Annotated in this window: 46 protein-coding genes, 1 tRNA gene and 1 pseudogene (1 of these 48 running past the window's edge); 30 read left to right on the top strand and 18 right to left on the bottom strand. The window is 66.3% G+C overall.

All coding sequences use genetic code 11. The annotated features are described in order from the left end of the window. Both VGK20_07550 and VGK20_07545 read right to left on the bottom strand, forming a co-directional pair. Positions 1-1,195, bottom strand: partial view of an O-antigen ligase family protein gene (locus VGK20_07550; GenBank protein HEY2773891.1) — the 5' portion only. Its footprint begins 419 nt before the window's first position; 1,195 of the gene's 1,614 nt are visible here — the first part of the coding sequence; the start codon lies at positions 1,193-1,195; its stop codon lies beyond the left edge, outside the window. Positions 1,196-1,344: 149 nt separating this feature from the next. After that, positions 1,345-2,334: a ferritin-like domain-containing protein gene (locus tag VGK20_07545; GenBank protein HEY2773890.1), complete on the bottom strand. Its 990-nt coding sequence runs from the start codon at positions 2,332-2,334 to the stop codon at positions 1,345-1,347. A gap of 188 nt (positions 2,335-2,522) precedes the next feature. Between VGK20_07545 and VGK20_07540 the strand changes: the two genes are divergently transcribed. The 7 genes from VGK20_07540 (at position 2,523) to VGK20_07510 (ending at position 13,118) form a co-directional block, all read left to right on the top strand. Then, positions 2,523-3,509, top strand: a complete 987-nt coding sequence (locus tag VGK20_07540; GenBank protein HEY2773889.1) for a hypothetical protein — start codon at positions 2,523-2,525, stop codon at positions 3,507-3,509. A gap of 91 nt (positions 3,510-3,600) precedes the next feature. Further along, positions 3,601-5,133, top strand: coding sequence for a DUF1800 family protein (locus VGK20_07535; protein ID HEY2773888.1), 1,533 nt, complete (start codon positions 3,601-3,603; stop codon positions 5,131-5,133). A gap of 10 nt (positions 5,134-5,143) precedes the next feature. Beyond that, positions 5,144-6,649 (top strand): DUF1501 domain-containing protein, encoded by a 1,506-nt coding sequence (locus tag VGK20_07530; protein HEY2773887.1) that lies wholly within the window; start codon positions 5,144-5,146, stop codon positions 6,647-6,649. 212 nt (positions 6,650-6,861) lie between these two features. Next, on the top strand, positions 6,862-7,515 hold the full coding sequence (locus VGK20_07525) for a glutathione S-transferase family protein (protein HEY2773886.1): 654 nt from the start codon (positions 6,862-6,864) through the stop codon (positions 7,513-7,515). 212 nt (positions 7,516-7,727) lie between these two features. Beyond that, on the top strand, positions 7,728-11,078 hold the full coding sequence (locus tag VGK20_07520; GenBank protein ID HEY2773885.1) for an adenylate/guanylate cyclase domain-containing protein: 3,351 nt from the start codon (positions 7,728-7,730) through the stop codon (positions 11,076-11,078). Continuing rightward, entirely contained in the window at positions 11,065-12,447 is a 1,383-nt protein-coding gene (locus VGK20_07515) for an MATE family efflux transporter (GenBank protein HEY2773884.1), read from the top strand. Before VGK20_07520 ends, VGK20_07515 begins: the two co-directional genes overlap by 14 nt. Before the next feature lie 101 nt (positions 12,448-12,548). After that, positions 12,549-13,118, top strand: a complete 570-nt coding sequence (locus VGK20_07510; protein ID HEY2773883.1) for a TlpA disulfide reductase family protein — start codon at positions 12,549-12,551, stop codon at positions 13,116-13,118. A gap of 42 nt (positions 13,119-13,160) precedes the next feature. On the opposite strand, the gene VGK20_07505 is transcribed toward VGK20_07510, so the two are convergent. From VGK20_07505 to VGK20_07495, 3 genes are all read right to left on the bottom strand, one after another. Further along, positions 13,161-13,799: an ion channel gene (locus VGK20_07505; protein ID HEY2773882.1), complete on the bottom strand. Its 639-nt coding sequence runs from the start codon at positions 13,797-13,799 to the stop codon at positions 13,161-13,163. 147 nt (positions 13,800-13,946) lie between these two features. Then, a complete protein-coding gene (locus VGK20_07500) occupies positions 13,947-15,200 on the bottom strand; it encodes a cytochrome P450 (protein ID HEY2773881.1) in 1,254 nt (417 codons plus the stop codon). A 143-nt stretch (positions 15,201-15,343) separates the two neighbouring features. Next, positions 15,344-17,290 carry a DUF2723 domain-containing protein gene (locus VGK20_07495; GenBank protein ID HEY2773880.1) on the bottom strand — a complete coding sequence of 649 codons (1,947 nt, stop codon included), beginning with the start codon at positions 17,288-17,290 and terminating at the stop codon, positions 15,344-15,346. 173 nt (positions 17,291-17,463) lie between these two features. Between VGK20_07495 and VGK20_07490 the strand changes: the two genes are divergently transcribed. From VGK20_07490 to VGK20_07480, 3 genes are all read left to right on the top strand, one after another. Further along, positions 17,464-18,195, top strand: coding sequence for a sulfite exporter TauE/SafE family protein (locus VGK20_07490; GenBank protein HEY2773879.1), 732 nt, complete (start codon positions 17,464-17,466; stop codon positions 18,193-18,195). A gap of 128 nt (positions 18,196-18,323) precedes the next feature. Next, positions 18,324-20,951 (top strand): magnesium-translocating P-type ATPase, encoded by a 2,628-nt coding sequence (mgtA, locus tag VGK20_07485; GenBank protein HEY2773878.1) that lies wholly within the window; start codon positions 18,324-18,326, stop codon positions 20,949-20,951. Between the two features lie 151 nt (positions 20,952-21,102). Then, positions 21,103-21,522 (top strand): hypothetical protein, encoded by a 420-nt coding sequence (locus VGK20_07480; protein HEY2773877.1) that lies wholly within the window; start codon positions 21,103-21,105, stop codon positions 21,520-21,522. A gap of 45 nt (positions 21,523-21,567) precedes the next feature. Here VGK20_07480 and VGK20_07475 read toward each other — a convergent pair whose 3' ends face one another. After that, complete coding sequence (locus VGK20_07475) at positions 21,568-21,834, bottom strand: CSLREA domain-containing protein (protein ID HEY2773876.1); 267 nt, start codon at positions 21,832-21,834, stop codon at positions 21,568-21,570. 247 nt (positions 21,835-22,081) lie between these two features. Between VGK20_07475 and VGK20_07470 the strand changes: the two genes are divergently transcribed. From VGK20_07470 to VGK20_07450, 5 genes are all read left to right on the top strand, one after another. Continuing rightward, complete coding sequence (locus tag VGK20_07470; GenBank protein HEY2773875.1) at positions 22,082-22,495, top strand: nitroreductase family deazaflavin-dependent oxidoreductase; 414 nt, start codon at positions 22,082-22,084, stop codon at positions 22,493-22,495. A 216-nt stretch (positions 22,496-22,711) separates the two neighbouring features. After that, on the top strand, positions 22,712-24,640 hold the full coding sequence (locus VGK20_07465; protein HEY2773874.1) for a PQQ-dependent sugar dehydrogenase: 1,929 nt from the start codon (positions 22,712-22,714) through the stop codon (positions 24,638-24,640). 182 nt (positions 24,641-24,822) lie between these two features. Beyond that, positions 24,823-25,254 (top strand): GFA family protein, encoded by a 432-nt coding sequence (locus tag VGK20_07460; protein HEY2773873.1) that lies wholly within the window; start codon positions 24,823-24,825, stop codon positions 25,252-25,254. A gap of 116 nt (positions 25,255-25,370) precedes the next feature. Further along, the gene (locus VGK20_07455; protein ID HEY2773872.1) at positions 25,371-26,180 is read left to right on the top strand and encodes a hypothetical protein; all 810 of its coding nucleotides are present in this window, start codon (positions 25,371-25,373) and stop codon (positions 26,178-26,180) included. Positions 26,181-26,440: 260 nt separating this feature from the next. Next, positions 26,441-26,707, top strand: coding sequence for a hypothetical protein (locus tag VGK20_07450; GenBank protein HEY2773871.1), 267 nt, complete (start codon positions 26,441-26,443; stop codon positions 26,705-26,707). A 133-nt stretch (positions 26,708-26,840) separates the two neighbouring features. Here VGK20_07450 and VGK20_07445 read toward each other — a convergent pair whose 3' ends face one another. The 4 genes from VGK20_07445 to VGK20_07430 all read right to left on the bottom strand — a co-directional run bounded on the left by VGK20_07445 (position 26,841) and on the right by VGK20_07430 (position 33,152). Further along, positions 26,841-27,782 (bottom strand): DUF2157 domain-containing protein, encoded by a 942-nt coding sequence (locus VGK20_07445; protein ID HEY2773870.1) that lies wholly within the window; start codon positions 27,780-27,782, stop codon positions 26,841-26,843. A 1-nt stretch (position 27,783) separates the two neighbouring features. Beyond that, positions 27,784-28,416, bottom strand: coding sequence for a hypothetical protein (locus VGK20_07440; GenBank protein ID HEY2773869.1), 633 nt, complete (start codon positions 28,414-28,416; stop codon positions 27,784-27,786). Between the two features lie 80 nt (positions 28,417-28,496). Then, the gene (locus tag VGK20_07435; protein HEY2773868.1) at positions 28,497-30,323 is read right to left on the bottom strand and encodes a hypothetical protein; all 1,827 of its coding nucleotides are present in this window, start codon (positions 30,321-30,323) and stop codon (positions 28,497-28,499) included. 288 nt (positions 30,324-30,611) lie between these two features. Further along, entirely contained in the window at positions 30,612-33,152 is a 2,541-nt protein-coding gene (locus tag VGK20_07430) for a cation-translocating P-type ATPase (protein HEY2773867.1), read from the bottom strand. Positions 33,153-33,407: 255 nt separating this feature from the next. On the opposite strand from VGK20_07430, the gene VGK20_07425 reads away from it, so the two are divergent. Continuing rightward, entirely contained in the window at positions 33,408-34,619 is a 1,212-nt protein-coding gene (locus tag VGK20_07425) for an alpha/beta hydrolase (protein ID HEY2773866.1), read from the top strand. 54 nt (positions 34,620-34,673) lie between these two features. On the opposite strand, the gene VGK20_07420 is transcribed toward VGK20_07425, so the two are convergent. Beyond that, positions 34,674-35,732, bottom strand: a complete 1,059-nt coding sequence (locus tag VGK20_07420; protein ID HEY2773865.1) for a DUF4215 domain-containing protein — start codon at positions 35,730-35,732, stop codon at positions 34,674-34,676. Between the two features lie 287 nt (positions 35,733-36,019). Here VGK20_07420 and VGK20_07415 point away from each other — a divergent pair, with 287 nt between their 5' ends. The 7 genes and pseudogenes from VGK20_07415 to VGK20_07385 all read left to right on the top strand — a co-directional run bounded on the left by VGK20_07415 (position 36,020) and on the right by VGK20_07385 (position 42,979). Beyond that, positions 36,020-37,330: a hypothetical protein gene (locus VGK20_07415; GenBank protein ID HEY2773864.1), complete on the top strand. Its 1,311-nt coding sequence runs from the start codon at positions 36,020-36,022 to the stop codon at positions 37,328-37,330. A 273-nt stretch (positions 37,331-37,603) separates the two neighbouring features. Beyond that, positions 37,604-38,092 carry a hypothetical protein gene (locus tag VGK20_07410; GenBank protein ID HEY2773863.1) on the top strand — a complete coding sequence of 163 codons (489 nt, stop codon included), beginning with the start codon at positions 37,604-37,606 and terminating at the stop codon, positions 38,090-38,092. Between the two features lie 153 nt (positions 38,093-38,245). Next, entirely contained in the window at positions 38,246-38,983 is a 738-nt protein-coding gene (locus VGK20_07405; protein HEY2773862.1) for a DUF1566 domain-containing protein, read from the top strand. A gap of 263 nt (positions 38,984-39,246) precedes the next feature. Further along, on the top strand, positions 39,247-40,074 hold the full coding sequence (locus tag VGK20_07400; protein HEY2773861.1) for a hypothetical protein: 828 nt from the start codon (positions 39,247-39,249) through the stop codon (positions 40,072-40,074). A 228-nt stretch (positions 40,075-40,302) separates the two neighbouring features. After that, positions 40,303-40,395 (top strand): annotated as a pseudogene (locus VGK20_07395) (plasmid maintenance system killer protein). A gap of 10 nt (positions 40,396-40,405) precedes the next feature. Continuing rightward, positions 40,406-40,729: a HigA family addiction module antitoxin gene (locus VGK20_07390; protein ID HEY2773860.1), complete on the top strand. Its 324-nt coding sequence runs from the start codon at positions 40,406-40,408 to the stop codon at positions 40,727-40,729. A gap of 222 nt (positions 40,730-40,951) precedes the next feature. After that, the gene (locus VGK20_07385; protein HEY2773859.1) at positions 40,952-42,979 is read left to right on the top strand and encodes a hypothetical protein; all 2,028 of its coding nucleotides are present in this window, start codon (positions 40,952-40,954) and stop codon (positions 42,977-42,979) included. Positions 42,980-43,124: 145 nt separating this feature from the next. On the opposite strand, the gene VGK20_07380 is transcribed toward VGK20_07385, so the two are convergent. Both VGK20_07380 and dksA read right to left on the bottom strand, forming a co-directional pair. Beyond that, positions 43,125-43,200: transfer RNA gene (locus VGK20_07380), tRNA-Ala, on the bottom strand. Positions 43,201-43,225: 25 nt separating this feature from the next. Further along, positions 43,226-43,606, bottom strand: a complete 381-nt coding sequence (gene dksA / locus VGK20_07375) for an RNA polymerase-binding protein DksA (protein HEY2773858.1) — start codon at positions 43,604-43,606, stop codon at positions 43,226-43,228. A gap of 133 nt (positions 43,607-43,739) precedes the next feature. On the opposite strand from dksA, the gene larC reads away from it, so the two are divergent. Further along, the gene (gene larC / locus VGK20_07370; protein ID HEY2773857.1) at positions 43,740-44,924 is read left to right on the top strand and encodes a nickel pincer cofactor biosynthesis protein LarC; all 1,185 of its coding nucleotides are present in this window, start codon (positions 43,740-43,742) and stop codon (positions 44,922-44,924) included. Positions 44,925-44,959: 35 nt separating this feature from the next. On the opposite strand, the gene bioD is transcribed toward larC, so the two are convergent. The 3 genes from bioD to bioF are packed head-to-tail and all read right to left on the bottom strand — an operon-like array spanning position 44,960 to position 48,281. Continuing rightward, positions 44,960-45,694, bottom strand: a complete 735-nt coding sequence (bioD, locus tag VGK20_07365) for a dethiobiotin synthase (protein HEY2773856.1) — start codon at positions 45,692-45,694, stop codon at positions 44,960-44,962. A 2-nt stretch (positions 45,695-45,696) separates the two neighbouring features. Continuing rightward, positions 45,697-47,100, bottom strand: coding sequence for an adenosylmethionine--8-amino-7-oxononanoate transaminase (bioA, locus tag VGK20_07360; protein ID HEY2773855.1), 1,404 nt, complete (start codon positions 47,098-47,100; stop codon positions 45,697-45,699). Further along, positions 47,097-48,281 (bottom strand): 8-amino-7-oxononanoate synthase, encoded by a 1,185-nt coding sequence (gene bioF / locus VGK20_07355; protein HEY2773854.1) that lies wholly within the window; start codon positions 48,279-48,281, stop codon positions 47,097-47,099. Before bioF ends, bioA begins: the two co-directional genes overlap by 4 nt. 319 nt (positions 48,282-48,600) lie before the next feature. Here bioF and VGK20_07350 point away from each other — a divergent pair, with 319 nt between their 5' ends. From VGK20_07350 to VGK20_07335, 4 genes are all read left to right on the top strand, one after another. Further along, entirely contained in the window at positions 48,601-49,404 is an 804-nt protein-coding gene (locus VGK20_07350) for a GNAT family protein (GenBank protein HEY2773853.1), read from the top strand. A gap of 17 nt (positions 49,405-49,421) precedes the next feature. Continuing rightward, positions 49,422-50,024 (top strand): DNA-3-methyladenine glycosylase I, encoded by a 603-nt coding sequence (locus VGK20_07345; GenBank protein ID HEY2773852.1) that lies wholly within the window; start codon positions 49,422-49,424, stop codon positions 50,022-50,024. A gap of 135 nt (positions 50,025-50,159) precedes the next feature. Further along, entirely contained in the window at positions 50,160-51,920 is a 1,761-nt protein-coding gene (locus VGK20_07340) for a glycosyltransferase family 39 protein (GenBank protein ID HEY2773851.1), read from the top strand. 35 nt (positions 51,921-51,955) lie between these two features. After that, positions 51,956-52,690, top strand: coding sequence for a polyprenol monophosphomannose synthase (locus tag VGK20_07335; GenBank protein HEY2773850.1), 735 nt, complete (start codon positions 51,956-51,958; stop codon positions 52,688-52,690). A gap of 68 nt (positions 52,691-52,758) precedes the next feature. Here VGK20_07335 and VGK20_07330 read toward each other — a convergent pair whose 3' ends face one another. Both VGK20_07330 and recO read right to left on the bottom strand, forming a co-directional pair. After that, positions 52,759-53,742 (bottom strand): NAD(P)H-quinone oxidoreductase, encoded by a 984-nt coding sequence (locus VGK20_07330; protein ID HEY2773849.1) that lies wholly within the window; start codon positions 53,740-53,742, stop codon positions 52,759-52,761. After that, entirely contained in the window at positions 53,739-54,605 is an 867-nt protein-coding gene (gene recO / locus VGK20_07325; protein ID HEY2773848.1) for a DNA repair protein RecO, read from the bottom strand. The genes VGK20_07330 and recO overlap by 4 nt, the downstream gene beginning before the upstream one ends. 273 nt (positions 54,606-54,878) lie before the next feature. Between recO and grpE the strand changes: the two genes are divergently transcribed. Further along, a complete protein-coding gene (grpE, locus tag VGK20_07320) occupies positions 54,879-55,499 on the top strand; it encodes a nucleotide exchange factor GrpE (protein HEY2773847.1) in 621 nt (206 codons plus the stop codon). A 123-nt stretch (positions 55,500-55,622) separates the two neighbouring features. After that, on the top strand, positions 55,623-57,557 hold the full coding sequence (dnaK, locus tag VGK20_07315) for a molecular chaperone DnaK (protein HEY2773846.1): 1,935 nt from the start codon (positions 55,623-55,625) through the stop codon (positions 57,555-57,557). The last annotated feature ends 114 nt before the right edge of the window (positions 57,558-57,671 follow it).

Below are 57,671 nucleotides of genomic sequence, written 5' to 3'. Positions count from 1 at the left end.
CGGCGCGCTCCTCGTCGAAATTTCCGATCCCGACTCCGAACGCAGGATGCTCCTGGAAAATCATCAGCGCCGATTGCGCCGTGCGGAAGCGGCCGCCGAGAGAGCCGGTGGCCGCCACGCCTTCGTCCTCGACGACTTCGGAGCGCACCTGCAGCTTTTCGAGCCGTTCGGCGGTCTCGGCCGGCAGCACGAGGTCGAGGATGCTCGTCTGGTAGCCGAGCTGCACGACTACCGCGAAAACGATCCCCGCCAGGCCGACGATCTTGCGGTAGCTGAACTTGTCCTCGAGCAGAACGATCAGCACGAACAGCAGCAGGTTCAGCATTCCGGAGCGGGAACCCGTCAGCGGGATCATGACGAACGTGAGGGAGCACAGCGCTGCCCAGAGCGGATAGAGGATCGGCCACTTGATGGCGCGCCGGCCGTACCACATCAGCGTCAGCACGAGCAGCGCGAAGTACGACAGCTTGTTCGGATTGCGTCCCGCGTAGACCGCGCCGCCGGCGTCGGACATGGTTCGCAGCCGGCCGGTTCCCCAGCCGGCCGCACCAGCCCCGAGGCTGACGCTGAAGTAGGTGACCAGCATCGCGACGACCAGGATCAGCACGACCCCGGTCAGGTCACGGTTGGTGCGCATGAAGTAGACGAACAGCAGCAGGAAGATCAGGCGCGTGATGTACTTGGTCGCCATGTCGCGCGTCGACACGAGCGCGGGGCCCTGAGCGCGGTTGCTCGTCTCGACCTTGACCTCGGACTTCTGTTCGATCAGCTCGGAAGCGCCGGTCTGTCCGGTGTACGTGTTGCTCGAGATGATCAGCGACATCGCGATCACGAGGAACAGGAAGAACGGCTTGAACTTGAGCGGCCACCAGCGGCCGTCGCGGATCATCTCGAACAGCATCAGCGGCACGAGCAGCAGCCCGAGCATGTTGTTGATCGTGATGTTGCCGGCGCCGCGCAGCGCCTCCGGATACGTGAACAGGAACGTCGTCATCAGGATGAAGACGCCGACGACGGGTTTGCGCAACAGCACGACGAGGCCGATCAGGCCGACCATCGCGCCGACGAGGTAGAAGCCGCCTCCCGTCCACGCCGACAGGTACGAGACGAGGATCAGGGCGAGCAGGCCGGTAGCCAGCAGGATGCGGATGAACAGGCCCTGGGACTGGGCTCCTCGGGCTGGAGCGGAGGCCATCATTCGTCGTTACCGGGGAGCTGCGGGGCCGGGGTCGTCGCGCCGCCGGCGCGAGCTGCCCTGGATGCCAGTACCAGCCGCCAATCCCCGGCGGCATGGTAGACCGGCCGTCGGGCGACTACCAGTTCTTTGCTTGCTTCGCTTCGGCCTCATTCTCCGTCTGGGCCTGCGCCTCCCCCCGGCGGCCGCCAGGGCTCCTCCCGGCGAGCAGCGGGCTCATCCTGGCGAACAGCGGGCTGAACGCCAGGCCAATTTCCGGCCAGGGCGGCGACGGCTTCGAGCTCCTCGTCGGTAAAACCCGCCTCACGCCTCAAGGCGACCGCCCCGGGGTCGCCGGCGGGCTGCGGCCGGCCGCGAAAATGGCGGGAGATTGCCGCGCAAAAGGCCGGAGCCGGAGCCAGCCCGCGCTCCCGGCACAGCTCGTGGAACCAGCGCGACCCGGTGCGCACGTGGCCGACCTCGTCGCGCAGCACGACCTCGAGGATGGCGGCGGTCGCGTCGTCGCCGTGTTCTTTCAATTTGAGGATCAGGCCCGGCGTGACGTCGAGGCCGCGCGCCTCGAGAACGCGTGGGACCAGTGCCATGCGATCGAGTACGTCGCTCGTCGTCGCTTCGGCCGTCTGCCAGAGTCCCGCGTGGGCGCTCATGCGGCCGTAATCGCTGCCGAGATCGCGAAGCCGCTCGCGCAGCATCGAAAAGTGCGTCGCTTCCTCCGCCGCGACCCGTGCCCAGTCGTCGTAGAATTCGCGCGGCATCGACGCGAAGCGCCACACCGCGTCCCACGCAAGATTGATCGCATTCCATTCGATGTGTGCGATGGCGTGCACGAACGCCGCGCGCCGGGCCGTCGATCCGAAGCCGCGCCGCGGCACGCGCGCGGGGTCGGCGAGAACCAGTCCGTGAGGCAGACCCGGTTGGGGAGGATGCGTGGCTTCGGCGAGCGAAGCATCGACATCCAACGCGATCTCCCCTCGCCGCCATGCGGCGAACACCTGCGCCGTTCGCGACACCTTGACGTCGAGATCGCGTTCTTCGAGGCAGTCGCGCGCCGCAGCGCGAAGCTCCCGAGCAGCGCCAGCGCTTGTCGACGCCGGTGCTTGCTGCGCCGCTCGCGTCAGCAATGGGGGAGAGTCGGGCATTCGGTTACGGCTTAACGCGTGCACAGCGCGCGGCGCGCGCGCGATTCGTGCAACACTGCACGAGGATTCGTCGCAAAACCACCTTGACGCCCCGGCACCGTGCTTCCAAGATCGCAGCAGGATTTCCGGGGGCGGCGGCCTGTCAGGGCCGCGACGAAAATCCTGAGTTGCCTGTCTTCGGGGGACCGATGCACCGTTCCTGCATCACGCTCGCTGTCGCCTCGCTCCTCGCGCTGGCGACGGCCACAGCCGCACGCGCGACGCTGATCGGAGGCGGAGGAAGCCCGTCCGGCGATTGCGTGCTCGCGCTCGACGTCGACGGTGCCAACAAGCCGGCGGCGCCGAAGATCCCGAAATCGGTCGACTGCGTCGACGGCGATTCGACCTGCGACGCCGACGGCCTTCGCAACGGGCGCTGCGAGTTCCCGCTTCGCCTTTGCGCCAACTCGACGTCCTTCGACAGCTGCACGAGCGACACCGCGTATTCGGTCGTCGTCGACCACGCGGTCGACAACGGCATCGACCGCCGCTTCGACACCGATTTCCAGGCGCTGCAGTCGCGCACGGCCGCACTCAACCTGCCGACGATGGCGCCCGACCGCTGCACCCTGACCAGCTCGATCACCGTCAAGCTGCGCGGCCCCGACAGCTCCAACGTAATGAAGCTGAATCGCAAGGTGCTGCGCATCACGACCGATGGTGCGACCGCGTCCGGACCCGTCACCGACGTCGACACCGTCAAGTTCACGTGCCGTCCCGAGGGAGACGGCGTCTATCTTCCGACCGACCTTTACACCGGCACCTTCGACCGCATCAGCCAGCAGGTTTTCGCACAGACCTGCGCAGTGGCCGGCTGCCACGACTCCAACAGCCACACGGGCAATCTCATCCTGCTGCCGGGCTCGGCATATTCGAACCTCGTCGGTGTGACGCCGGACAATCCTTCCGCGTCCATGGATTCGTCGCTTCACCGGGTGACGCCGGGCGATCCATCGAAGAGTTTTCTCTACCTCAAGATCACCGGGAACCTGCTGCCGGACTACGGCGTGCAGATGCCCAAGGACAAGCCTGCGCTGGATCCGTCTCTGATCGAGATGATCCGGCTGTGGATCATCGGCGACATGACCAACGGACAGGCACCGGAGACCGGCTGGGTACCGGGCACCGACCAGTAGGACACGAAGCGGGCGGATCGCCGCCCGCGGCAGCATAGCGGGCGGCACGTCGCCCGCGTCGAATGGGAAAAAAAGAACGGGAGGAGACCTGATGGCAGTCTGGAACTTCGAGAATGCGGCCCATCTCCTGCGCCGTGCCTGCTTCGGCGGCACGAACGCGGAGATCCAGGCCTTCCTGCAAAGCCACAGCTCGGTCAGCGATGCGGTGGACGACATCCTGTCGTTCACCGGATCGAACAAGAGACCGCCCACGGGCGGGCGCGACTTCTACAAGGCGAAGCTGAAGCAGAAGCAGTGGTGGCTGAAGACGATGCTCAAGGCCACCAGCCCGCGCGATGCCCTGCGCGAAAAGATGACGCTGTACTGGCACGGCCACCTCTGCTCGGGCTTCATCAAGCAGCCTGAGGCATCGTACATGGCCACGCAGAACGGCCTGTTCCGGCGCTATGCCGGCGGCAATTTCCGCGAGCTGGTGCGCGACTTCAACCGCGATCCGGCCAACCTCTATTACCTCGACGGCATCTCGAACTATGCAACCGACGACGGTATTCACGTCAACGCGAACGAGAACTTCGGTCGCGAGGTGATGGAGCTGTTCACGCTGGGCATTTCCCAGCTGAAGGACGACGGCAGCAACGATCCGGCCTATCCCAACTACACCGAGGGCGACGTGCACCAGCTCGCGCGCGCGCTGACGGGTTGGGTCAACATCGAGAAGAACGTCGGCGTCTGGCAGAGCTATGCCTGGGACGGCGGCCAGTTCGACGACAACGGCGACGACATGCCGGACCCGATCACGATCTTCGGAGTCCAGAACAACAACTTCAAGATCGGCGCCGACGTGGCCGGTACCGCCGACGACGTGCTCAAGCTGATTTTCTCGCGCACCGACAGCGTCGGGAACGTCCAGGCGGCGATGCATCTTTGCGTCAAGCTGTGGACCTACTTCGCGTACCCGCCGCCGGTGCCGGGACTGAAGACGACTCTGGCCGGTTTCGCGGCGACGCTGGTCGCCAGCGACTTCGAAGTGATTCCCGTGCTCCGTGCGATGTTCAACAGCGAGGAGTTCTACAGCGACACCGCCAAGACGCGTACCGTGCGCAACCCGGTGGACTACATGATCGGCCAGTTCCGCGCCCTTGGCGTCAAGAGCGACGGCAAGACGCTGAACGACTCGGAATACCTCGTCGACATGCTCGCCGACATGGGCATGGAGCTGTTCGAGCCGCCCAACGTCGCCGGCTGGCCCGGCGGCAAGCGCTGGATCACGACCGGTACCCTGGTCAGCCGTCTCGACTTCTCGCGGCTGCTGGCCGAGGCCGACGCGGGCAAGACGTTCCTGGACATCTCGACGATCGTGCCGGTCGGCAGCAGCACGACCGATCCGGGCACCTGCGTCGACGCCATCATCCGCCGCGTCGGGCTCGATGATGCGGATCCGGCGACGTACCAGGGCGGCGTCGCGCTGACGAGCGCGCAGCGCACGGCGCTTCTCAATTTCATCACCGACGGCGGCAGCAAGTCCCAGCTGGATCTGAGCGATGCGTCGAAGGACGACGCGCGGATCCTCGTGCGCGGAACCATCGCGCTCGTGCTGCAGGCGGCCGAGTCGCAGATCTTCTAGGAGCAGGACAATGGCTCTTACACGCAGGCAATTCCTCAAGAACACCGCAACGCTCGCCGCGGGTGCCGCCGCGGCCCCGGCGATGAAATGGCTGCCCGGCACCGGCGTCGCGTATGCGTCCGGGCCTTCGGACGCGATCGTCGTGTTCCTCGAGCTTTACGGCGGCAACGACGGCCTGAACATGGTGTATCCGCTCGACGGCAACCAGAGGCTCAAGTACGAGGAGTACCGGCCGACAATGAGGGCGCCGAAGGTCGGTGATTCGCTGTCGGACTGGACGACCGCGGGCTTCGATACGAGCGATGGCGTCCTTGCCATCGGCGCCGACTCGAACCTGGATCACTACGCGCTCAATCCGGCAATGAAATCGCTGCACGACGTTTACAACGACGGCAACCTGGCGATCGTCCCCGGAGTGCATTACCCGTTCACCGACTACTCGCACTTCCGCAGCGAAGTCATCTACTACACGGGCGACCCTGTCGGCACGGCGGGGCTCGGGTGGATGGGCAAGTACTTCAACCTCATGAACTTCCAGCCGACCGACGTGCCGGCAGTGATGATCGGAGACGATTACAATCCGCTGTTCACGCCGACCAACACGAGCCTGTTCGCGTTCAACTCACTGAGCGAGCTGCGCTTCCCCGCCGGAAGCCACAGCTCCCAGCGCTCGGCGACGTTCACGTCGATGTACGGCGACAGCGCGCTGTCCGATCCGAATGCGTTCCCCGAGCTCGTCAACATCGGCAATACCGGCGTGGCGGCGGTGGACACGTTCCACGAGTACTACCAGCCCGGCTCGGCCACCGGCAAGGTCGAAAAGCTGCTGATCGATTCGGACGGCAACTACGCGTCCTACAACGACCTGGTCTGGGCTTCGCCGCTCAACCCGTCGACCGGACAGTTCGCCCAGAACTACCTGACCGACGACCTGCGGCACGTCGCGGCAGTGATCCGCTCGAACGTCGGCGCCCGCTTCTTCCATGTCGCGATGGGAGGCTTCGACACGCACAGCAACCAGGAACAGGACCTGTACCACTCCAACCTGCTGTTCAACGTTTCGGAGGCGATCGCGGCGTTCTGGCGCGAGATGCAGTCGACGGTCACGCTGCCTGCGGGCTACGCAGGCGACGGCTACCTGACCGGCGATCTTTCGAGCAAGGTGCTGATCTTGACGCTGTCGGAGTTCGGCCGCACCAACAAGCAGAACTCGAGCGACAAGTCGTCGGCGGGCACCGACCACGGGCGCTCGGCGCCGCAGTTCGTCGTCGGCTCGTCGGTCATCGGCGGGATTCACGGCCAGTATCCTTCGCTGCAGGATCCGGACCTGGACGACGACCTGAGGATGAGCCATGACATCCGGGACTACTTCGGGACGGTCCTGGACAAGTGGCTGAACGTTGCCGTTTCCGACATCGGGCCCGGGCCGGGGAAGCTGTTCTCGACGACGCCGGCCCCCGGTGACGACCTCGGCGAGACGTATCTCTCGTATACTCCGGTTGGCTTCCTGCCTTGAGGCGAACCTGACCGCTCCCCTGGGCTGATTCAGCCCGGGAACGAGGCACCCGCCGCCGCGGCCAGCGCGGCGGCGGGTGCATTTTTTTTTGGCTCAGGCACGACAGTGCCGGACTCAGGCATCGTGGCGCCCGCCCGGGATCAGCGCGGTCTGCAGTATTCGAGCAGCGCTGCCCGCACGTACGGCCGGTGCCTGAGCGCCGCGGAGGAGGCATGAGCGACCTGGTTCTCGTGATCGGCAACTACAATCTGTCGTCGTGGTCGCTGCGCCCGTGGCTGCTACTGCGGTATTTCGAAGTGCCGTTCGAGACGTTGCGCATCGAGCTGGAAGTGCCGGACGACAAGCCGCCTCACGTCAAGGCCGCGATCCGCGCGAAGTCTCCGTCAGGTCGCGTGCCCGCGCTCCAGCACTGCGAGTTGACGGTCTGGGATTCGCTGGCGATCGCCGAGTACGTGAGCGAGTTGTTCCCCGACCGGCAGATGTGGCCCGCCGATCGATCGGCGCGTGCCCTTGCGCGCGCCGTCAGTGCGGAAATGCATTCCGGGTTTTCCGATCTTCGCCACACGATGTGGATGAACCTCACCGCCAGGGTAAAGCTCGGCGGCGTTTCGAAAGCCGTCGGCGACGACGTGCGACGCGTCCAGCAGATCTGGACCGACTGCCGCACGCGGTTCGGCCACGGCGGGCCGTTCCTGTTCGGACGCTTTTCGATCGCCGATGCGATGTACGCCCCGGTCGTTTCGCGATTCACGACGTACGGCGTCGAGACCGGCGACGTCGGCCGGCGCTACATGGACGCGATCTGGCAGGTTCCGGCGATGCAGCAGTGGCTGGACGAGGCCCAGCGCGAAGTCGCCGCAACCTAACAGGTCAGGCCCCCGCGATTCCCGCCGGTTGCGAGCCGGAGAGCGGCAGCCACCACACCATCGCCACCATCGCCCCAAGGCGTGCAGTGCGCGCCTTTTGTCTTGTGTGCGAGACGGCGCGATGATGCCCCGCCTTTCGGAGCCGCGCTCGCTGGCTCGCGCCGCACGCGGCTTGCCGGGCAACGCCCGGAGAGGCTGGGGAGACCGAGGCGATGCGATGTCCGCAGTGCCAGTTCGACAACCCTGAAGCAGCCAAGTTCTGCCAGGAGTGCGGGACCGCGCTGACGCTGCGCTGCGCGAGCTGCGGCACCGCGCTGGCCGCGGGCGCCAAGTTCTGCGTCCACTGCGGCAAGCCGGTCGGTGCCGCTGCGGCCTCTCCGACCCCGAGCACGTACACGCCGCGTCACCTCGCCGAGAAGATCCTGCGCTCGCGGCACGTCGTCGAAGGCGAGCGGAAGCAGGTCACCGTGCTGTTTGCCGACGTCAAGGAGTCGATGTCTCTGGCCGAGACCGTCGACCCCGAGACCTGGCACCGGATCATGGACGAGTTCTTCGAGATCCTGTCGAACGGGGTGCACCGTTTCGAAGGAACCGTCAACGTCTACACGGGCGACGGCATCATGGCGCTGTTCGGCGCGCCGATCGCGCACGAAGACCACGCGCAGCGCGCTTGCTACGCCGCGCTGGCGCTGCTCGACGACCTCGCGAAGTACTCCGAGACGCTGCGCCGCGAGGAAGGCCTCAACTTCTCGGTTCGTCTCGGCATCAACTCGGGCGAAGTCGTCATCGGGCGCATCGGCGAAGACCTGCGCATGGACTGGACCGCGCAGGGACACACGGTCGGGCTGGCCTCGCGCATGGAGCAGCTCGCGGCGCCCGACAAGTGCTACCTTTCCGAGCACACTGCCGCGCTGGTCGGCGATTACTTCGTGATCCGCGACCTCGGGCCTTTCAAGGTCAAGGGCGTCAGCGAGCCGATGCGCGTGTTCGAGCTGCAGGGAGTCGGGCGCCACCGCACGCGGCTGGATGTCTCGCGCTCGCGCGGACTGTCGCGCTTCGTCGGCCGCGCCGACGAGATGAAGCGGCTGGAGGCCGCCATCGAGAGCACCCGCGCGGGCAATGCGCGCGTCGTCGGCGTCGTCGCCGAGCCGGGCGCAGGCAAGAGCCGGCTGTGCTACGAGTTCGTCGAGAAGGTCACGCGCGCCGGTGTGCCCGTGCTGACCGGCCACTGCGTGCCGCACGGCGCGATGATCCCGTTCCACCCGGTGATCGAAGTGCTCAACGCGTATTTCGGCATCGAGGAGAACGACGCGCCGAAGGCAGCGCGCGAGAAGATTGCCGGCCGGATGCTGCTGCTCGACGAGAACATGCGCTCGAGCCTGCCGCTGATCTTCGATTTCCTCGGCGTGCCCGATCCGGAGCGGCCGGTGCCGCCGATGGATCCCGAGCCGCGCCGCCGCATGCTGTACGCGGCGTTGCGGCGCACGCTGGAGACCGGCAGCAACAAGGACGCGGCAGTCGTCCTCGTCGAAGACATGCACTGGATCGACGGAGCCAGCCTCGCGTTCTTCGGCGACATGATCTCGGTGCTGCCCGAGAGCTGCGAGATGATCTTGATGAACTACCGGCCGGAGTTCCAGCCGCCGTGGGCCCGGGAGCGGTGCTTCGAGCAGATCGCGCTCGAGCCTCTCGGGCCGGCGGAAGTCGGCGAGATCCTGCGCGACCTGCTCGGCAGAGACGCGTCGGTCGAGCCGCTGGCGGCCAATATTCAGCAGACGACGGCCGGCAATCCGTTCTTCGTCGAGGAGCTGGTGCACGCGCTCGTCGAGGCGGGGAGCCTCGAGGGCAAGCGCGGGGATTACAGGCTCGTGCGTCCCGTCGAGGACATCATCCTGCCGCCGACGGTGCACTCGGTGCTGGCTGCGCGCATCGACCACCTGCCCGAACGGCAGAAGGAGGTGCTGCAGAGCGCTGCCGTGATCGGCAAAAGGTTCTCGCTGGCCGTGCTCGAGCGCATCGTCCAGGGCGACAAGGACGAGCTGCGCGCGGCGCTGGACGCGTTGTGCGAGCTCGGCTTCCTCTACGAGCGCGAGGTCTACCCGGCGGTGCGTTACGCATTCCAGCACCCGCTCACGCAGGAGGTCGCGTACCGCACCCAGCTCACCGACAAGCGCCGCGCGCTGCACCTGACGATCGCGCGCACGCTGATCGAGCTCGAGCCCGAAAGGCGCGACGAAAATTCGGCGCTTCTTGCGCATCACTGGGAGTCGGCGGGCGAGTGGCGCGAGGCGACGCAGGCGTATCGTCGCGCTGCCGAAAGAGCCAGCTCGGCCGAGCTTCGCGAATCGCGCGTGCACTGGGCGAAGGTCATGGAGCTGTTCGATCATCTCGAGCCTTCGGCCGAGACGACCGATCTGGCGCTGGCGACCACCGAGGGAATGCTGAGCCTGTGCTGGCGCCTCGGTCTCGGCGCCGAGGAAGCCAATCGCATCTACGAGTGGGGCAAGACCCAGACCGCCCACAGCGACAGCAACGAGACGCGAGCACGCCTGACCGGCGCGTACGGCGGCTGGTACGTCTTCATCGGAGAGATCGACAGGGCGCTGGCGCTGTACGACGAGGCCGTCTCGCTGCTCGGCGAGACCACCGATTTTCGCCTGCGCACCCAGCTCGCCAGCCGCCGCGCCTACGCATGCCTGCTGGCGGGAAAGCTGAGGACGGCGCTCAAGCTGACGCGCGAAGTGATCGAGGTGATGGGCGATGAGTCGCCGCGCGCGGAAGTCTCCATCGGCGACTGGCTCTTCATGAGCGCGTTCAGCGGGCTGGTGCTGACTTACCTCGGGCGTCTTTCGGAATCGGGCCGCATCATCGACCGCTGCCTGCAGCTCGGCGTCGAGGCCGGCGATGTCGGGGGCAGCAACGCGATCCGTGGCTTCGGCGTCACGCACGCGTGGTTCACCGGCGATGCGGTGACCGCGTGGCAGCACGCGCGCTCCCAGATCGATTTCGCAGAACGAATCGCGAGCCCCGCGATGCGTGCCGGCGCTTACGATTCGCTCGGCATCGCCCACCTGCTGCGCGGCGAGTGGGAAGACTCCGTGCGCTGCCTCGAAAAAGCTCTCGGGATCGCAAGAGAGACCGGTACGTTCCTGCAGGCCGAGGCTCTGGTGCTCGCGAACATGGCCGACGCGTACCGCGGCTGGGGAGAGTTCGACCGTGCGATCGTCGTCGGGCGAGAGGCGGTCGAAGTTGCGCGCACGCGGCGCACGCGCATGCACGAGTGCCGCGCGAGCCTGCTGCTCGGTCGCGCGCTGGTGGCGCGCGGCGAGGCCGACGACCTCGATGAGGCAGAACGCGCGCTCGGGGATGCTCTCGCGATCGTCGAAAGGACGGAGGCGAGGGCCTACGAGCCGTACGTGCGTGCCGAGCTGGCCGCACTGGCAGCGGCGCGCGGCGACGAGAGCGCGCGGCGGCGCGAGACCGCGCACGCCGCAGCCTTGTTCCGCGACATCGGCGCCGAGTCGCGCGCGGTCGAAGTCGAGGCCGCGCATGTCGCTGCTTGAGGCGGCGCCGGCTCTTCCCCGTTCAGGCGCTGCCGCCAGGTACCGGCTGACGGCCGAGCAGCGGCGCATCGTCACGGCGCTCGCCTATCCGATCATCGGCGCGATGGCCTCGCAGAACGTCGTCAACCTCGTCGACACTGCGATGGTCGGCCAGCTCGGCGACAAGGCGCTGGCCGCTGTCGGGCTGAGCAGTTTCGTCAACTTCATGGCGGTCTCGTTCATGATGGGGATGTCGTCGGGAGTGCAGGCGATGTGCGCGCGCTGGAGGGGCGCCTCGCGAAGCGGCGAGATCGCCAAACCGCTCAACGGCGGGCTGCTTCTGGTTGTCGCCATCTGCCTGCCGGCCACCGTGGCCCTGCTTGCGGCCACGCCGAAGATCCTCGCGGCGCTGGCTCCCGAGCCTGCCGTTGCCGAGACGGGAACGGCCTACCTCCAGTACCGTCTCCTCGGAATGACGGCCGTCGGGATGAACTTCTCGTTTCGCGGCTACTGGAACGCGATGAACATGTCGCGGCTGTACATGGCGACGCTGGTCTCGATGCACCTGGTCGGCATCGCGCTGAACTGGGTGTTCATCTTCGGCCATCTCGGCGCTCCGGCTCTTGGTGCGCGTGGCGCGGGGCTCAGCAATGCGATCTCGGTGTGGGTGGGAACGGCGCTGTATTTCGCACTGGCGTGGTACCACGGGCGCGGCGAGGGTTTTCTCCAGGGACTTCCGTCACGCGCGACCATGCGCACGATGCTGGCGATCTCGGTTCCCGCCGGGCTCCAGCAACTGCTGTTCGCGTCCGGAATGCTCGCGTTGTTCGCGATTCTCGCGCACGTCGGCACCGCATCGGTGGCTGCGGGCAACGTGCTGATCAATTTGACCCTCGTCGCGATCCTTCCGGCCATCGGGTTCGGACTGGCGGCGGCCACGCTGGTCGGACAGGCTCTCGGCGAAGGGTCCGTTGCCGATGCGTACGCGTGGGGTTGGCGCGTCTCGCGTTTTGCCGCAGGATTCGTCGCGGTCCTTTCGATTCCCGCGCTCGTTGCCCCGGACCTGCTGCTGATGCCGTTCCTGCACGATCCGGCGACGCGGGAGCTGGCGGTCTGGCCGTTGCGCATCGTCGCGCTCTGCGCTCCCCTCGATTGTGTGTCGGCCGTGCTGATGAACTCCCACCTCGGGGCAGGAAGCTCGCGTACCGTGCTCGTGGTATCGGTGCTGACGCAGTGGGGTCTGTTCCTGCCGGTAGCCTGGCTGCTCGGCGTACGGCTCGGCTTCGGCCTGGTTGCAATCTGGCTGGCCCAGTCGCTGACCAGAATGATCGGCGTTACGCTGTTCGCGCAGAGTTGGCGGCGGCGCGCGTGGGCAAGGGTATCGATGTGACGGGAAACATTCGTACGGCCGCCGGGCCGCTTTTTTTTGTACTTTTGCTGGCAGGTACCGCTTTCTTCCCGCCGGCCGCCGCTGCGTCGCCATTGCAGACGATGACGAGCGACGACGACGGCGCAGGCAATTTCGGGCCGCTCGTGCTCGAGGATCTTTCGGGCCGCCGCGCCTCGCTCGCTTCGCTGCGCGGCAAGGTCGTGCTGCTGAACTTCTGGGCGACCTGGTGCCAGCCCTGCGTCGCGGAGCTGCCCGTGCTGGCCGATCTCGCGCGGCGCTATCACGAGCGGGGCCTGGTCGTCGTCGCGGCTTCCCTCGACGACAAGAGCGCACGGGCGGCCGTCGAACGCGTCGCAGGTTCCATGCCCGAGGGAGTGCAGGTCTGGATCGGCGCGACCAACGATGACATGCAGCGGCTTCATCTCGGTGCGGCAGTGCCGGTTACGGTGCTGATCGATCGAAACGGCGGCGTCCGCGCGCGCGAGCGAGGGACGCTTGCGCAAGGCCAGCTGGACGAGAAAGTCGAAAGCGCGCTCGGCCAGGCCTCGCCTCACAACCGCTTCGAAGGCGCGACGCAGGCGCGACTGCGCGGACCGAAGGATGCCCGTCCGGCGCCCGCTGGAACTCCCTGTGCCGCACGGCTGATTGCAGTCGCAGCGCCAGGCGCGTAGCGGCGGCCGGCCGCAAGCCCGGCGCGAGGCCGTGATCGGGGCTTACTGCGGCCTCTCGTGATGCCTGCCCACGAGCAGCGCCACGGTGATCGCAATATAGAGGACGCCGATCATCGCCTCGACTGCCGCGAGCATCCTGGCCAGGCCCCACACCGGAACGATGTCGCCGTACCCGACCGTGGTCAGCGTGACGATGCTGAAATAGAGCAGGACGCTCGGGTGATCGCCGGCCGGGGCACCGCCGGTCACGAACGAGCCCGGCCTCAGGGTCTCGATGACCTGGTACATCGCGAACCACAGCAGCGCCAGGAACAGGTAGCCGCTGGCGGATGCATACAGGTGTCCGTCCGAAATCGTTTTCGCTTCGAAAAGATGCACGAACATCGCGCGGACTGCGAAGCCGAAAAAGAGCGTCAGTGCGCCCCACTGAAGGGCCTGCAGGATCGGCGTCGCTTCGGCATAGTCGATCACGCGAAGCACGAATGCCACGCCGAAGAGAATGGACATCGGCAGCGTCGGCCCTTCTTTCACGGACACGCTGAGCATCGCGAGCAGAAGCGCCATCCCGAGGATCATCGCGAAGACCGACCGGTTGAGGGTACCCTGGTCGAGCAACGGGTAGACGATGATCAGGAGTACGAGGTAGACGAGGAGAAGAAGGTCGTGTCGTCTCTGGAACATGCAGGCCCCGCTGCGGCGCCGGCTGCCGCGTCGTCATTAGCGCAGTTCGGGCAATGTTTTGCCAGTGTCCGCGGGCGGTGCGAGGTAGCTTACGCAATCCTGCCATGCGCGCGCCGGCGCGGCGCCACGCAGCAGAATCGGTGCGGATCAGGCCGCCGCGCGAAGCCGGTAACGAATGGGCATTCTCTTGATGCCGCCGACGAAGCTCGATCTCAGGCGCTCGACGGGACCGATCAATTCCACCTGTGCCAGTCGCGGGATCAACGTCCGGAACGCCGAGCGCAGCTCCAGGCGCGCAAGGTTGGCGCCGAGGCAGACGTGCTCGCCCATCCCGAAACCGACGTGCGGGTTGGGGTCGCGATCGACGCGGAAGCGGAACGGATCCTCGAAAACCTCTTCGTCGCGGTTTCCCGACGGGTAGAACAGCGTCATGTTCTCGCCGGCGCGGATCGTCTTGCCGCGCACCTCGACGTCGCACTTCGGCGTACGGCAGAACTGGATCACCGGCGAGGTCCAGCGAACGATCTCTTCGACCGCCCGGTCGATCAGCGCTGGATTTCCCTGCAGCTTCTCCAGCTCCGACGGATTCTGCAGCAGGGCGAGCAGGCCGCCGGTGGTCGCGTTGCGCGTCGTCTCGTTACCGGCGACCACGAGCAGGAAAAGGTAGCTCAGCAGCTCGAACGGCGGGATTTCCTCGTCGTCGACCTTGCCCGTGGCCAGCACGGTAATGATGTCCTGGCGCGGGTTCCTGCGCCGGTCGTCGACCAGCCCGGCATAATATTGGAAGAGCTGCAGGCGCGCTCGCTCGGCCGTCTGCTCGGCAGTCTCGCCGGCCACCTGGTAGTCGGGGTCGGTCGCGCCGATCACTTCGTTGGTCCAGCGGAACATCAGCTCCCAGTCGGCACGCGGGACGCCGAGGAGGTCGGCGAGCACTGCCAGCGGAAGGCGCGCCGAGAACAGGCGCACGAAATCGCCCTCGGTCTCGCGTCCTCCGTCCATGATCTCGTCGAGCAGCTCGTGGGTGATGTCGTCGACGCCCCGCTTCATGCGCTCGACGGCGCGCGGCGTGAAATGGCTGCTGACGACGCGGCGATACTTCGCATGCTCGGGCGGATCCATGTTCAGCAAGTGGCGCGCGGGATAGTCTTCGTCGTCGGGCCGGTCGAATTCGGGAAAGACGGCCAGGCGCGGAGCATTCTGGAAGATCTCGGGGTTCTTGGAGATCCGCACGATATCGTCGAGCCTGGTGACGGCCCAGAACGGCAGGATCCCCGGCCTTTCGTACCAGAAGACCGGCGCCTCGCGTCGAAGCAGCTTCCACGCGTCGTGCGGATAGCCGTTGTCGGCGTAGGTCTGGTCGCTGATGATGTCGATGCTGTCGAGAGTCAGCGCATCGGCCATGTGTCCCACCTCGCCGCCCGAACGGGGCGACGTCGCTGCGTAGCCGGAGGATCTTTCGTAGGCAATCGCGACACTGCAGCCGCCGCGCTGCGCGATCGGCGGAGCTTGCCGGCGAGCCGGCGCCACCTTGGCGCCGTCCCGGCTCAGCGGTCGAGGTCGGCGAGCGCCGCGGTGATCGCAGCGCGGTCCTTCTCGTTGGCCGGGGCCTGCTCCAGGTAGATTCGCCACGCCGCGGCGGCCTCACGACGTGCGTCCGGCTGCCACTGCGCGAGCCGCGACGCCGCCAGCCCGTAGTTCTTGAGCAGGTACCACGGAGGCTCGCCTTGCCACTGCGCTGCAGCTTCGCGAAGCGCGTCGCAGGCCGCGGCAAACAAGTCGCGGTCCTTTTCGCGCTCGAGCGCGAGATCGAGAAGCCATTTGCCGCGGTCACCGAAAAGATCGCGGCAGTCGCTGAGCACCACGAATTCCCAGGTGCCGGGCGGATAGCGCCGAGGCTCGGGCAGCCGCATCGATCGAATCGCCGCGAGAGCCTGCGGCGACGCGACGCCAGCCACGGTGGCCGCATCGCCGATCCCGGTGCGAGGGAGGACGTGAAGGCTGACTCCGTCCGGAACCAGGGAGTATTGTTCGCTCCACGCCACGTCGCCGCGCTTGATTCCCGGGTAGACATGCACCGACCTCGCGGCAAGGTTGCGCTCGACGAATGTCTTCATGTCGAAATCGCCGGGAATACCGGGAAAATACGCACGTCCCGGAAATGCGAGATCGGGATGCTCGATGCGTGCGCGCTCGATGTACCAGCTCTTGGTCATCATCTCCTGGTCGAGCACGACGACGTCGGGGCGGTAGCTCTCGCACGCCTGCTCGTAGCGAACGGAGTTGCTGATCACGTCGCCGAACGTGAGCAGCAGCGCGTTCGGCGGCAGCGCCGCGAGAATCGCCTTGCCGTAGTCGGCGACGTAGCGATTGTCGCTTTCATCGTGGCCGGCGAAATTCGACGCGAGCTGGATCGGTACGAGCAACGCGGCCAGTGCGGCAAAGGAGCCGGTCCAGCGCGGCGAGTATCCGTCGCGCTCGAGGCGGCGGCGCACGAGGGCGAGGCCGATGCCGGTCAATGCAAATGCGAAAAGCTCGGGCTGCTGCCAGAAGCGGGACGTGACCTGGAGAAGAAGCGGGTCGTCGAGGGAAAGATTGGCCAGCGCTGCGAAAGTCACGGCGCAGCAGGCGATTGCGCAAACGAGCAGCACGACGTAGCGGCGCGTGCGTACCGCTTCGCCGTCGCCGGCGCGTGCAGACAGCGCGACGGCCGCACCCGCATAGAGGACACCCAGGAACAAGGACCCGCGCGCGAACGACCCGGCCAGCGACGCCAGGTGCTGCACGAAAGAGCCGAGCGTCACTGCGCCGGAGCCGCCGAGGCCGAAAGTCCCGTAATCGCGCCTCAGCAACACGTCGAAAAAACCCTGCACGCTCGAAGGATCACCCCACGAAAGCGTCGTCGCACCGCGCGCGGCCAGCGGCAGGTACGCATACGGCAGCAAGCCCGCGGCGACGCAGCCGGCCATCCGTGCAAGCATCGCCGGACGAACGAGCCTGCGGCCGCCGCTCGCGAGCATCCATGCAAGCAGCGGCGCCGCGAACAGGACGAGCGTGTGGTGGTTGGCCAGGCCAAGGCCGGTAACGAAGGCGACGGCAAGCGCGGTCCTGTCGTCATGATCGCGATTCCATCGGTCGGCCAGCACCAGCAGAAGCGCGACGAACAGGTTGTGGAGCGCAAAAACCTCGGCTTCGGTGGCGTAGGTCCACACCAGAGGCGAGAACGCGAACAGCAAAGATGCCACGAGCGCCGCAAGCGCGTCGCGCGTGACGCCGAGGACGGCGCGACAAAGCAGCGCCGCAGCTCCCGCATCGCAGACCGCCGATAAAAGATTGACCCGCCAGCCGATGTCACCCCAGGCAATCCACGTGAACACGTGTGCGAGCATCGTGTAGAGCGGGTAGCCGGGTGGATGGGGGATCTGCAGACGGCAGGCAACGAACGACAACTCGCCGGAGTCACCGCCGGCAATGGTCGGATGGAGCGTGCGCACGTACACTGCTAGCGCGGTGACGAAGACCACCAAGGGGAGGAGTCGCTCTTTCGAAGTACCCGACACGGCCGTCACCGGGTGCAGTCTAGCGCATCCGGCGGGGTCCCCCACGCTGTTGCGGCCCTCGGTGCCTCGGCTTGTTTACCGGTCCCGCTGCTGCAAACTCCCGTTCCATGCCTGGCTGGTTCCTGGCGGCCGCAGCGCTCGTCTCCGTGTTTGCCGGAGCCACTGCCTCCGTCGTCGGATTCGGCATCGGAAGCCTCCTTACACCGCTGCTCGCGACGCGGATGGACCTCGACCTCGCGGTCGCTGCCGTGGCCCTGCCTCATCTTGCCGCTGGACTGCTGCGCGGGTGGCGCCTTCGCGGCAGCGTCAGCGTCGACGTCCTGCGCAGCTTCGGCGTGCTCAGTGCCGCCGGCGGCCTGGCCGGTGCGCTCGTGTTCGCGCACCTTGCCCCTGCACCGCTCGGCCGCATCCTCGGTGCGCTGCTGCTGCTTACCGCCACCGCGGCGATCAGCGGATGGACCGAAGCAGCCACGCCGGGCACTGCCGTCGTGTGGATTCTCGGCGGCCTCTCCGGTTTTTTCGGAGGCCTGATCGGGAATCAGGGAGGACTGCGAGCTGCGGCGCTGACGGCCCTCTCCCTCGAGCCTGCCGCGTTCGTCGCGACGTCCACGGTGGTCGGCGTGATGATCGATCTCGTTCGCACGCCGGTCTACCTCTATCGCGAAGCGACCAGGCTGCCGGCACTCGCGGCCCTGTGTGCGGTGCTCACGGCCGGTGTGCTCGCAGGTACCCTGGCCGGCGAGCACGTCCTGCTCGGGATGTCGCGCGAGCGATTTCGCGGCGTCGTCGCGCTGGCGATCGGGATTCTCGGGCTGTGGTTCCTGCTGCGGCCGGCATGAAACGCTCCGGCTGAAGCCGCGCGGGCGCCCGCCGGCGCACTGCCGGCGAAGGCGGCCGGCGCCTGCAACAGCGGTACTGCGCCGAGCGTTCCTGTTTTCCTGCGTTCGCGCATGGGACAATCCCCGCTGTGAGTGCAGCCGGGTCGATCCTCCCCCGCGACCATCGTCACTTTCTCCACAGCGGCGAGACGACTGTCCACGCTTCGCCCCTCCTGCTCGAGATGGCGAAGGTCGAGCCGGCGGCGGTGCTTGCGCGGCTGCAGACGAGCAATGACGGCTTGTCCACGGACGAAGCCGCGCGCCGGCTCGAACGCTGCGGCGCCAACGTCGTCGCTTCCGACCAGCGCCACGGCCGCCTTCGCCTGTTCCTGCGCGCCTTGCTGAACCCGGTCGTGCTGCTGCTCAGCGTGCTGGCCGGCGTCTCGGTCGCGACTGGTGACGTGCGTGCGGCTGTCGTGATGCTCGTCATGATCGTGCTCGGTGTCGGTCTTCGTTTCACCCAGGAATCGCGGGCAGATTCGGCGGCCGAAAAGCTTCGCGCGATGATTCGAGTCACCGCCAACCTCGTGCGCGCGGGCAAAGAGGTCGAGGAGCCGCTTTCGCTGGTCGTGCCGGGCGACGTCGTTCACCTGGCGGCCGGCGACATGATTCCGGCCGATATCCGCATCCTCGAAAGTCGCGACCTCTTCGTCACCCAGGCCAGTCTTACCGGGGAATCGCTGCCGGTCGAGAAGTTCGCCGCCGCCGCCGACGGCGCCGGAGAAAACGTCCTGGAGCTGGCCAACCTGTGCTTTCTCGGCACCGCGGTCGAGAGCGGAACGGCCACTGCGGTCGTCGTCGAGACCGGGCCACGAACCTATCTCGGAAGCATCGCGAGCACGCTCGAAGGCGAGCCGGTCCCGACGGCGTTCGACGAGGGAGTCTCCAGGTTCACGTGGCTGATGATCCGCTTCATCGTCGTGATGGTGCCGCTCGTGTTCGTGATCAACGGGCTCACGAAGCATGACTGGAAGGAAGCGTTCTTTTTCGCGGTAGCCGTCGCCGTGGGGCTCACTCCCGAGATGCTGCCGATGATCGTATCGGTGTGCCTGTCGCGCGGCGCACTGGCGATGTGCGGCAAGAAAGTGATCGTCAAGCGCCTGAACTCGATCCAGAACCTCGGCGCGATGGACGTCCTTTGTACCGACAAGACAGGCACGCTGACGCAGGACCGCGTCGTTCTCGAGCGCCACTGCGACGTCGCACGCGTGGAAAACGACCAGGTACTGACGCTCGCCTATCTCAACAGCCATTTCCAGACCGGGCTGAGAAACGTGCTCGACCGCGCGATCCTCGACCATCGCGAAGTCCATCACGAAGCCTGCGTGCCGCAGTGGCGCAAGGTCGACGAGCTTCCGTTCGATTTCGCCAGGCGCCTGATGTCGGTGATCGTCGAGACGCCCGAAGGCCGTCACCGCCTGATCTGCAAGGGCGCGCCGGAGGAAGTCTTCCAGCGCTGCACGCGCTTCGAGCTCGGCGGCGAGATCGACGTTCTCGACGAAGTCCTCGTCGAGGACCTGCGCGAAGAACACCAGGCGCTCAGCGCCGAAGGCTTTCGCGTGCTTGCGATCGCGTACCGCGATTTCGACCCGCGCCCGACGTATACGAAGGACGACGAGTCGCAGCTCGTGCTGGCCGGCTACGTGGCCTTCCTCGATCCACGGAAGGAGTCCGCGCGCGAGGCAGTTGCGGAGCTCGGACGCCGCGGCGTCGCGGTAAAAATCCTCACCGGTGACAACGACATCGTCAGCCGCAAGATCTGCCACGACGTGGGCATCGCGACCGAGACTGTCCTCCTCGGCGCCCAGGTTGCGAAGATGAGCGACGAGGAGCTGGCGCGCGCAGCGACCACGACGACACTGTTCGCGCGCATGACGCCTGGAGACAAACAGCGCGTGATCCGGATCCTGAGGTCGGCAGGGCACGTCGTCGGTTTTCTCGGCGACGGGATCAACGACTCGCCGGCCCTTCGCGTGGCCGACGTCGGCATCTCGGTCGACACCGCGGTCGACGTCGCAAAGGAAGCGGCCGACATTATCCTGCTCGAAAAAAGCCTCCTCGTGCTCGCCGAAGGCGTGCTCGAAGGTCGCAAGGTGTTCGCCAACATTCTCAAGTACGTGCGCATGGGCGCCAGCTCGAATTTCGGCAACATGTTCAGCGTGCTCGGCGCCAGTGCGCTGCTGCCGTTCGTGCCGATGGCGCCGATCCAGATCCTGACGAACAATCTTCTCTACGATTTTTCGCAGATCCCGATTCCGACCGACGACGTCGATCCCGAGCAGATCGCCAGCCCGCGCCCGTGGTCGATGGGCGAGCTGACGCGCTTCATCCTGTTCATCGGCCCGTGCAGCTCGATCTTCGACTACACGACGTACCTCGTGATGTTCTTCGTGTTCCGCTGCCAGGATCCCTCGCACGCGCCGCTGTTCCAGACCGGCTGGTTCGTCGAGTCGCTGCTCACGCAGACCCTGGTGATCCACGTGATCCGCACCAACCGCATCCCGTTCCTGCAAAGCCGCGCGAGCGTACCGCTGATGGTGACGACGGGTGCGATCATGCTCGTCGCCATGTGGCTGCCTGTTTCCCCGGCGGCACACGCTCTCGGTCTGGTGCGCCTGCCTTCGCTTTACTGGCCGATCCTGGCGGCGACGCTCATCGCTTACGTCGCGCTCACCCAGGTCGTCAAAAGCTGGCTTCACCGGCGCCACTGGATCTGACGATTCTGCGCAGCCGGCGCGGCGAGCCATCGGTCTTCCCCCCGCAGGAAAAAAGCGTCACGCAACCGGGTGCAACGCGCGCCTCGCGTGGGGTGCATCGTGTGGCTTCGCTCTCGCCCGCACCGCCTGGGCGGTGCAATCTGATACGGCCATGCTCGATGCACGTGTCCTGGTAACCGTGGCGAGCATCGTCTCGGCCTTCGCGCTGACGACGATGATGTTTCGCATCCAGCGGGAGCTGGCCCAGCGAGAGCAGGGTCTGCCCACCTACATCGCGTGGTCGGACTGGTTGCTGCTGAGCGCCATGGTCGGCTGCATGCTGTTCGTCGTGGTGCCGCTCGTCTCCACCGAACAGCTGCCGCCGCTGCTGCTGCGCGTGCCGGGGGCGTTCTGCTGCGCCGCGGCTTTCCTGGTGGTCGGCTACATCTTCGGAATCCTGGCGCACTACCGGCTGCTGTTCTGGCGGGGGCACGGCAAGACGCCGCACGTCCCGGGAGAGCCGGCCGAGCGCGTGATCGTGGTTTTCTTCGGAGCAGTGGCGCTGGCGGCTTTCGTACGGATCGTGCTGTGAGCAGCAGCCTCCTGGCCGGTTCGTTCTGTACGACCTGCGAGTCGCTCAGGGCCCCGGCGTGATCACTTGCGTCGCGATGCTCGTCGACCCGCTGCCGGCGCCGACGATCGCCAGGTCGTCGTTGGCGGCCTGGATGGCTTCGCGCAGGGAGCAAAGACCGTCGACCGCAACGGTGTCGCCGGTGGTCGTCACGTCGATCGTCGCCGCCTGCGCGCGAGTGCACCACAGTGCAGTGCACGCGACTGTCCATACGACGGCAAATGCGAAACGACTGGCCGACCTGCGGGGTCGACGCCCATTGGCCTCTCCCATCGCGCGAACGCCCCCCTGCCGCTCCCGGCAACGGTAGGCAACCCGGATTGGGCTTGGCAAGGAAAATCGGACCGCCCGGCAAGCCCGCGTTGCGAGACATCGCGTCGCACCCATGCCAGCCTTGCACCGCACTGCAGGCGGAGATTCCGGAGCGGAGGAACTTCGATGGCGGGAAATCCGTGGTAGAGGTCACTCGAGCCGGCGGCGGACTCGAGCTGCAGCATTCACGAACGAGGAGAGGATTCCGATGCCTGATTACAGCCTTTTCGGTGACGAGCACGTAAAGCAGTACGAAGCGACGGGCGGTCGCGTCGGCCACGACTGGAACGGTACGAGCTGCCTGATCCTGAGGACGAAGGGGCGCAAGACGGGCCAGGTTCGCAAGTTCCCGCTGATCTACGGACGGGACGGACAGGACTACGTGCTCATCGCGTCCAAGGGCGGCTACCCGAAAAATCCCGGCTGGTACGACAACCTCGTCGCGCATCCGGACGTCGAGATCCAGGTAGGCGACAAGGTGATCCCCGTGACCGCGCGCACCGGCACTGCCGAAGACAAGAAGCGCGTGTGGCCGATCATGACGAAGCAGTGGCCCGCCTATGACGATTACCAGGCCGGCTCGCCGCGCAACATTCCGGTGATCTTGCTGAGGCCGCGTTAAGACTGGCCGGGGATCGGCGCATCGCGCAACGATGCGGCGGTCGTGCGCGCCGCCGTGGCCGGCTGCGTAGCCATCTCCGTCGTCGGACCCAGGAAGTCGGTGGCCTCGGCCGGTGCTTCGCGCGATAATTGACGGTGCACGTACCGGGAGCCGCGCGGGGCAGCTCGCAGCGGCGACGCGCGCCAGTCGCGCGGTCTGTCGGGGGAGGAAACACGGATGAAGAAGGGAAGCCCGCTTCTTGCGGCGCTGGCCGCGACGCTGGTAATCGGCGTTGCGGCAAGCGCGCGTGCCGATTCCGCGGCCGACCGCTGCGGAGGAACCAAGACGAGCGCCACCGGCAAATACTCGCGCTCGCTGTTCAACTGCTACGCCGCCGCGCTCGCCGCCAACCAATCGCTGTCTGCCGATTGTACGGACCAGGCCGCCGCCCGGCTCACGACCGAATTCAGCCAGGCCCAGGCGGCCGGCGGCTGCGTCACGACAGACGATGAAGGCGCCGTCGAATCGACGCTGGAGAACACGAGGTCGCAGGTGGACGCCGCTCTTGCTCCCGCCGCCGACGACCAGGCGCGTGCCTGCGCGAGCTACAAGCTGCGAAGTGCCGGCCGCCACGTCGGCGCCCGTCTTCGATGTTACGGCAGCCGCGGCCGGCGCAGTATCGGCCCCGACGGCGCCTGCCTCGCGAAGGCCGATGCCGTTCTCGAGACGGCGTTCGCGAAGGCGGAGAGCGCCGGGGGCTGCACGACCGTCGGTGATGCCGCATCGATCGAAGGCCTCGACGACCCGGGTGTCGAGGACGTCGTGCGCGAGCTTTCTCCTGTCTGCGGCGACGGGATCAACGGGCCTTCGCAGGCCTGCGAGGTCGGTGACGACGCAGCGTGTCCGGGGCTGTGCACCGAGAAGTGCATCTGCGATCTTCCGCCTGTCTGCGGCGACGGCGTCGCCAAGCTGCCCGAGGAATGCGACGACGGGAACCTCGTCGACGGCGACGGCTGCTCGTCGTCGTGCAAGCTCGAAAACACGAGCGCGATCTGCTCGGGCGTCCCCCACACCGCCGGAACGAAGATCAATGCAGTCTTCGTCAGCAACGACTTCACGGCGCCGCTCTTTGTCGCGGCGCCGCGACTGGATCCTTCGAGGATCTTCGTCGTCGAGCGAGCCGGCACCATCCGCGTCGTCCACCTTGCGACCAACGCCGTTGCTCCGGCGCCGTTCCTCGACATCAGCACGCTGACGACCACCGGCGGCGAGCGCGGCCTGCTGAGCATGGCGTTCGACCCGGGCTATGCGACCAACGGTCGCTTCTTCATCAGCTACACCAACCTCGACGGCGATCTCGTGATCGCACGCTACCAGGTGTCGGCCAATCCCGAGCTTGCCGACGCATCGACGAGGCAGCAGGTACTCCTGGTTCCTCATCCCGGCGCGGCCCACCACAACGGCGGACAGATCCAGTTCGGAGTCGACGGCTACCTCTACTGGAGCATCGGCGACGACGGTGACGGCGGCAATTCCCAGGACGATGCTTCGATGCTCGGCAAGGTCCTGCGCCTCGACGTCCACCACGACACTGCGCCATTGGCGACGGTGCCGCCGACCAATCCGCATTACGTGGACGGAACGAGCGACGTCGAGTACGTCTGGGCGAAGGGGCTCAGGAACCCGTGGCGCTTCAGCATCGACCGCGCGACCGGCGATCTTTACATCGGCGACGTCGGTGCCAATACGTGGGAGGAAGTCGACTACCAGCCGGCTTCCAGTCTCGGCGGCGAGAATTACGGCTGGAACATTTTCGAAGGTTCCCACTGCCACAAGATGACGTGTCCGGATCCTCCGACCGGCTTCACGATGCCGGTGTATGAATACCAGCACGGAAGGCCTTGCGCAGTGATGGGCGGCTACGTCTATCGCGGGTGCGCCATGCCGGATTTTGCCGGCACGTACTTCTTCTCGGACCTCTGTGCGGCGTTCATCCGTACGTTTGAAATCGTCGGCGGAGCAGCCACCGATGTGACCGATCGCACAGACGATGCACGTTCGTCCGGCGCATTCTTTACCGGCGTCGTGTCGTGGGGAGAAGACGCGCGAGGCGAGCTCTACATCATCAACGGCAACAACAGCATCTACCGCATCGAGCCGGAGTAGAAGCGCGCGAGCTCGGGGTGCCCCATATGGGGCGGTCCGGCGGACGTGTTGGTTGACACACCTGCTCGCTCGCGGTTTTTGAAGGAAACGAGCCCCGCAGCGCACCAACGCGCGCGCTTTGCGCGCGGTACGTTCTACGAGGCTGCATTCCGGCTATGTGAGCCGGCGCAAAGGGAGAAGCCATGGCAGAGAATTCCTTCAAGAGCGGCTGCATCTGTGGTGCCGTCGAGGTCGAAATCACGGGTGCACCTGCCGTCCAGTGCTACTGCCACTGCGAATCGTGCCGTGGCTGGCTCTCCTCGCCGCTGCATGCGGCAGCGCTGTGGCCGACGCCGAACGTCAACGTCACCAAGGGCGCCGACAAGCTCGGAGTCTTCAAGAGAACGGACAACAGTCACCGCCATTTTTGCAAGGAGTGCGGCGCGGGAGTGCTGGTTCGCCATCCCGGCATCGGCATGACCGATGTGCCCGCGGGCACCGTCAAGGGCATGACCTACGCACCGACCATGCACGTGAACTACAGCGAGCGCGTCATGACCGTGCGCGACGGGCTTCCCAAGTTCAAGGATTTTCCCAAGGAGTTCGGCGGCTCCGGGGAGACGGCTGCCGAGTAACTTCGGCAGTCTGCGACGGTCTGCCCCATCGACCTCGAACCCCGCTTCGCCCGATTCGTGAAATCGAAATCAGGCCAGGCGTGGCGGCGGCGTGCGTCTGCCGGTATCGTCGTCCGATGGGCCGCAGCCACCTGATCAAGTTCCATCGGTCGCAGGATCACCTCCGGGAGCTGGGGGCGCGGATCACGGACTGGAAACAGGGCGCAGGCAAAACCCTCTTCGGCGAGCCGGATTCGGAAGACCCGGGCTACCAGATCTTCTATTTCCAGAACGACCCGATCCCTGCCGCGGCGCTGTCGCCGGTCATCGGGGACGTGGTGCAGAACCTTCGCGCCAGCCTGGACCATCTCTTCTTCGAGCTGGCCGCGGCATTCAGCGGACGTCTGACCAAGAAGCAGGAAGAAATCGCGAAGTTCCCGATCCATCGAAGCGAAGGAGAATTTCGCGAGGGAGCGGCCGACGTGCTCGGCCTGGTGGGCTCGGAGGCCGGCGAGATCATCCATCGCCTGCAGCCCTGCTACACGAGGCCCGACAAGAATCCGGAGTGGGACCTGCTCTGGCAGCTTCACGAGCTTGCTGTTGCCGATCAGCGCGAGACGCTGCCGGTCGTCGGCAGCGTCGTCGGCCGGTGGAGTCTCGAGGCGATCGTGCCCGCCGATTTCGATCCGGCCGGCGGCTGGTTTCGTACCGGAATTCCGCCAAAGGGCCGCGCGCCGATCGCGCGGCTTCCGCTTCTTCCCGAGGGCACGGAGGACGACGTGATCAGGAAGGTCACGAGCTCTCTCGATGTCGCGCTCGCCAATCCGCCGAGCCCGCCCGCAGGCGACCCGATCTACGAAGTCCTCGTCGATATCTCCCAGTACGTCCGGTCACGGGTGTTCAAGGTTCTGGAGCCGCTGTTGCCGCCGTCGAGCTCGGCGAGGTGACGGCCATTCCCGGGAAACCATCGACGCACGAAAACGTAAGGTGATCGTGGTCGAATAAAGGCTGCGCTGGGGGAAATCCCGCGACGGTTTCCTGGACTCGCCTGTGACAGGCGACACGTTCACCGGTAGCGTCACGGTCCGCATCGGGTTAGCGTCCCCGTGTATTCGGCAACGAATCGGCAGTTGGGGCGATCTCTGCACCGGTCCCGCGCAAGTCACGGCGTAATCCGGTCCGAACAGAAATCGCGAGGAGAAGCGCCTTGAACGCGAGATTCCCGCTACTTTCCTTCATTTCGGCAGTGCTGCGTCTGTTCGGTGCAATCCTGGTCGTCGGTGGAGCGTACTTCGCTCACGAGTCGTACCAGGCGATGCAGCAGTTGCATGCGATCTCGCCGGAAGACTCGATCCGGCTCACCGAAAGCGTCGCGGCCCTGTTGACCGGATTGCTCACGATCGCGTGCGGCGAGGTTATCGGCGTGCTCTTCGCGATAGAGAAGAATACGCGCCGCCAGGCGGCCGAGAGCTGACAGGCGAGGATGGCAAGCGGTCGCCGCAACGTGCCCGTGCAAGTCGAATGCGCCGCCGACGTGAGGCGGCCCGATCAGTTTTCCGGAGTGCCACCTTCAGCGCGCATTTTCCCTGACTCCCTCGTGACGTTCGTCAGGTAGCGGCGGGTGCGATGAACTTCCTGTTGAGGCGGATCGCTGCTGCGCCCAGCCCGATCAACACAAACCCGAATGCGATCAGAAGAAGCGGTGCGCTCACGCTGTTCGCGAAGTTCTCGTAGATGTAGTCCCCGAGGTAGCCGATCAAGGCGATCGTCCCGACCACCAGCAGGCTTCGGCTGTGTGCCATGGTGGCGAGCACGACGATGCCGCTGGAAATCGCGATGAACAGCGGCTCCAGCGGTGTGTCGTTCAGCCAGTCCCAGGTCGCGCCGAGGAACGTCGCCGATCCGAAGAAGTAGACGAGGCCCGCAATCGCCCGGTGCGTGGATCGGTCGAGGCTCCACGCCACGCACATCAGCGAGATGCCGAGCGCAGTGCCGATCAGGTCCTTGCTGACGTCGAGCAGGTCGAGGCTGTTCCAGAAGAGTCCCGACGCGAAGATCGCAGTCGTCAGCGCGAGCACCGTCCTGCGGCGCGCCAGGAAGGTGCAACCCTGCTGGATCGTCATCACGGTGTTGATCAGCAGCATGCCGCGCTCCGGATCCGCGCCGCTGGCAAACTCGCGCAGGATCACCACCAGACCGGTCGGTTCGAGCAGTGCGGCGACGAGGAAGAGAGGCGTCGCGGCACCTTCCAAGCGCGCGTCCGTCGTTGCGACCAGCGCGGCGACAAACAGGCAGGCGCCCGGACCGAGCGTCATCAGGACGCGGCCGAGAGGGCCCACCACGTCCCATTTCATGCCGATGTAGATCGCCAGGCCGGCGAAAATGAGGATCCCTCCGAGATAAGCGAAGACCCGCGACAGCACGCTGCCGGAGCGCGATGCTTCGAACTCCCGCTCTCCCGCCAGCGCCGACGCGACCTCGTCGATGCCGAGCCCGTGGCTGCGCATCAGCTCGACCACTTCGACCAGCGCGTCGTCTTTCGCGCCCATCTCAGGAATTGGCCTTCGCGTCCGGGACCACCCATCCGACGAATTCGACGTTTCCCGGATAACTCGCGGAGTGTCCGTCGCCGAGCTCCAGGGGCACGCTCGAGCTGCCACTACGAAGCCGCACGCGACTGCGATTGTAGGAATCCCAGAAGAGCGAGGTGATCAGCCCGCCGTGCGAAGTGTCGCTGGAGGAGATCTCGTAGCCGTCGGGCGATTGAATCGTCGTGTCCAGTCGCAGATCCCTGGTCGCTTCGACGACCTCTTCGCGGGTCCCGTCGATCGTTTCTGCATCCGCCGGAATGCCGAGCGCCAGCTCGCGAACCTTGTGCAGCGACGCTTCGTAGATGTAGAGTTTCTTCCACGCTCCGTACGTGAAGGCCGACCTCTGCGTCGTCAGCTTCGCGTATTGCGCCACCAGCACATGGTCCTTGACCACGAGCCGTAGCCCGATCGGCAGATTCTGCGCCGCCGGCGCATAGTCCTGGACCGCGAAGACCAGATCATACTTCGGTGGGACGACCAGGCCCTGGGTCAGGCTGCTGGCCGCCAGGAACCCGACCATCAGCAACACGGGGAGCACGAGCCCGACGACGAGGACGAAATTTTCCCGCAGTGCGCGGCCGACAGAGGACATACGACACGTATACCTCAGCGCTCACGCTTGGCCGAGCGCGGTGGCGGACGCCGCAACCTGCGGCGCCCGCCAGCCGTCGCTCAAGGCACGACTTCGATATGATAGTGCAGGTCGAACGCGGCGCCGACGATCGTGCACGTCTCACCGCCGGGACAGTCTTCGTCGAACACGCACAGCGTGCTCGTGCTGACCGAGCAGTGTCCCGCATCGCCGCCGACGCTCGGCACGACGTAGTCGGTGCCCGCCATCCCGGCGCCGAAATTGGGACCGGCATACGTCTGGTCGATGCGCCCAGGGCTATGGCTCTGCGAGCCGCCGAAGGACGTGTGGCCGCGCGACGTGAGGCAGTCGAGCCCCTTCGTCAGCCCCTGCTCGACCAGGTCGGTGGCGATCGCCTTGCCGAGCATCGCATCGACGCACTCCTTGCTCACTCCGTGTGCCTGGATGCGCAGCGATCCGTCGGACGGCAGGAACTGGTCGTACACTTGCGCCTGAGGGATCGAGAACGATCCGCCAGCAATGGTCGGCTGCGTGACGCTGTCGAGCCCCGTCAGCTTCTGCCACTGGCCGTTGACTCCGACCTGCAGCGCCCACGGAGTGATCGGCCCGAGGCCGAGGCAGGTGTCGCTGCTCGAGCAAGCGGGACACGTCGGCGGCTTGCAATCGGTGTCGGCGCCGCAAGCTCGCTGGCAGACTTTCGACGTGCCGCTGAGGAAGGTACAGACCGGATACGAAGGGTCGGTGCAGTCGGAGTCGGCAGTGCACGATGCGCCCGTCGACGAGCAGGTCTTCGGTGAGATCGGCACGGCGGGTTTTAGCGGGTGCTTCACCTCGACCTGCTGCAGCGTCACGCGCACGTGCGAGAGCGGTGTCGCGTCGCCCACCCAGCCTGCGAAGAGCGTTCCGGAGAAGCCGGTCGGCGCGGACCCGGCCGTCATGCGGACGGTCACCTGCAGATGCGGGATCGGGTCCGTAAGGAAGGGCCGCACCTTCACCTTTGGAGACTTCGTGCCATCTGCGTTGGGATACTTGACGAGCAGATGACGCACGCGCCTGGCGCCCACCGGCTGCGGGGGCAACGGAAGGTCGAAGGTGAAATCCTGCGAATTGAGCGCCGCTACCGGCTTCGAAAGCGGAAAACAGGAGACGCTGAGCAACTCGAGCGGGCTCGGACGGTGCGTCACGATGCAGCGGTCGCCCGCGCCACCGCCATTTCCGCTGACGAAGATGTCTGCGCGAGTGGCCAGAACGGGCGCGGCACCGTCTTTTGTCGAGATCAGTCCGCCACCGCCGGCGCGGATCGTGGCCAGGGCCTGCGGTGGATGCATCTCGGACTCGTAGCCGACGTGCTCGCCGACGCAGGTTTCGCCCATCGGGCAGTCCGTGTCGAGGATGCACTGGTGTGCGACAGTGGTCGAGCAGTTGCCGGGAGTCGACGTCGCATGACCACAGTCGAAGATCCAGCGCCCGAGCGCGACGATGCGATCTCCTTCGCCGGGCCACGCGAACGCGGGCAGCGAGCCGTGCTCCCACTCGATGCCCATGTGTCCGGCATCGTTGTAGGTCCCCGCCAGGTCCACGTCGGCAGGATCGACTTCGACTTCGAAAACGGCGTCGCTGGTGACGTGCGTTGCCGGGAAATCACCGCCCGTATCTCCGTGGAACGTTTCCACCGTGGCGTGCACCGTGACCGGAGCCGAGACGAACGAATCGCTGGGCACGACGGGCGTCCACTCCGGATCGAGCAGGCTCAGGTAGTCGAAGAGACCCGGCGATATGCCGGTCGGATAACATCCGCCGCCATTTACGCTGAAGCCGAGCTCGCCGTCGACCGGCGCAGCAATCGCCGGCCGCGCCACCAACACCAACGCTGCCAATAGAAAACCAGCACTCGAACTCCACTTCATTCGCGTTCCCTCCCATCGAGCGTCCCGCCGCAGCCAGAACGCATCGTCGCGATCTTCCTCGTTGGCCGGGCCTGATGGAAGGGTGCCGGAAAGTGCGCGACGATCTCGGCCGTCGCAGCGCGATCCGCGCGATACTGGTGCCGGGAGAAGCGCGGCCCCCACCCCCAGCTGAGCGTCCGGCCGCGGTCGCGGCGGGGAGGGAACCGGTCACGGACGCCGGGGCGCTACGGCCCGAGGTGGAAAGGCCGCGCCCCGAAGCCAGGACTCGAGACCTCGATCCAGAACGTGTCAGGTTCGCCCCTGGTTCCGCGTACGCAGCGCCCACTTGCCAGCTTCGGACAGCGCCAATCCCCCGAATACGACCAGCACTGCAAGCGCGAGCTCGCCGGCGGTGAGCGCGTCAAAGTGAAACACGTCGCGCAGCGCCGGCACGTACAGCGCGAGCAGCAATCCAACCAGTGCGCCGGCGATGACAACCCAGAGCGGCCGGTTCGGCGTCGCGAGCGTGGAAAGTACGCTGCGCGTGCGCGATCGGTTGGAAAGGATCAACGCGGTATTGCCGAGAACGAGCACGGCAAACGCCATCGCGCGGGCGCGCGCTTCCGGGACGGGATACTTGAGCGCCGCCCAATACAGGACGGCCGTCGCCAGCAGCACGGCGGTGCCTTGCAACAACGCAAAGCCAAGCAGCTGCGCACCGAGCAGCGGCTCGCGCGGGTTGCGCGGCGGGCGATTCATGATGTCGGGATTCGCGGGCTCCGCCTCGTAAGCGATCGAGCAAGCCGGATCGATCACAAACTCGAGAAATACGATGTGCACGGGAAAGAACACCAGCGGCCAGCCGGCGATCAGCGGAATGACCGCCATGCCGGCGGTCGGCACGTGTACGGCGAGCAGATACGACATCGCGTGGCGGATATTGTCGAAAATGCGCCGGCCGAGACGGATGGTGTCGACGATGGAGGCGAACTGATCGTCGAGCAGCACCAGGGACGCCGCTTCGCGCGCGACGTCGGTGCCGCGGTTTCCCATGGCTATGCCGATGTGGGCCGCCTTCAACGCCGGTGCGTCGTTGACGCCGTCGCCCGTCATCGCCACCACTTCGCCGTTGGCTTTGAGCGCGTTCACCAGCCGTAGTTTCTGCTCGGGAACGACGCGAGCGAAAATGTTCACGTCTGCAACGCGCTCTTGCAGCCGCGTCTCGTCCATCGTGCGGAGTTCCTCGCCGGTGATCACGCCGCCCGGCGATTCGAGCCCGATCTGGCGGCCGATCGCGACGGCAGTGCCCGGGTAGTCCCCGGTGATCATGACGACGCGAACGCCGGCATCGAGACAGTCTTTCAGTGCTCGCGGTACGCTCGCGCGCACCGGATCGGCCAGAGCGATCAATCCTCGATAACGGAAAGAAAAGACCGTGGGATCGGCGGGAAAATCGCGGCCGTCATGCCGCGCTTCCGCGACCGCAAGGACGCGCCGGCCACGTCCGGCCAGCTCGGCCGTTCTGGCCAGAATGTGCTCGAGCAACGTCTCGTCGGCGCGGCAGAGACGGGCAATCGCTTCCGGCGCGCCTTTGGTCGCGACGACGATCTCGCCGTTTCCGGGTCGCTCCCAGCAATGCGTGACGGCGAGCAGCTGCGGCGTGAGATCGTACTCCTTGGCCAGGCGCCACTGGACGCGCTGATCGGCGTCATCGGTCGCCGAGTTCGCATAGTCGAGAATGGCGCGTTCCATCGGATCGGACGGATTGCGTTCGCACGCCAGTGCTGCGGTCTGGATGATTGCGTGCGCCTCGACGGGAAGAGGGCTCGACCCAGCTTCGACGAATCGATCGGCAGTCGCGATCTCGGCCAACGCCATGCGGTTTTCGGTGAGCGTGCCGGTCTTGTCGACGCAGAGGACAGTGGCCGATCCGAGCGTTTCGATCGCCGGCATGCGGCGCGTGAGCACCTTGCGCTGCGAAATGCGCCAGGCACCGAGCGCGAGGAAAATGGTGAGGACGACCGGAAATTCCTCCGGTACCATCGCCATCGCGAGCGTGATCCCGGCGAGGAGGCCGTCGAGCCACCCGCCGCGAAGCAGCGTGTACAGGGCGACGACGAGCAGGCAGAGGCCGATGCCGATCGCGGCGAACACGCGCACAACGCGAGCCATCTGACGCTGCAGCGGCGTATTCTCGATATCCAGCTGCTGCAACGCCTTTCCGATGCCGCCGATCTGCGTGCCGGCGCCGGTTGCGAGCACTCGCGCGATTCCCTGGCCCTGGACGATCAGCGAGCCGGAGTAGACGAACGATGATCCGTCTCCGCCCGGGACCAGCATCTCGGCAATCTCCGTGTCCGCCGCGCGCTTCAAAACCGGCAGCGACTCGCCGGTCAGCAGCGATTCATCGACGGTAACGTGATTGCAGTCGAGCAGGATGCCGTCGGCCGGAACACGATCGCCTTCGCCGAGCACGAGCAGATCGCCCGGCACAACGTCGCGCCCGGCAATGCGCTGCTGGCGACCGTCGCGAATCACCAACGCGCGCGGGCTGGAAAGGTCGCGCAACGCTTCGAGCGCCCGTTCGGCTTTTCGCTCCTGGTAAATCGTGATCGTCATGACGACGATCACCGACCCGAGCAGGATCAGTGCCTCACGGATGTCGCCGAGGACGAAATAGATGGCGCCGCCCGCGATCAGCAGCAGGAACATCGGCTCGCTGATCACTTCGCGCACGACTGCGCCGAGTCCGTGCTTGTCGGCGCGCGGGAGCTCGTTCGGGCCGTGCTCGGCGAGGCGCCGACGCGCCTCTGCGTCCGTTAGTCCGGCACCCGGTTCTGTGAGCGGCATGCGAATTTTCCGGTGGATGCGAAAACACCCGACAGCCAGTTGGCGATGCGAATCGCGGAATACTCCTCGATGGGCATCAAAACCAACCGCTTGGGCCGGTGACCCGTTATTCAAGTTGGATGCGCCCGCGGCAATCGAGGTAAACGCGCGGTAGTTGCGGCGTTGGAATCGTACGGGAACCCGCTCCACACTCGGCCAGGCTCGCTGCGTTTGCAGGCACTCGCACTTCCAGTGGAAAGCGTGGATAAGGGGATCATGCGCGAGCGCGCTCACTTTCACGCGGCCGACCTTCACGGCATCGCCCGGTTGGCCACCGATGCGACCGGCGCAGTGACCGACATCGTCGAGGCGATGCACGAGTCGGTCACACGGCCGCCGTCTCTGCCGGCTTCTTCGTTGTCGGGTCGCGCCGGCGGCCTCTCCGGACTCATCTACTCGTCGGTTCGCCTGGTGGCACGGTGCATCGGCGGCGGGATCGACCTGGCTCTTACGCCGATCGTGCCGCTACTCGGAAAGAGAGCTTCGACGCCGGAGCGTGATGTGCTGCTCTCGGTGCTGAACGGCGTGATCGGCGATCATCTTGCCGACAGCGGCAACCCACTGGCAGTGGGCATGGAGCTTCGCACCGGCGGCCGCGCTCTCGAGCTTCGCCGCAAGGCACTCGCCCGCGTTTTTCCGAGCGCGTCGCCGCGCGTAGTCGTTTTCGTGCACGGACTGTGCGGCTCGGATGTTCAATGGAAGGGTCGAGCGGTCGACTACGGCGTCGGCCTCGAACGCGACCACGATTTTACTGCGCTGTACCTGCGCTACAACAGCGGGCTTCACATCTCGACCAACGGACGCCGGCTGGCAACCCTGCTCGAGACGCTCGCGCGCGAGTGGCCTGCCGACAACCTGGAGCTGATGCTGGTGGGACACAGCATGGGCGGCCTCGTCGCTCGCAGCGCCGTGCACTACGCCGGGCTCGCATCGCACTCCTGGACGACGTCGCTGTCCCGCATCGCCTTTCTCGGCACGCCGCACCACGGCGCACCTCTGGAGCGCGGCGGCCACTGGTTCCACGAGGTGCTCGGCAGCATTCGCTACGCTTCGCCGCTGTCGCGCCTGGCGCGACTGCGAAGCGCCGGCATCACCGATCTTCGACACGGCAATCTTCTCGACGAGGACTGGCACGCCGCCGATCGTTTCTCGCGAGCGCATGACACGAGAATTCCGCTGTCGCTGCCGAAGGGGATCGATTGCCTGGCCGCTGCCGCGACCACTGGCGGGAGTCTCGGCGACGCGCGCGATCGATTGGTCGGCGACGGCCTGGTTCCGGTCGCGAGTGCGCTCGGGACTCATGCCGATCCGCAACGCGACCTCGGGATCGCTCCGTCGCGGTCCTTCATCGTGTATCGAGCGCACCATCTCGAGTTGCTCGGACATTCCGAGGTGTACGAGCATCTCTCACGCTGGCTCACGAGCTGACGAGACCGGACGCGATGGTGAGTCGCGCCCGGTCTCCTTGGCCTTGCTGACGCGTCAGGGGCAGGTGGCCTGAACGATGGCCGTCTTTTTCATCGTCCAGTAGCAGGCAACGTTCTGGATGGTGGTCATGGGACCCATGTTGACGGTTTGTGACCATGCCGGACAGAAGCCGCTGTTGGACGGATCCTGGTCGGAAAGGATGACGCAGGACTGATTCGACACTCCGAATCCAGCGCGAGCCAGGTCGTCGTTCGCGGGCGGCCCGGTGTTGCAGCTATCGTTTGACACCATCTGGAGATTGTAGATGCCGCCGTTATAGCAAAACACGCCGCCACGACCGGCCTGGTCGAAGTAGCCGATCGGGTACAGCCCGTCGAGACTGGCCGTCGTCCAGCAGGGGCACGTCGTCTCCAGCGTGCACGTCGAGCTGCAACCGTCGCCGTCCGCAATGTTGCCGTCGTCACAAGCTTCCGACGGGGCAAGCGCGCCGTTTCCGCACGCCGATACGGTGCAGTTGTTGTCGCATCCGTCGCCATTAACGGCGTTGCCGTCGTCGCAGACCTCTCCCGCGGTGACGATGCCGTTGCCGCAGGCGGTGGTCGTACAGTTGTTGTCGCAGCCGTCGCCGTTGACGAGATTGCCGTCGTCGCACTGCTCCGAGCCCGTCACTTGACCGTCCCCGCACTCATTGGTGCAGGTCGGGCTGCAACCGTCGTTGGCCACCAGGTTGCCGTCATCGCAGGCTTCGTCACCGTCGAGATGGCCGTTTCCGCAACCGAGGTCACCGGCCACGTCTTCCACGCCGTTGTCGAGCTTCGTGCGGATAGACGCGGCGTTCGAGGTGATGGAGCAGCCTCCGGCCTGCTCGATCTTGGTGAATGCGTCGTCGTACTTGGCCTGCGCCGTGTCCAGGCAACCCTGGTCGACGTCGCTACTGGAGGCCAGTGCGGTGGCATAGCACTTCGCCTTCGCTGCCCAGGCTTTGCCGGACGCCTTCATCTTGGATGATGCGCATTTCTCCGCGGGCGTGCTGGCCGCAGATACCGAGCCGGCAAAAGTGACACACGCCAGCATCGCGCTGGCCGTGACGGCAACGCCGATCTTGCATTTCATGGTGAGTATTCCCCTGTTGATCTAAGTAGTGGACTGGTTCCGTCGCGAACCGAACGGCAGCTATCGAACCGTTTGTCCCCGGCTAGTGCAACGTTTGCGAGGTTCGATCGGCGCTGTCGGAACGTCTTTCGGGTTTCCGAAAAACGCGAACGGAGGGACTGGGGAAAAACGTGGAAAATTCCTCAATGAATCCGTGACTTCGGTATGAACTGTTACCGAGTCGGCACTCGCAGGCGAGATTGCGAAAGTCTTCGCTTGCCGTTGCGCTTTCGTGGTAAACGCTTCCCATGCTCGGGAGACACGCCGGATTTCTTGCCGCCGTCACCGTGATCTGGGCCACGATCGTATCGCGCCTCGACGCGCATGCGGCCTACGACATGTCCGGCAAGTGGCACGTAACCGGCGCGTTGAGCGAGCACTGGGACGTCACCGAGTCCGCCGGGACCCTCCGGGTGAGCACGGACTACTACGGGCCATATGCGGGGAACATCGACGAAGGGACTGGTGCGTTTTCGATCGATCCGGGACAACCCTACCCGTTGTGCGGCACCAATTCGGTCCAAGGCAGCGTTGCCGCGGACGGTCTGACGTTCACCGGCACGCAGGAGCTGCATATCGCACAGCTGCTCCCCGGACCGGCTTTCGAATGCCTCACCCATATTACCGATGTGTCCGGATCGCGCTGCGGTAACCAGCAGCTCGATGACGGCGAGGACTGCGACGACGGCAACCAGCTCGACGGCGACTGCTGCTCGTCGTCCTGCACCTACGACCCACCGGCCACAGCCTGCACTGACGATCTCGACGTCTGCACCGACGACAAGTGCGACGGCGCCGGCGTCTGCGAGCACATCGACAACACTGCCGCGTGCTCCGATCCTGCGGGCTGCGGAAGCGGCAACTGCAACGCGGGATCCTGCGTGATCTCGGCGCCCGAGCCGGTGGGGACCTCGTGCGACAAGGATGCCAGCGTCTGCACTCCCGACACCTGCGACGGCAGCGGCGTCTGCGTAGCCGGTGATCCGATCGACTGTTCGCCGTGCGGATATTGCAGCCCGCTCTCCGGCTGCGTCGGCCCCGGAAGCGACCCATGTGACCGTGCAGACAAGGAGGCGTCGATCTCGGTGCGGCTCGACTCGAAGGGGACGAGGCAGCAGGTCTCCGCGCTGCTCGAAGACTTCGCGGTACCGCAGTCGAGCCTCGGCGATCCGACTACCTCGACCGACTATACGCTGTGTCTGTACCAGTCCGACAGCGGCGACGGTGGCAACGTGATCTTCCGCGGGACCGTGCCTGCGGATGGGATGTGCGGCACCAAGCCGTGCTGGACGCTGACTGGCAACAACGGGTTTGTTTACAAGGACCGCGCGGGCAGCGCGGACGGAATCGGTCTCGTCAAGGCAACGCTCGGCGGGGGCTTCCGTTTCCGTGGCAAGGGAGAGAACCTCGCGCTGCCCGACCTGTTCCCGGACAACATTACTCTGTCCGCCAAGATCGTCGCGCGCGATGGTGCGACCACTACCGGCTGCTGGTACCGCGCGGCGGCGCGCGAGAGGCAGTCTTTGACGAGCTATAAGGGCAGCTCGACCGGCGGCTGACGATTGCACGCTCGACGTGCGTGCCGTCCACGTTGGCGTGCAAGACTGCGATGACGGAAGTGCTGGAAGGCATCGGGCAATCCGTCGCTTTCCAAAGGCGCCAAGTACGCCAACGCGAACAGCTTCCCCGACGGAATCACCGAAGCTCTCCTCAAGCCGGGCGATGGGCGCGCGTGGTTTGCGGTGGCCCGCAACTGCCGTCCGCTGCGGCGTGGTGTGGGCTCCATCACTCGACTTCCGCCAGTCTCGCGAACGCGATAGAGGAGCTTCGCAATGAACCTTTGTCGATGCGTCCGCGCCGTCGCACCACGCGCGGTCGTGGCCCTCGCGATCACGGCATCCGGCTACGGGTGCGGCAACGGGAACGCTACCGGGAACGCCACCGACTACTCACTTACGTTTTCAGTCGAACCCGGGGATGCCGTGCCGGTTACGATCGGAGCCCTGCAGTTCGAGGTCACGTATCTCGGAAACAACGGCGGCTTCATCGGAAGCGGCGACCAGATCGACTGCGTGGTCCTGGTCGACGCGATCGTTGCCGGTAACGATCCCCGGCAGGATGTCGCCAGGATCGGAATGATCAGCCTGCAGGGTTTCCACGCCCCGAGCCCGATCATACGGTGCGGCTTCCGCACCGCCGACGACCTCGCGCCCGAGTCGTTCCGGATCGAAGTCCTCGACGCGTCCGACACCAATTCCGAGTCGCTCGATCCGCCGCCGGTGGTCGTCTTGTCCTCGATGGCACCAGGCTCGCGGGACTGATCGCACGCGGTGCGTGACGTCGCGTGATCTCGCGAGTAGTGGATTGCTTACGACGTCGCCACCACGACCGCTTGACCACAGCGTCTGAAGACTGTCAGGAAGGGACACCCGGCGCGGATTTTCCCGCGCGGCGGTTCCAAGGAGTACCCTTCGATGCGAAAGATTGCCGCAATTCTCGTGTTTGCTCTGGCCGTGGCCTTTGACGCACCGGCCGCGTGGTCGGGCAATATCGGACCGGTCTGTGGAGACGTGAACCACAGCGGAAACCTGACGGCGACTGATGCGCTCGCGGTGCTCCGGGCCTCGGTCGGGCAACCGGTCAAGCTCGACTGTCCGCCTCCGGGCGGTCCCCTGGTCACCGGGATCACGGATTGCGTGGATCCCGACGCCGGCGAGATTGCCTGCAGCGGAACCTCGGGCCAGGACGGGGATCTGCAAAACGGTGTCCGGCACAACTACATCGACAACGGCGACGGCACGATCAGCGATCCCGCGACCGGCCTGATGTGGGAGAAGCTCGCCAACGACAGTTCGACCCACGACATGGACAACGTGTACACGTGGTCGAACGCGTACCTGAAGATCGGTGGGCTCAACAGCGATACCACCGACGGATTCGCCGGCCACAAGGACTGGCGCCTTCCCAACATCAAGGAGCTCGAGGCGCTGTCGGACCTCGACGTGGCCAGCCCGGCCGTCGCGCCGGGATTTCGCACCGCGTGTCCAGCGGGCTGCACGGTGACCGAGTGCAGCTGCACGGCCTTTGACGATTACTGGTCCTCGTCTCCTTTCTTCGGCGCCGTCGAGGCGTGGACGGTGACTGCGTTCGGAACGACGACGCACCATTCGATGGACGCCAGCTTCCGCGTGCGGGCGGTGCGGACTCTCTGACCCGCGATGCGCTTTCTCTGAACGTTGCGACGTGAGCTTGCCGGGGCGCAGCGGATGCTGCGCCCCGGCAGTCGCGGCGATTGCGTCAGCGCGTCCCGCGCGCTCTCAGCTTCCCGTCCGCGTTGCGCGAGACCCGGCTTTCATCGTAGGTTCCGTCGAAGCAGCCTCTCTGAATCATCGAGGTGCGCCACTGTGCTGATCGCGGGCGTATGATAAGAGCCATCCTGGGAAACGGTCCCACATGGGGGCCCTCGAGGGATGTCATGATGCGAAGAACGATCACAGGCGCGGCAGTTGCCGCAATGCTCTTGAACGCGACGATTGCGCTGGCCGGCGCGGCCAAGGTCCCGGTCTACTACGATGTCGAAGACAAGCCGTTGCGCACGGGCGCCCCGGCAGGAACGATGCTGACAGTGGAACTCCACGCGCTGGCGGACTGCAGTGACCCGGCGGTTTACAGCCAGTCGTTGCCGGTCGAGGCGCTGAAGATCGACGCCACGAAGACCGTAACGCCCAAAAACGCGGCCAAGAGTGCGAAGACCGATCGGCTGACCGCGGTGCTCGTCGGCGTCGACGTGCCGCAGAACACGTTCCTCAAGGTGACCGGAAGCGGCATCATGCCGGTCGGCGGCGACTGCCAGGCGCAGGTCCTGAGTGGCGCCGTGGTTCACAGCGCTCTGTCGATCGTCCAGATAATCCCTGGCGGAGATGCTGTCACGGTTTTGCCTGGTACCGGGCTTCCGCTCTCCGTTGTCGCAGGTTCGGCGGGTGCCGGTCTCCTGTTCAATCCTATGACCGGGAATGTGAGCGTCTCCGTTGAGGGCGACTACATGGCCTCGTTCGGATTCAGTCCAGGCGAGATCAACGACTCCATCGGATTGGTCCGGAATGGCCTCACCGTTTTCGGCTCGATTGTTCACAACGGATCGACCACCAATTCCCTGGTCGGTCATTCGATGCTCGTGCAACTCGCTGTCGGGGACACCCTGAGCATCAATAATCTAACCGGCACGATCTTGAACTTGAGCGCTCCGGACCCGGCGGGAGAACTGACGACGGTGGCCTATCTGACCCTCACTCAGATTCAGTAGACGCATTCTGCCGTTTGAAATAGCCACACGGCGGACCGCACCGGGTCCGCCGTGCGAGAAACGCGACCATCGGCGTGCTCGTCGTGCTCGCCGGGAATGTCCAGCGCGCAGCGTCCGATTCGACGCAACGCACGGCGCCATGCATCCACGCTCCACAACGTAAGCGTTTCCACGCGCGTGGTTACGCTAACGGGCGAGTGTGGACTGTACTGGATGAAGGCTTGGTGGAGCGGGAGGATCAACGATCAGTGGCGGATTTGCTTTGCGTGGCCGTACAAATCCGCGGGGCCGACCGACGTCGAGATCGTCGATTACCATTGAGAGGTGTGACATGGGACGTAGCGCGATTCACCCCGGCGAACATCTTGCCGAGCAACTCGAAGAACTGGGAATGAGTGCCGCCGAGCTCGGCCGGCGCCTTGGGGTTCCTACGAACCGGGTCACTGGCATCCTGAACGGCCGGCGGGCCGTCACGGGCGATACGGCCCTGCGACTGGGGCACTTCTTCGGGAACAGTCCCCAGTTCTGGATGAACCTTCAGGCGATGTACGACATTCGCGTTGCGGAGAAGAAGGTGGGGGGTGTGATTCGGTCGCTACCGACGCTGCTACCGAATCGCGGACGGATGACGGGGCGCCAGGCACACGGCGCGTGATCTCGGGCACGACCCCGATGGCAAGTAAGTAGAAATACGAAATCATCACCTGATCGCGGATCGCGCCGGTCCGGCCGTGAGGGACCGTCCCGCCGAAGCTGCTGCACGGGCCTCCTGGACAAGGCGTTTTTCGCAGGGAGCTGCCGCTGGGCTTGCCTCGACCAACCCGTTACACGGCAGGTTCGTGGCCGCATCGGCCGTTTTCATCCTCGGGAGAACAGCATGCTTCGTGGATTCCTTCTCGCTCTCGCCGTGCTCTTCGGCAGCTCCCATGCCGCGGAGGCGGCGCCGTCATGCCTCGCGGCGAGCGTGGCGAGTGGGCCTACTGCGATGTGTGCGGTACGTGTGGACGGCGTCGCATCGTGCTGGGATGACGCCCAGACCACGACGCCGATCCGTCAGCGCGCGCTCGGTACGTTCAAGCAGGTTTCCGTCGGATCCGATCGAAGCTGCGGCATTCGCCGCGACGGTACCGTGGCGTGCTGGTTTGGTTACGGCAACGACGAGTGGGACGTGACGGCGCCGGCGCCCCAAGGAAAGTTCTCGCTGCTCGCGCTCGAACCGTCGTGTGGTGCCTACGCGGGGTCACTGTGTCTCGGGCTTCGCGAAGACGGCACGCTTGTAGAGTGGTCCGCCGACAATCCCACCTCCGTCTCGATCCCGCTCGCAGGAACTTTCGTCGATTGGCAGGGACCGTGTGGCCTTCGGGCGGACGGAACCGTGGAATGCATCGACGGATGGACGGCGCCCGACGGACGCTTCAGGTCGCTGGGGATGGGCGAGCAGCTGTCGCGTTGCGGCATTCGCGACGACGCCACGATCGCGTGCTGGACGAAGGCGGAAAGCATCACGACTTTTCCGCATTTCCCCGCCGGCGAGTACGATCGCGTTGCGCTTGCGTCATTGGGCGTCGGCTGCGCTCTCGACGTACACGGCGCGGTTGTCTGCCGCGACCACGACGAGGACATTCCGTTCCCTGCTGGAACCTATCGTGAGATCACCGCGGCGCAGCGTGGTCTGTATCCGTCCTACATGCGCGTCTGTGCCGTCAGTGACAACGGTGACCTCGTGTGCGTCGGCGGATCGAATGCGCAGAGCGACGTTGCCTCGCCGTTTCAGGCTCCCATGACCGGATCCTTCACGCACGTGGCTGGTGGTGGCGACACTGCACACCGCGCGTTCGGCTGTGCGCTCGATACGGCCGGCGAAGTTTCGTGCTGGGGCAACGAGGCCCCGTACTCGCCGTATCCGCCTCCGGCCGGACCGTTCGACCAGATTACGATGGGCACCTACCACATGTGCGGACGAAGGCCCGACCACACCGTCAAGTGCTGGTCTTCCTCTTCCGCCTACGCAGCGCATTCGCCGGAAGGCGAGTTCCGGCAGATCTCCGCAAGCTTCCTCGACTTCACCTGCGGGGTCCACGACGACGGGACCGTCGCCTGCTGGCGCGCCGATACAGGTGCGGTGCTCGACGGGCCGGAAGGACAGTTCACAGAGGTTGCCGCCGCGGGTCTGTTCAGCTGCGGACTCAGGCCGAACGGTGACGCGGAGTGCTGGAGTCATTCGATCTTCCCCGAGCAGTTTGATCCCGTCGTTCCTGCCGGACCGTTCGTCCACATTGCGGGCGCCGGCAGTCAGCTCGGCCTCGGCACCTACGTCTGCGGCGTCCATCCGGACGGCAGCATCCAATGCTGGGGGAATGCGACGGAAGGTCAGCTCGACCCGCCGGGTGGAGCGTACCAATCGGTTACCGGAGGCGCCGAGTTTGCGTGCGCACTTCGAACCGACGGAGAGGTCGACTGCTGGGGCACCGACCTGTTTACGCACGCACCGAAAGGACCGTTCGTCGAGATATCCGCGGGCTACCGCCACACGTGCGGACTGAAGACCAACGGCAGCTTCGAATGCTGGGGCCAGGATGCAACGGTTTCGTTCTGCGGAAGCGATGCGGCGTGCGGCGACGGCGAGGTCGCGTATCCCGAACAGTGCGACGATGGCACGGACAATGACGGCGGCCAGCCCTGCACGAACGACTGCGAGATCGTCCGCTGCGGCCAGCCGGTCAGCATCCGTACGCAAAGGCCGCACATCAGCGATGCTCTGTTTGTGCTGCTCGCCGCCAGCGACGCGCGCCGATGCGCGCTGGCGGTGTGCGATGTCGACGACAGCTCCGCGGTCACTGCGACCGATGCGCTCCTTGTCCTGCGCGCGGCGCTCGGGCTTGGCGGTGAGCTCGCCTGTCCCTGAAGACGGCGTACAGAAAAAAATCCGCCAGTGCGAGGGCGCCTGGTATCGCGTGCACGTCGGAGGCCTGGGGCCTCCAGAAGTCTCATTGGCTACCGGCAGTTCGCTGGTCCGATGCGGCGAGTACGGCCTGTCGCGGATGAAGGCTTGGTGGAGCAGAAGGGATTCGAACCCTCGACCCCCACGTTGCGAACGTGGTGCTCTCCCAGCTGAGCTACTGCCCCAAGCCTTGTGCGCCCGATGATCGCCTCAGGGGCGATTGGGCCTTTGTTCGTCTGCTTCCTGCTCCGATTTGCACGCAATGCACAGCGTGGTCATCGGCCGCGCCTTGAGCCTGCCGATCGTGATCACTTCCCCGCACTCCTCGCACTCGCCGAAGGTGCCGTCGTCGATGCGCCTCAGCGTCTCCTCGATCTTGTCGATCAGTTTTCGCTCGCGGTCGCGGATGCGCAGGTCCCGCGTCGAATCGCTCTCCCAGGCGGCCCGGTCGGTGGGGTCGGGGAAAGTCTCGGCGACGTCGCCCATGCGCGTGACGGTCTTGCCGGCGTCGTCCATGAGCTGGGCGCGCTGCGCGTCCAGCAGTCGCCGGAACATCTCGAGCTGTTCGTTGGTGAACGGGGATCGGAACATGGTCGGGTTCGCTATAGACGGCGGTGGTCCGGCTCCGGAAACGCGGAATGGTAGCATCGCCCGGGCCGGGAGCAAGCCGGCCCGCCGGCGCTTGCATCGGGCGCGCGCCGGGACCGGAATCGGGCCTGTCGGCATGAAAATCGCGCATTTCGAGGCTGGTTCCGGCATCGCCGGCGACATGACGGTCGCTGCGCTGCTCGACGCCGGGGCCGGCAGGGGACTGTCGATCGCGGCGCTTCGCGAGGCGCTTTGCGCGCTGCCGCTGACGCACTACGAGGTCGCCGCCGACGCAGTCGAGGTCGGCGGCATCCGTGCGCTGCATTTTCGCGTCGAGATCGACGAGGCCGCTCATTCCCGGGAGCGACTGTGGCCCGAGATCCAGGACCTGCTCGAAGAGGCGCAGCGCCGCGGCCTTCCCGACGGTGCGCTGAGCCGCTCGCTGGCGATCTTCGAAGTGCTGGCGATGGCCGAATCCGAAGTGCACGGCGTGCCGGTCGAGCGCGTGCATTTCCACGAAGTCGGAGCGGTCGATTCCATCATCGACATCGTGTCGGCGGCGTGGTGTCTCGATCGTCTCGACATCGAGATGTGCACCGTCTCGGCGATCCCGTCCGGCAGCGGGTTCGTCGACACCGAGCACGGAAGCCTCCCCGTCCCTGCGCCTGCAACCGCGAAACTGCTGCAGGGATTCGACGTGCGCATGGGCGACGGCGACGGAGAGCTCGTCACGCCCACCGGCGCGGCGATCCTGGCCGCGATGGCGCGGCCGATGCATCCGCTGATGACGATCGAGGCCGGCGGCTGCGGCGCTGGCACGAAGCGGCTTCGCGACCGGCCCAACGTCCTGCGCGTATTCCTCGGCGCGGCCGACGACGTGAGCGACGAAAGCCTCGTGCAGGTCGAAGCCGACATCGACGACATGACGCCGGCTGCGCTGGCGGCCGCATGCGAAGTGCTGCGAAACTGCGGCGCGCGCGACGTCAGCGTGCTGCCGCTGCAGATGAAGAAGGGCCGGCTCGGGATGCGCCTCTGCGTTCTTTGCGATCACGGCTCCGTCGAGAAGCTCGCGGCTGCGATCCTGCTGCATACGACGTCGATCGGCGTGCGCTACCGCGCCGTGCATCGCAACGTGCTCGTGCGCCGGATCGACGTCGTCGAGACGACGAGCGGTCCCGTTCGCATCAAGACCGTTGCACGGCCCGACGGATCGGAAACTGCCGAGCCGGAATTCGACGACGTTGCGCGTGCCGCGCAAAAAAGCGGAAAGCCCTTTGCCGACGTGCGGGCCGAAGCGCTCGCCGCTGCCAAAGTGCGCTAGCAGGCAGACCAGGTCCGGGGGTTTCCCGTAGCCTGTCAGGAGGCCGACGTTCCGGCCGTGAAGTAATCCAGATCGAGGCAGCCTTCGGCGCGGTCGGCCAGGTAGTCCAGGTCGCAGCGAAGAAGCGCGTCGATGAACGGCATCGCGCCGAGGTCCCTTGCGGGCGTGAAGCGGCCGATGATGTCGCGATTGGTCTTGAGCGCCAGCTCGTATTCGCCGCCGGCGCTGATTTCGTTGAGTACGTAGCCCGCCACTGGAATCCCGTCGCGCGCCAGTGCATCGAGCGTCAGCAGCGCGTGATTGATGCAGCCGAGTCGCGACGCGATGACGACGACGACGGGAATCGCAAGCTCGCGCGCCAGATCGCAGCTCGTGTACCCGTCGGCCATCGGCACCATCAGCCCACCGGCACCTTCGACGAGCAGGAAGTCGCACGACGCGGCGATCTCGCGGAAGCGGGCAAGCACGACGTCTTTGTCGATCCGCGTGCCCTCGGCTTCGGCGGCAACGAGCGGCGCCGCCGGCGCGCGCAGAAGGTACGCGGCGACATCCGACGGGCTCTGCGCGCCGCCGGCGGCGCGAGCGAGCTTGATGCAGTCGGTGCCGACGAGTACGCCGTCTTTTTCGGCGCAGCCCGTTTCGACGGGTTTCATCGCTGCGACGCGCAGGCCGCGCCGCGATAGCGCCTTCAGGATCGCGCAGGAAACCAGCGTTTTTCCCGCGTCGGTGTCGGTGCCGGTGATGAAAATCGCACGCGCGGCCATCGGCATCGTCACTCGCGGGTCGCGCGCCGCACGGCGCGCGCAGTGGTGACGACCAGTGTTTCCAGCAGGTCGTCGGGGAGCGAAAGCGTGGGCATCAGCACCATCGTATCGCCGAGGGGGCGGATTGCCACTCCGTCATCGCGTGCGATCAGCACAGCGCGGTGCGCGCGGCGCTCGTCGGTTGCGAAGCGCTCGCCTTCTTCGGCGTCGCGCCACAGGTCGAAGGCCGCCATCATTCCGACCCGACGCGGCGGCCCGGCGTGCTCCAGCGGTGCGACGTGCTCATCGAGCAGCTGGCCGAGGCGACGCCCTCCCTCGGCCGCGCGCTGGAGCGTCTGCTCGTCGTCGAAGACGTCGAGGCTGGCCAGTGCTGCCGCGCACGCGAGCGGATTGCCGCCGTAGGTGTGGCCGTGAAAAAGCGCACGGTACTGCGACGGACGTCCCGAGAACGCTTCGTAAATCTTTTCTGTCGCGAGCGTTGCGGCCAGCGGCAGGTAACCACCGGTGATGCCCTTGGCCAGGCACAGGATGTCGGGCGAGATGCCGGCCTGCTCGACGGCGAACATCGTTCCGGTGCGACCGAATCCCGTCGCGACTTCGTCGCATACCATCAGGCAGCCGGATCGATCGCAGAGCTCGCGCACGGATCGCAGGAACGACGGCGGCTGCGGCCAGATTCCGGCCGCTCCCTGCACCAGGGGCTCGAGCACCACGGCCGCGACGTGCTCGCCTTCGGCGTCGAGCAGCGCTTCGAGTCGCGCCAGGCTTTCGCGCGCCGCCTCCTCCAGCGCTACGTCGTCGCACGCGCCGCGCCCGTCGATCGGCTGGCAGAGAAACGGAGGCTCGAACTTGGAGACACGAAACGTCAGCGCCTCGTAGCCGCGATGAAAAGGCTCCGAGAATCCGAGGCTCACCGACCCGAGGGTGTCGCCATGGTAGGCCTCGGCGAGCGTGACGAAACGCGAGCGCTCGGGGTGCCCGCTCTGGCGCTGGTACTGGAACGCCATGCGCAGCGCCACTTCGACCGACGTCGAGCCCGAGTCGGAGTAGAACACGCGCGTGAGCGGCAGCGGTGTCATCGCGACCAGACGCTCGGCAAGCTCGATCGCAGGCACGTGCGAAAGACCGAGCATCGTCGAGTGCTGGAGACGGTCGAGCTGGGAGTGCAGCGCCGCGACGATGGCGGGATGTCCGTGGCCGTGCACGTTGCACCACAACGAGGAGACGCCGTCGAGATAGCGGCGTCCGTCGGTTCCGAACAGCCAGAATCCGCTGGCCCGCTCGACGACGAGCGGGTCGTAGGAGAGCCATTCGCTGGTCTGCGTGAACGGGTGCCACAGCAGGCGCCGGTCCTTTTCGACGAGCGCCTGGTGGCGGGCGTCGGCCAGCGCTTCGTTGGCGGCCCGTTTCACTGCGCGGTCTCTCCGAGGATTTCGACGAGAGCGGCGGCGACGCCGTCGATGTGTTCTTCTTGGTGAGTCGCCATCAGGCTCAGGCGAAGCCGCGAGGTGCCGTCCGGCACCGTCGGAGGCCGGATGGCGGCGACATAGTAGCCTCGCTCGAGCAGCGCGGCGGCGGCAGCGACCGCGCGCCGTGCATCGCCCACCACGACGGGCAGGATCTGGCTTTCCACGTTGGGCACGCGAAGACCTGCTTCTCGAAGCCGCAGTCCGAGCGAGCGCGCATTTTCGAGCAGGCGGAACGCACGGCCCGGCTCGCGCGCAATGATGTCGAGGGCCGCCGATGCGGCCGCGGCAGCCGACGGCGGCAAACCGGTCGTGAAGATGAACGGTCGCGCGCGATTGATCAGGTGCTCGATCAGGCGGTGCGAGCCGGCGACGTAGGCACCGAAGCTCGCGAGAGCCTTGCCGAGGGTGCCCATGTGCACGTCGATTCGCGACGTCAGTCCTTTTTCGGCAACCAGCCCCGCTCCCGCCGGACCGAAGATTCCGGCCGCGTGCGCTTCGTCGACCATCAGCCAGGCACCGTGCGCTTCGGCTGCATCGGCGATTGCCGCAAGCGGCGCCAGGTCGCCGTCCATCGAGAATACCGATTCGGTGACGACGAGGATGCGGCGCGCGTCTGCGCACGATGCGAGCGCCTCGTGCAGGCTGTCGACATCGTTGTGTCGGTATACGGCGACGCGCGCGCGCGACAGGCGGCAGCCGTCGATGATGCTCGCGTGGTTCAGCTCGTCGCTGACGACCGCGTCGCCGGGGCCGACGAGCGAGGAGATTACGCCGATGTTCGCGTGATAACCGGTCGACCACAGTAGCGCTGCGTCGACGCCTTTCCATGCCGCGATCTTCTCTTCGAGAAGCGCATGCGGCCTCATGTGACCGGAGATCAGGCGCGAGGAGACGGCGCTGGCCCCGTAGTTGCGCGTGGCGCGGGCCGCGGCCTCGACGACTTCCGGGTGCGAGGCCAGGCCGAGGTAGTTGTTCGAGCAGAGAAGGACGGCGTCGCGGCCATCGACGCGGACGACCGCGTCCTGGGCGCCGTCGATCGTCCTCAGGCGCCTGAGCAGTCCGCGCTCCTCGATGGCGTCCAGCTCGCGGCCGATCTCGTCGTCCAGGGCGAACCGTGGCGGCATGTTCGCGCTTCTGCTCGAAGCAAAGGCCATCGCAAAGCGGTGCTAATGGTGGCCCGGCGGGCAGTCAACCCTCCCTCGATTGGGTGGTTCACAAGAACTTGGGGGAGCGGAAATTCGGTCGGAGCCGGCCACCGGATCCGGACCGGAGCCCCGCCGCAGCCACCGGATCCGGACCCGGAGCGCCCGCCGCAGCCTCGAATCCGGACGGGAACATCCGCCGCAGCCTCTCGTGCCGCGGAACGCCTCGAGCCGCAGCTTGGCCGGAGCGTCGCCGGAGCCCCGGTGAAAGAGCGGCCAACGGCACGCTCCGGGTGCGAACGTGTGCGCACGCGTTGGATCGAACGGGCACCGCGTCTACGTTGCGCGCCGGTTCGCGATGCCGGTGGTGACAAACAGCTTCGGCCAGCCGGTCGGTCCTCCGCTGGCGGGATGGACGCCGCGTCCGGTTCCGGCGCGTGAGCCGATGGACGGCCGCCTGTGCCGCCTCGAACCGCTGGAGGCCAGCCGCCACGCGCGCCTGCTTTTCGACGCGTACCGCGCCGACCCCGAAGGCCGCAACTGGACCTACCTTCCGTACGGTCCGTTCGCGACGGCCGACGAATACGCGAATGCGGTCCAGGTGATCCAGTCGCTCGACCATACGATCCCGTTCGCAATCGTCGACCGCGCGAGCGAGAGGCCCGTCGGCGTTGCGGCCTGGCTGCGCATCGAGCCGGCGATGGGAACGATCGAGGTCGGTCATCTCAGCTATTCGCCGGCAATGCAGCGCAGACCGATTGCGACCGAGGCGATGTACCTGATGATGAAACGCGTCTTCGACGACCTTGGATACCGCCGCTACGAATGGAAATGCGACAGCGCCAACGCCCCGTCGCTGGCCGCTGCCCAACGACTCGGCTTCCGTTTCGAAGGCGTCTTCCGCCAGCACATGGTCGTCAAGGGCCGAAGTCGCGACACCGCATGGCTCTCGATCCTCGACAGCCAGTGGCCGGCGCTTCGCACGGCGCTCGAAAGCTGGCTCGCCGACGGCAATTTCGACGGAAAAGGGCTTCAGTCCCGCTCCCTGTCGTCGTTCATCACGGATGCGCGCGGAGCAGCGGGCAGCGAGGCGCTGCGGCCCTGAGCCGCCGCGGCGATGAAGTGGCAGACCGCCTCAAGCGTTGTCCGTGGGTGGACCTCGGCAAGCCGGACTACGTCGCCTACCACGACAAGGAATGGGGGGTGCCTGTCCGCGACGACCGGCGCATCTTCGAGTTCCTGACGCTGGAGGCCGCGCAGGCGGGCCTCAGCTGGTACACGATCCTGAGAAAGCGCGAGTCCTACAGGACGGCATTCGCCGATTTCGATCCGGAGCGCGTCGCGCGCTTCACGCCGGCACGCATCGAGAAACTGCTGCAAGACCCTGGCATCGTGCGAAACCGTCTCAAGGTGCAGTGCGCGGTCGCCAACGCCAGATGTTTCCTGGCCGTGCAGAAGGAGTTCGGCTCGTTCTCCAAATACATCTGGGCGTTCGTCGACGGCAGGCCCATCGTCTCGAGCGGTCTTCGACGCATCGAGGATTATCCCCCGCGCACCGACCTGTCGGACACGATCAGCAAGGATCTCAAGAAGCGCGGTTTCCGTTTCGTCGGCACGACGATCGTTTACGCGCACCTGCAGGCCACCGGCATCGTCAACGATCACGCCGTCGATTGCTTCCGGCGCAAGCAGCTCGTCGGCACTCGCGGCGGACGCTCGAAATAGTGGCTTCGGACTGCGATGACGCGAAAAAGCAGCAGGAAGCCGCCCCGGGCGCCGCGGCCGGGGGAAACCGCGGGAAGCGGCAGGCGCGAAGATTCTGCCGGCGAACGCAGCGCCACTAGCACTGCGCGTTCGCCGGTGGCGCCGGCATCCACATCGGCTCGCCCGACGTCACCTTCACCATCCGAATCGTCGCGCGCCGCTGCGTCGCTTTCGCTGGCCGATTTCGATTCCGATTCCGGTGACAGCCTGCAGGCCGCTGCCGGCCGCCCGATGGTGCGGCTGGTTGCGGCCATCGTCCTCCTGGCCGTGTTCGCGCTCGGCGCCGTCATTCCGGCGCGCACGAACACGCCGACTCCCGACGAGTTCGTCTACGTACCGGCCGGGCTCTACCAACTTCGCACCGGCGATCTTTCGTTCGATCCGACCAACCCTCCGCTTCTGAAGATGCTGATGGCGCTTCCGCTTGCCGCGATGGACGCGCGCATCGACGCGGACCCGCGGCTGCGCGACAACCGCACCGGCTGGGGGCCGTGGATCTTCGGCACCAGCTTCATGCAGCTCAATCGCGACCGTTATCTCGACCTGTTTTTCGCGGCGCGCCTGGTGATTGTCGCGCTCGGTGTCGGGCTCGGGGTGCTGTTGTTCGCACGCGCGCGAGAGCTTGTGAGCCCTGCGGCCGCGATCGTCGCGCTGTTCCTGTTCGCGACGATGCCTCCGCTCGTTGCTCATAGCGCGGTGGCCACGCTCGACCTCGGAGTCAGCGTGCTGCTCGTGGCCGCCCTCGTTGCGACCGACCGCTTCGCATCGACTCGCGAATGGGGCTGGGCGGCGCTTACCGGGGCACTGTTCGGTTTCGCGTTCGTCGTCAAGGGAACGGCGGTGCTTTTTGCGCCGCTGGTGCCGTTGCTCGTCGCGCTGCGGTGGCAGCGCTGGGACGGCCCGTCGCTGCGGTGGTTCGTCGTCGGTGGCGCGATCATGGCGGCGTCGGCCTGGGTCGCGATTCTCGCGTCGTACGGCTTTTCGGGATTTCCGCTGCCGGCTCCGCTCCTCGAAGGCCTTCGCTTCCAGCTCGCCGCGAGCAGCGCGGGGGAATATCCCGCGTTCCTCGACGGGCGCTGGTCGCAGACAGGATGGTGGTACTACTACCTGGTCGCGCTGGCGCTGAAGACGCCGATTCCGACGATCGCGCTCCTCGCGCTCGGTCTTTTCTCTACCGCTGTGCTGCTGCGCAGCACCGAGAAGCGCGCGTCGGCGCTGTGGCTGCTGCTGCCCCCGCTGCTGCTCGTGTACTTCCTGTCGTTCCACTACGCGAAGGACTACGGAGTGCGCTACCTGCTGCCGGCGTTTCCTTTTCTCATCCTCATCGCGGCACAGGGCGCCGACGTGCTGCTCGGGCGCGCTGCCGGGCGCTGGATTCTTGCGGGGCTGCTCGCGTGGCAGGCCGTCAACTTCGTCGTCGCCGAGCCCGATCCCCTGTCGTGGTTCAACGAGTTCGCCGGAGGCCCGGAGCACTCCCGAAAGCTTCTCCTCGATTCGAATCTCGACTGGGGACAGGACCTCGGGCGGCTGGCCGCCTGGCTGAAGGGACGGGGAAGCACGAGCGCGTGCATCGGCTATTTCGGTCACGTCGATCCGAAAGTCTACGGGATCGATTTCACGCTTCCGTCCCCGGCCCCCGCGCCGGGCCTTTGCGCGATCAGCGCGAACTTCCTCGGCGGTTATCCTTACGCGATCACGTACGCCGGCAATGGCATCCGAGGGGTGCGCGCCGGCGCATGGAGCTGGTACGACCGGCTCGAGCCGGTCGCGAGAATTGGTCGCTCGATCTACGTGTTCGATGTCACTGCCGAAGACGTCGCGCGACTGGGCAGCACACCGGCGCCGCGTGTTCCTTGACAACGCGCGGCCTCGCAACGATACGACGACGCCGAATGCCCGACCCCGCGACGAGCCCTGCTGTCGTCATCCCGACGTACAACGAGAGCGAGAACATCGTCCGTCTCGTCGACGCGATTCTTGCGCTGCCGCTCGGCGCCCACGTCGTTGTCGTCGACGACAATTCTCCCGACGGCACCGGGCGGCTGCTCGACGAGTACGCGGCGCGCGACTCGCGCCTGCACGTCGTGCACCGCCCCGCCAAGCTCGGCCTCGGCACGGCGCACATCGCCGGGATTCGCCGCGCCCAGGAGCTCGGGCTGGATCCGATCGGCACCATGGATGCGGATTTCTCGCATCATCCGCGCTACATCCCCGACCTCGTCGCGGGGCTCGAACAAAGCGACGTGATGATCGGATCGCGCTACGTGCCGGGCGGAGGCACGCGCGATTTCAAGCTGCACCGGCGCCTGCTCAGCCGCGGCGCCAATGCGTTCGCGCGCGGGCTGCTCGGGCTCGAGCCCGCCGACTGCACGGCCGGCTTCCGCTTCTATCGCCGCGAGGCGCTGGCGGCGGTCGATCTGGACCAGATTTTCTCGAACGGCTACTCGTTCCTGATCGAGATCCTCTACCTCGTGCAGGCCTCCGGCGCGGCCGTCGGCGAGACGCCGATCCTGTTCGAAGATCGCCGCGAGGGCGTCTCGAAGATCTCGCGCAAGGAGATCGCCCGCGCGATCTACACGGTGCTGCGCCTCTTCGTGCAGCGAGGCCGCATCCGCGCCCCGGCATAACGGGGATGGAATGGGGTCAGGCACCAGAGGAATGGGGTCAGGCACTATTCCTCTGGTGCCTGACCCCATTACACGCGTAGCACGATTTTTCCGAAGTTTGCGTTGGATTCCATCAGGCGGTGCGCGGCGGCGGCTTCGGCAAGAGGGAGGACGGTGTCGACGACCGTGCGGATGCGGCCGCTGGCAAGGTGCGGCAGCACGCTCTTCTCGAACGCGCGCGTGGCCGCCGCCTTCTCTTCGAGGGAGCGCGCCCGCAGAAGGGTGCCGCGGATCGATGCGCGCTTCTGCATCAGCATGCCAAGCGGCAGGTCGCCGGTGAAGCCTCCCATCAGGCCGATGACGATGATGCGGCCTTTCTCGGCCAGCGAGCGCAGGTTCCCTTCGAGATAGGACGCGCCGACGAAGTCGAGGATCACGTCGACGCCGCGCTTGCCCGTCTCCGTCGCGATGCGTTCGGCGAAATTCTCGCTCTTGTAGTCGATGCCGACGTCGAGCCCGAGCGCCGTCGCCTGCTCGAGCTTTGCAGCCGATCCCGCCGTGCCGAAGATCTTTGATGCGCCCATGGCGCGCGCAATCTGGATCGCAGCCGTGCCGACACCCGAGCCGCACGCGTGGACGAGAACGCTCTCGCCGCACGTAAAGCCGCACTGCACGAGAGCATCGTGCGCCGTGATGAACGCCTCCGGCACCGACGCCGCTTCCTCGAAGCCGAGCGACGACGGAATCGGCGAAGCCAGGCGGTGGTGGATCGCGATCTTCTCTGCGTAACCGCCGCCGGCGAGGAGTCCCATCACGCGATCTCCGGCGGAAAAACCTGTCGTTGCCGCACCCGCCGTGGCGACGGTGCCCGCGAACTCGAGCCCCGGAATTTCGAATTCGGGCTTCGCGCCGGGCTGCGGATAGAGCCCGCGTCGCTGCAGCAGATCGGCCCGGTTGAGCGCCGTCGCACGCACGCTCACCAGCAGGTCGTCGGCACTCGCGTGCGGGTCGGGCAGCTCGCGCAGCGTCAGTACTTCGGGTTCCCCGTATTCGGCAATCACGATCGCTTTCACGTCAGCTCCTTTTTTTCGAGGTCACCGGGGCTCGCTCCCGAGGCGTCCTTGTCCGCGTTCTCGTCGGTCTGGTTTGTGCCGTCCGCGAACTCGCGCGCCAGAGACTTGAGGAACGCGCGCGAGCGCAGCGGCTTTTGCAGGTGCAGGTCGACCAGCCGCTCGAGCAGCGCAGTGGCCAGCCGCGCGACGTCGGGCGACGCCTGCGGCGGAACCCTCGCGGCGGCTTCGCGGACATACGCCATCAGCTCCGGATCGATGACGCGGCGGCTAGGGCGGAAGCTCCCGCTCGAAGGATCGACTCCGGCGGCTTCGGCTTCGTGGCGCGCGCAGATGACGCCGCTGCCGCGGCTGTCGAGGATGGGCCGCGAGTACTCGGTGACCGGCTCCGCGCAGATTCCGCAGGCGTCGAAGTCGGGTGCCCAGCCGCTGCGGTCGAGCAGCCCGAGCACGAAATGGTGAGCCAGCGGCTCGACGGCGTCGCGGCCGAGGCGGCTGACGACGTCGCGGTAGAGCTCATACAGGTCGGGGCAGGGGTCCCGGTCGGCGGTCATCAACTCGGCCAGCTCCGTCAAATAGGAGCCCCACGCGTAGGCATCGAGGTTGGCCGCCAACGCCCGGTTCGACCCGAGCACGCGGCTCTCGTGAAGAAAAGCCAATGAAAACTGAGACTTACGATCAAGCCGCACCTGGAGTTCCTGGAAAGGCTCGAGAGCACCCCCGGCAAAGCGACGGGTCGAGCGCCGGGCCCCCTTCGCGATCGCGGAAATCTTGCCGGCGGCCTCGGTCAGCAGCACGACGATGCGGTCGGACTCGCCGAAGTTGCGGCCCCTCAGGACGAAGGCACTGGTGACGGTTTCTTCCATGTTGAGCCTGCGCGGGTTGGCCCGCGCGGGCGCAGCTGGCGCACGCCCGCAGCGCGGCGCCGGGCCCAGAAAACGTCGCCCCCGCCCAATTGGCAAGGCCGGCGCGTCGCCGGGGCGCCGCTGCGCATCGCGCGAGGCTGCTCGACCTGCCCGACCCCCCGCGGTGCAGCGTGCACCACGAATTTTCTGCCCGAGCTGGCCCGGGAGGCATTGACAGGCGGCAGCCGCGCCTTAGCTTCCGGCCGCCGCGGCGTGCGCCCCGGCGTCCCCGTCATGACCGAACGCGACGAAAGCGAGACCTCGGCTACCCGCGCCGATTCCGAGGGCCGCCGCGAAACCGCGGCCAACCGCAGCGAGGCGGCAACATCCGTGGATGCGACCGGAGAGGACGCCGAACCGGCAATCGCGACCGCCGAAGACCAGCTCGACGCCGCGCGCAAGGAAGCTGCGGAAAACTACGAGCGCTTCGTGCGCGCCAAGGCCGACCTCGACAACATCCGCAAGCGTCACCAGCGCGAGCTCGAAGACAGGGCGCGTTACGACGGTGAGTCGCTGGCCCGCGACATCCTGCAGGCCATCGACGACCTCGAAAGGGCCCTCGGACACGCGGGCAGCGCCGGCCCCGCCGTCACCGGAGGCATCGAGCTGGTGCTCAAGGGGCTGCTGTCTGCGCTGAAGCGCAACGGGGTCGAAAGGATCGAGGCCCAAGGCAAGCCGTTTGACCCGGCCGAGCACGAAGCCGTCACGATGGTCGCGACCGACGAGGCCCCACCGGGCACCGTCGTCGCCGTTTTCCGCGCGGGATACCGGATCCGCGACCGGCTGCTGCGCGCCGCGATGGTTTCGGTCGCAAGGGCGCCGCAAGACGACCCGGCAATGGATCAGGAATCCTGAAATTGGGCTTGCGCTGTCGGTCTCGGTGCTTACCTAGCATCCAAGGCGCGACGAGGCGCACAAATTCCCGAAGGCCGTCCGAGGTCCACTGAGGCCCGCGGCTTTCGTTGCAAGAGGGAACCCATGGGCAAGGTCATCGGCATCGATCTCGGTACCACCAATTCCTGCGTGGCCGTCCTCGAAGGAGGGCAACCGACTGTCATCGCCAACTCCGAAGGCGGTCGCACGACGCCGTCGGTCGTCGCGGTCAACGACAGCGGCGAGCGTCTGGTCGGCCAGATCGCGCGGCGCCAGGCGATCACGAATCCGCGCAACACCGTTTACGCGGTCAAGCGCCTGATCGGCCGCCGCTACGACGACGCCGACGTTGCCAAGGCGCGCACCCACCTCGGCTACGAAGTCGTGCCCGCCGACAACGGCGCCGCGTACGTCAAGCTCGGCGGCAAGGTGATGAGCCCTGCCGAGATCTCGGCGATGGTGCTGCAGAAGATGAAGAAGACCGCCGAGGACTACCTCGGCGAGACGATCACCGACGCAGTGATCACCGTGCCTGCGTACTTCAACGACAGCCAGCGCCAGGCGACCAAGGACGCCGGGCAGGTGGCCGGCCTGAACGTGCTGCGCATCATCAACGAGCCCACCGCGGCGGCTCTTGCCTACGGCCTCGACAAGACGGGCGACCGCAAGATCGCGGTGTTCGACCTCGGCGGCGGCACGTTCGACATCTCGATCCTCGAGCTCGGCCAGGGCGTCTTCGAAGTGAAGGCGACCAACGGCGACACCTTCCTCGGCGGCGAAGATTTCGACCAGGCCATCATCGAGTTCCTCGTCGCGGAGTTCCGCAAGGACCAGGGCATCGACCTTTCGAAGGACCGCATGGCGCTGCAGCGCCTGAAGGAAGCGGCCGAGAAGGCCAAGTGCGAGCTGTCGACGTCGGCCGAGACCGACGTCAACCTGCCGTTCATCACGGCCGACCAGTCGGGCCCGAAGCACCTGAACATCAAGCTGACGCGCGCCCGGCTCGAGTCGCTGTGCGCGCCGTTGCTCGACCGCCTCGACGGCCCCTGCCAGACCGCGATGCGCGACGCCGGACTTTCGGCGGCGCAGATCGACGAGGTCGTGCTGGTCGGCGGCATGACGCGCATGCCGGCGGTGCAGGAGCACGTGCGCAAGCTGTTCCAGAAGGAACCGCACCGCGGCGTCAACCCCGACGAAGTGGTCGCGATCGGCGCGGCGATCCAGGGCGGCGTGCTGGCCGGCGAGGTCAAGGACGTGCTGCTGCTGGACGTCACTCCGCTGTCGCTCGGCATCGAGACTCTCGGCGGCGTGTTCACCAAGCTGATCGAAAAGAACACGACGATCCCCACCCAGAAGGCGCAGGTGTTCTCGACGGCCGAGGACAACCAGCCGGCAGTGTCGATCAAGGTGTTCCAGGGCGAGCGTGAGATCGCCGTGCACAACAAGCTGCTCGGCCAGTTCGACCTGACGGGAATCGCGCCGGCGCCGCGCGGAATGCCCCAGGTGGAAGTGACGTTCGACATCGATGCCAACGGCATCATGCACGTGTCCGCCAAGGACAAGGGCACCGGCCGCGAGCAGAGGATCGAGATCAAGTCCGACAGCGGCCTTTCCAAGGACGAGATCGACCGCATGATCAAGGACGCCGAGTCGCATGCGGCCGAAGACCACAAGAAGCGCGAGCTGGTCGACGCCCGCAACGAGCTCGACACGATGATCTACCGCCTCGAGAAGAGCCTCGCCGATGCCGGCGAAGCCGCCGACGAGTCGCTCAAGAGCGAAGTCAAGGCGGCGGTCGAAAAGGCAAGGCCCGCGCTGCAGCTCGAGAACGTCGATGCGATCCGCGAAGCGAAGAACGAGCTCGAAAAGACTGCGCACAAGCTCGCCGAGGTCATGTACAAGAAGGCCCAGGCCGACGGAGCTTCGCAGCAGGGCGGCGGAGACGGGGCACATCCGGGCGCCGGAGCTTCGGCGGGAGGCCCGGGCAAGTCGGGCGATGACGTCGTCGATGCGGACTTCGAGGAAGTGAAACCGGGGTGACGCAGCGCGCGGCAATGCGCGCTGCGCGCATCAGTTCCCGTGCGACGTTCGCGTGAGATGCGTGCCTCGGGCAATCATGCGATCTCGGGGTCGATGGCGGGGTCAGGCACCAGC

The sequence above is a fragment of the Candidatus Binatia bacterium genome, from assembly GCA_036493895.1.
GTDB lineage: Bacteria > Desulfobacterota > Binatia > UBA1149 > CAITLU01 > DATNBU01.
Note: the sequence above shows the minus strand (reverse complement) of the source record. Positions and strands in the feature narration are given on the sequence as shown.

Bases quoted from the DNA above. Each gene is read 5' to 3' on its own strand.
- VGK20_07505 (HEY2773882.1), bottom strand. From the start codon at position 13,799: ATGTTCCAGAGACGACACGACCTTCTTCTCCTCGTCTACCTCGTACTC.
- VGK20_07480 (HEY2773877.1), top strand. From the start codon at position 21,103: ATGCTCGATGCACGTGTCCTGGTAACCGTGGCGAGCATCGTCTCGGCC.
- bioF (HEY2773854.1), bottom strand. From the start codon at position 48,281: ATGCCGCCACGGTTCGCCCTGGACGACGAGATCGGCCGCGAGCTGGAC.
- larC (HEY2773857.1), top strand. From the start codon at position 43,740: ATGAAAATCGCGCATTTCGAGGCTGGTTCCGGCATCGCCGGCGACATG.
- VGK20_07510 (HEY2773883.1), top strand. From the start codon at position 12,549: ATGACGAGCGACGACGACGGCGCAGGCAATTTCGGGCCGCTCGTGCTC.
- bioD (HEY2773856.1), bottom strand. From the start codon at position 45,694: ATGCCGATGGCCGCGCGTGCGATTTTCATCACCGGCACCGACACCGAC.
- VGK20_07335 (HEY2773850.1), top strand. From the start codon at position 51,956: ATGCCCGACCCCGCGACGAGCCCTGCTGTCGTCATCCCGACGTACAAC.
- VGK20_07530 (HEY2773887.1), top strand. From the start codon at position 5,144: ATGGCTCTTACACGCAGGCAATTCCTCAAGAACACCGCAACGCTCGCC.
- VGK20_07385 (HEY2773859.1), top strand. From the start codon at position 40,952: ATGCTTCGTGGATTCCTTCTCGCTCTCGCCGTGCTCTTCGGCAGCTCC.
- VGK20_07520 (HEY2773885.1), top strand. From the start codon at position 7,728: ATGCGATGTCCGCAGTGCCAGTTCGACAACCCTGAAGCAGCCAAGTTC.
- VGK20_07415 (HEY2773864.1), top strand. From the start codon at position 36,020: ATGCTCGGGAGACACGCCGGATTTCTTGCCGCCGTCACCGTGATCTGG.
- VGK20_07460 (HEY2773873.1), top strand. From the start codon at position 24,823: ATGGCAGAGAATTCCTTCAAGAGCGGCTGCATCTGTGGTGCCGTCGAG.
- VGK20_07420 (HEY2773865.1), bottom strand. From the start codon at position 35,732: ATGAAATGCAAGATCGGCGTTGCCGTCACGGCCAGCGCGATGCTGGCG.
- VGK20_07470 (HEY2773875.1), top strand. From the start codon at position 22,082: ATGCCTGATTACAGCCTTTTCGGTGACGAGCACGTAAAGCAGTACGAA.
- VGK20_07535 (HEY2773888.1), top strand. From the start codon at position 3,601: ATGGCAGTCTGGAACTTCGAGAATGCGGCCCATCTCCTGCGCCGTGCC.
- VGK20_07430 (HEY2773867.1), bottom strand. From the start codon at position 33,152: ATGCCGCTCACAGAACCGGGTGCCGGACTAACGGACGCAGAGGCGCGT.
- VGK20_07500 (HEY2773881.1), bottom strand. From the start codon at position 15,200: ATGGCCGATGCGCTGACTCTCGACAGCATCGACATCATCAGCGACCAG.
- VGK20_07475 (HEY2773876.1), bottom strand. From the start codon at position 21,834: ATGGGAGAGGCCAATGGGCGTCGACCCCGCAGGTCGGCCAGTCGTTTC.
- VGK20_07400 (HEY2773861.1), top strand. From the start codon at position 39,247: ATGATGCGAAGAACGATCACAGGCGCGGCAGTTGCCGCAATGCTCTTG.
- dksA (HEY2773858.1), bottom strand. From the start codon at position 43,606: ATGTTCCGATCCCCGTTCACCAACGAACAGCTCGAGATGTTCCGGCGA.
- VGK20_07540 (HEY2773889.1), top strand. From the start codon at position 2,523: ATGCACCGTTCCTGCATCACGCTCGCTGTCGCCTCGCTCCTCGCGCTG.
- VGK20_07545 (HEY2773890.1), bottom strand. From the start codon at position 2,334: ATGCCCGACTCTCCCCCATTGCTGACGCGAGCGGCGCAGCAAGCACCG.
- VGK20_07425 (HEY2773866.1), top strand. From the start codon at position 33,408: ATGCGCGAGCGCGCTCACTTTCACGCGGCCGACCTTCACGGCATCGCC.
- grpE (HEY2773847.1), top strand. From the start codon at position 54,879: ATGACCGAACGCGACGAAAGCGAGACCTCGGCTACCCGCGCCGATTCC.
- VGK20_07390 (HEY2773860.1), top strand. From the start codon at position 40,406: ATGGGACGTAGCGCGATTCACCCCGGCGAACATCTTGCCGAGCAACTC.
- VGK20_07410 (HEY2773863.1), top strand. From the start codon at position 37,604: ATGAACCTTTGTCGATGCGTCCGCGCCGTCGCACCACGCGCGGTCGTG.
- VGK20_07435 (HEY2773868.1), bottom strand. From the start codon at position 30,323: ATGAAGTGGAGTTCGAGTGCTGGTTTTCTATTGGCAGCGTTGGTGTTG.
- VGK20_07525 (HEY2773886.1), top strand. From the start codon at position 6,862: ATGAGCGACCTGGTTCTCGTGATCGGCAACTACAATCTGTCGTCGTGG.
- VGK20_07455 (HEY2773872.1), top strand. From the start codon at position 25,371: ATGGGCCGCAGCCACCTGATCAAGTTCCATCGGTCGCAGGATCACCTC.
- VGK20_07465 (HEY2773874.1), top strand. From the start codon at position 22,712: ATGAAGAAGGGAAGCCCGCTTCTTGCGGCGCTGGCCGCGACGCTGGTA.
- VGK20_07515 (HEY2773884.1), top strand. From the start codon at position 11,065: ATGTCGCTGCTTGAGGCGGCGCCGGCTCTTCCCCGTTCAGGCGCTGCC.
- VGK20_07445 (HEY2773870.1), bottom strand. From the start codon at position 27,782: ATGGGCGCGAAAGACGACGCGCTGGTCGAAGTGGTCGAGCTGATGCGC.
- recO (HEY2773848.1), bottom strand. From the start codon at position 54,605: ATGGAAGAAACCGTCACCAGTGCCTTCGTCCTGAGGGGCCGCAACTTC.
- dnaK (HEY2773846.1), top strand. From the start codon at position 55,623: ATGGGCAAGGTCATCGGCATCGATCTCGGTACCACCAATTCCTGCGTG.
- VGK20_07405 (HEY2773862.1), top strand. From the start codon at position 38,246: ATGCGAAAGATTGCCGCAATTCTCGTGTTTGCTCTGGCCGTGGCCTTT.
- VGK20_07440 (HEY2773869.1), bottom strand. From the start codon at position 28,416: ATGTCCTCTGTCGGCCGCGCACTGCGGGAAAATTTCGTCCTCGTCGTC.
- VGK20_07490 (HEY2773879.1), top strand. From the start codon at position 17,464: ATGCCTGGCTGGTTCCTGGCGGCCGCAGCGCTCGTCTCCGTGTTTGCC.